Origin of the sequence: Bacillus sp. Root131, from assembly GCF_001429475.1 — a bacterium.
In the GTDB taxonomy this organism is placed as follows: domain Bacteria; phylum Bacillota; class Bacilli; order Bacillales; family Bacillaceae_G; genus Bacillus_A; species Bacillus_A thuringiensis_S.
Map to the genome: position 1 here is coordinate 1244657 of NZ_LMJQ01000001.1, position 57671 is coordinate 1302327.

Sequence of the window (57671 nt, forward strand, 5' to 3'; positions counted from 1 at the left end):
AAACTCCCGTCTCATTGCACAACTTGTATCTTTAATTGAGACAAACTTACAAATTACATTAGATCAAGAGAGCATTCATTATTTACGCCTTATTCGTCATCTTCAATATGCTATTGAGAGGGTGAAAAAAGGAGAAAAAGTAGAGGAATCGCAAAGTTTTGCTGATTTATTAAAGGCGGAGTATCCAGTTTGCTATAACGTGGCTTGGAAGCTAGTTAAGGTCATGCAAAAAGAGTTGCAACTACCTGTATATGAAGCTGAAAGTATTTATTTAACGATGCACTTGCAACGCTTAGTAAAGGCAGAGCATGTGTAAAAAGTCATATATTTTTGTCTAAAATGAAAACGTTAAAAAAAATGATTGAATCGCTTACAATAGTTATGTATAATAACTATTGCAAAGTTATACAAATTTCGACAAACAGATTAAGCAGAGTAACGAAAACGTTTGCCTTAATTATAGTGAACTTATACGTAAACCTATTTTTGACACGTGTTACTGATTCGATCAGGCATGAGTGGAGAAAAGTAAGGAATGTAAGCTAGAGAAAGGGATATACTACCCTTTGTATAGCTATCGTTCTATCTTTTTTTCCTCATGTCTTTTTGGCGTTTGTCGGAAGGTATCAATATAGATAAGAGAGGAAGGGTTTCCATGTTTAAGAAGATCTTTGGTGTTCTTCAAAAAGTCGGAAAAGCGTTAATGCTTCCAGTAGCGATTTTACCGGCGGCAGGTATTTTACTTGGATTTGGTAATGCATTTCAAAATCCACAGTTAACAAATGTTATTCCTGCTTTAAAAGCAGATTGGTTCGTAATGGTTGCAAAAATTATGGAACAATCTGGTGATATTATTTTCGCTAACCTTGCATTATTATTTGCAGTTGGGGTAGCAATTGGTTTAGCTGGTGGAGACGGAGTAGCTGGTTTAGCAGCATTCGTCGGCTACTTAATTATGAACAAAACGATGAGTGTGTTCTTAGAAGTAGATAAGCTAGTGAAAGTAACAAGTTCTGGAGCAGACCCAGTAAAAATTGGATTTGCAGATCCAGCGTATGCAAACGTATTAGGTATTCCGACGCTACAAACAGGGGTATTTGGTGGTATTATCGTCGGTATAGTAGCGGCATATTGCTATAATAAATACTTCAACATTGAATTACCATCATACTTAGGTTTCTTTGCAGGTAAGCGTTTCGTACCGATCGCAACTGCAACATTCTCTTTAATAGTAGGTATTATCATGTGCTTCGTTTGGCCATACATTCAAGGTGGCTTAAACACGTTCTCACATCAAATGATTGATGCGAATAGAACAATCGCAGCATTTATATTCGGTTTAATTGAACGTTCATTAATTCCATTTGGACTACACCACATTTTTTATTCACCGTTCTGGTTCGAATTCGGTCAGTATACAAATGCAGCTGGCGAATTAATCCGTGGTGACCAAAAAATCTTTATGGCACAGTTAAAAGACGGTGTAGAATTAACGGCAGGTACATTTACAACTGGTAAGTATCCGTTCATGATGTTCGGTCTTCCAGCAGCAGCTTTAGCAATGTATCATGAAGCACGTCCAGAAAATAAAAAATTAGCAGCAGGTATTTTAGGTTCTGCAGCATTAACATCTTTCTTAACAGGTATTACAGAGCCACTTGAATTTTCATTCTTATTCGTAGCGCCAGTATTATTCGGAATTCATGCTGTATTTGCTGGTCTATCATTTATGACAATGCAAATTTTAGGTGTTAAAATTGGTATGACATTCTCTGGTGGTTTAATTGACTTCCTATTATTCGGTGTATTACCAGGCCGTACAGCATGGTGGTGGGTAATTATTGTTGGTCTTGTACTAGCAGTTATTTACTACTTCGGATTCCGCTTTGCAATCCGTAAATGGAATCTAAAAACACCTGGTCGTGAAGAGGCAAATGCGAATGACGGTGCAGGAAAAGCAGAAGCAGGCGAACTTCCTCGTGAAGTATTAGTAGCACTTGGTGGTAAAGAAAACATTGCTTCTTTAGATGCTTGTATTACTCGTTTACGTGTTCAAGTTAACGAACAAAAGAATGTAAACAAAGACCGCTTAAAAGAACTTGGAGCAGCTGGTGTACTTGAAGTTGGAAATAACATTCAAGCTATTTTCGGACCGAAATCTGACACGTTAAAATCACAAATTCATGATATTATGTCAGGTCGTACACCTCATGTTGAAAAAGAAGAACCTGTAAAAGTGGAAGAAACTCCTCAAAAAGTTGATGAAAATGAAACAATTGTATCACCAATTGAAGGGAAAATATTACCAATTACAGAAGTACCTGACCAAGTATTCTCAGGAAAAATGATGGGAGATGGATTTGCAATTGAGCCAACTGAAGGAACAGTAGTTTCTCCAGTTAACGGTGAGATCGTTAATGTATTCCCTACAAAACATGCGATTGGTATTCAATCTGAAGGCGGAAAAGAAATTTTGATCCACTTCGGTATTGATACTGTAAAATTAAATGGTGAAGGTTTTGAAGCGCTTGTAGCACAAGGCGACAAGGTGAAACAAGGCCAACCATTATTAAAAGTAGATCTTGCATTTGTAAAAGAAAATGCACCATCTATCATTACACCAATTGTCTTTACAAACTTACAACAAGGGCAACAAGTCGAATTGAAAAAAGATGGAAATGTTAAGAAGGGCGAAACCGCTATTATTGACATTCAGTAGGAATTTGACGCAAAATGTTTATAATTATAATAGGCGATGTGGTTGACCGAACATCGCCTATTATATACAATAGATGATGTAGTACTCACGTCTATACAACTAAAAAAATACTGTAATTTAAAGGAGATAAATTATCATGGAAAAAATCTTTAAAGTAACTAGCGACTCAGGAATTCATGCTCGTCCAGCAACTCTACTTGTAAACACTGCAAGCAAATTCGGTTCTGACATTAACTTAGAGTATAACGGAAAGAACGTTAACTTAAAATCAATCATGGGCGTAATGTCTTTAGGTATTCAACAAAACGCAGAAATTAAAATCACTGCAAATGGTGATGATGCAGCTCAAGCACTAGCAGCTATCGAAGAAACTATGAAAAACGAAGGATTAGGAGAATAATGACTCTTAACATTCAAGGGATCGCTGCATCAAGTGGGATTGCTATTGCAAAGGCTTTCAGACTTGAAAATCCTGAATTTAACATCGAAAAGAAATCAATTACAAACGAAGCTGCAGAAATTGCACGCTTAGACGCTGCGCTTGAGAAAGCAAAAACTGAATTAGAAGCTATTAAAGACCACGCATTTGCTGAGCTAGGTGCTGACAAAGCTGCGATCTTTGAAGCACATTTATTAGTGTTAAATGATCCAGAACTAGTAAACCCAGTAAAAGATAAAGTGAATAGCGAAAAAGTAAATGCTGAATTTGCAATGGATGAAGTTGCATCAATGTTTATTTCTATGTTTGAAAACATGGATAACGAATATATGAAAGAACGTGCTGCAGACATTCGTGACGTAACAAAACGCGTTCTTGCACATTTACTAGGAATTAACTTCTCAAATCCTGGTACAATTTCTGAAGAGGTAATCATCATTGCTGAAGATTTAACACCATCTGATACAGCTCAGTTAAACCGTAAGTATGCAAAAGGTTTCACTACTGATATCGGTGGACGTACATCTCACTCTGCAATTATGGCTCGTTCTATGGAAATTCCAGCTGTTGTTGGTACAAAAGTTGTTATGGAGAAAATCCAAAACGGCGATATCGTTATCATTGACGGTTTAGATGGAGAAGTAATTGTAAACCCATCAGAAGAAACTCTTCGTTCGTTTGAAGAAAAGAAAGCGAAATTTGAAGAGCAAAAAACTGAATGGGCAAAATTAAAAGACCAAGCTACTGTAACAAGTGATGGACATCACGTTGAGCTTGTTGCAAATATCGGAACACCAAATGATGTACAAGGTATTATCGATAATGGTGGAGAAGGCGTTGGTTTATACCGTACAGAATTCTTATACATGGGCCGTGACAATCTTCCAACAGAAGAAGAGCAGTTCGAAGCGTATAAAGCAGTTCTTGAAGGTGTAAAAGAAGGTCAACCAGTCGTTGTTCGTACACTTGACATCGGTGGAGATAAAGAGCTTCCATACTTACATTTACCAAAAGAAATGAACCCATTCTTAGGATACCGTGCAATTCGCTTATGTCTTGATGAGCAAGATGTGTTCCGTACACAACTTCGTGCATTACTTCGTGCTAGCGTATACGGCAACTTAAAAATTATGTTCCCAATGATTGCAACTCTTGATGAGTTCCGTCAAGCGAAAGCGATTTTATTAGAAGAGAAAGCGAAACTTGTAGAAGCGGGTACAACTGTTTCTGATTCTATTGAAGTTGGTATGATGGTTGAAATCCCAGCTTCAGCAGTATTAGCAGATCAATTCGCGAAAGAAGTTGATTTCTTCTCTATCGGAACGAATGATTTAATCCAATACACAATGGCTGCAGACCGTATGAACGAACAAGTATCATACTTATACCAACCATATAACCCATCTATTTTACGTCTTGTAAAAATGGTTATCGATGCTGCTCATAAAGAAGGCAAATGGGCTGGCATGTGTGGTGAGATGGCGGGAGATTCACTTGCTATCCCATTATTATTAGGATTAGGTTTAGATGAGTTCAGTATGAGTGCAACATCTATTCTTCCTGCAAGAACACAACTAAGCAAGTTGTCAAAAGCAGAAATGGAAACATTAGCAGAAAAAGCATTATTGATGTCAACTGCTGAAGAAGTTGTTGAACTAGTTAAAAGCATATAATTAATAAAAAAACCTGAGTCGATTTGAAATCGGTCTCAGGTTTTTTCTATGAGAAAAGTAAATCTTGTTTTCTTACTATAGAGGATAAGACACAGAACTAGATAGCGATAGCAACGATATCAGTTGGGCATACACGTAAAATACCATTAAAAGTATTACGTTGACGGTTCTTATCATCTTTGTTGTCGTCTTTATTATCTTTATCATTATTGTTACGAGCTAAAGCGGAGAAAAGAGCAACACCGTTAGCGAAACCTTCAAAAATTACATCGTTGAAAGATCCGATACCTTTAATGCTTAAAAGAGAAAGCTCTGTTCCAACTGAAATGCTAGCAAGTACGTTACATACAGCTGGTTGTTGTGGTTTTACCTCTCTCTCTTTCTCGCGATGGTCACGATGGTCGCACTCTCTTTCACGATGATGACAGTCTCTAAAGTTATCACAGCATCCAAATGATCCAAACATAATCCTCATCACCCCCTTCACACTTATAATCTATGTAAGTTCGGTAGTTAGTGACTGGACAGAGAGTGGAATTTTTTCTAGGGGATTTTCTCATTTTAAATGACTAGCTGGGTGTTTAGTATGGAATGATGTTTAAAATAGGGGTAATATAACAAAAAAATGTAAAAACCACCAAAATAAACGAAATGGGTAGCCTTTACACTTTTTTACTTTTATATAAAACGACGATATATACAGGAAGAGCTAGGAGTAGTGGTACGATGGATCGTGCAGTATGTTTTTCTGATTCTAATTGAAATGCTTCTTCTTTTGGGAATTGTAAAATGGAGATGTTTGCGGCATCACCAATAAAATATAGAAGCAGTACAGTTACTATGTAACATAAAAGTGCGATCAAGCTTCCGTATGAACTCAATGAAAATCCCTCTCTTGTTATCTATTTGTTATCATTGTATCACAATTGTAATAAAAACACACGGGTATATTTCAATACCTTAACAAAATTCGACACAAAACGTCACGTTTATTTATGATAAAGGAATAGAATATACTTTTCTATAAGTATAAATGTCGAATGATTTGTAGTAATATTACAAAAGTATGACAGGAAATAAAAAACGAAGGTAATGTAGTTACCTTCGTTTTTTATTATTTTGCCCACTCACTCACTTGCTCTACGCTCATACGTGGTGCAGGGTGACCTTTTAAAGTTGATTCACCAATTGTAATAAGCATAATTGGAACGTAACGAGATGAAACGTTAAATTCGTCTGTCAGTGCTTGTGGATTGAAGCCACCAATAGCACAAGTATCCCAACCAGTTGCTTTAGCTGCAAGCATAAGTTGCATTGCTGCTAAAGATGCATTTGAAAAGGCAGCATCTCTCGGGAATTGTTCACGAGCATATGCAGATTCAATATTTTTAGCTAAGCGTTCTTTTGCTTCTTCTTTCATAAATCCTTGTTCTACAATTGGACCATATACTGGCTCAACATTTTTATAAGCTTCTAAATCACCTAAAATAGCGACTACTGCAGAAGCATCAAGAATTTGTTGTTGGTTATAAGCTATTGGGTGTAATCGTTTTTGTACATCTTCACCTTGAAAAACAAGGAATTTCCAGTGTTGTAAGTTCCAAGCGGAAGGTGCCTGTGCTGCGGCTTTTAAAATCTCATGCAATTCTGTAGATGAGATTTCTTTATTTGGGTTGAATGCACGTGTAGATGTGCGTTCATATAAAACGTTAAAAAAGTTGTCGTTTGTCATTATATATCCTCCAAATTGTATATAAAATTATCAAGAAAACGCAATGTATATTACTTACATTTTGTAAGTTGTCGAATTTAAGAATATAATATCTTTATTTTAATTGTCAAGTTTTAAGAAATAAGCTAGGGCATTCATACAAACGATATAATTCCTATAATCATACACTAAAAAAGGAATTTATAGAGTGAAAAGGGAAGATAACATTCTCAATTAGCTTGTTAATATGTATCTCTCGCAAATTAAAGTTTATTAGAGAACAGTCTTTTAAAAATGTTTGTGAGGAATTCAGTAGAACAAGATATATGAAGTGAGTGAAGACTAGTGATGAACATACTACATTTTTTATTAGAGAATACGGTTTTCCAAAATGTGTTACAAGATTTGCAGTTAAATGTCCTTTATATAGAAAATGGATGTAAGCATCAACAAACGATAGAAAATATCCATCCAAAATGTATGTTTATAGCAAATAATTTTGAAGAGGGCGAACTATTATTTCAAAGAACGAAACCGCACATTATAATTATGTATGTAACAGATTATTCTCAAATCAAATATATAAAGAATATGTATACCCCGCAAAGTACATTCATTGTCATTTGGGATCAACAAATAACAAAAGAATTTACAGATGTACTTGCATTAGGAATACGTAATATTGTAATAGCCCCTGTAACTCCACAAGCAGTATTAGAAGAAGTGAATAAGAGTTTGTATCAACTTTCTTTAGTAAGGCAAGTTAGTTTGCAACAGGAACTGCTTCAAACGATGTTTGATTTTCAAAATGATTTATTATTTATAGTAGAAGATGATGAAATTGTTGATTGTAATACAAATTTTTTAACTTTTTTCGGATATGAAAATTTGTTTGCCTATCGTGAGCAACATTTAGTATTTGCTGAACATTTTATTAGAGAAAATGGATACTACTCGACGACGCATGATATAACATGGCTAGACGATACTTTATCAAGTGGTAGAAGAATTAAGATGTCAAATTATGAAGGGGAATTATCTACTTTTCTATTACGTGCGACACCATTGCCAGAAGATTTATCAAGATTTATTGTAAAATGTACGGAAATTACAGAATTAGATGAAATCTATCAAGAACAAGAAAGACTTGCTATGGTAGATTCATTGACAGAGATTTATAATCGTTTAAAGTTTCAACAAATACTAGAGGTAGAGTGGGAAAAGGTAATACGTAGTGATGAGAAAATAGCAATCATTTTATTTGATATAGATAATTTTAAAACAGTTAATGACACATATGGTCATGATTTTGGTGATTTGGCATTAATACAACTTGCAGAGCTTATGAAATCTAAAGTGGAGCAGCAACACGTATTTGCAAGATGGGGAGGAGAAGAATTCATTATATTAGTGACAAATACAGTAGAAAAGGAAGCATTTCAAGTTGCGGAGTCATTACGATTCTTCATTGAAACAAAGCAATTCACTGGAATTTCGAAGCTAACAGCTAGCTTTGGAGTTGCGTTATATGAACAAGGAACTACAAGAGAAGAATTAATGCAACGAGCGGACATTGCTTTATATGAAGCGAAAAAAAATGGAAAGAATCAAGTATGTGTGTACAGAAAAGAAAAAATGTAATTTTTCGCAACAAATTGTTGCGATTTTTTTTTATTGTTTGATAATAGAATAGGGGGACAATTTTTAGCGAAGGAATTATGGAGGATCGACATGATAAAAAAAGTAATGATAATGGCTTCACTGTCTGCTATAGTTGGCGGCGGAGTATACTATTTTCTTGTTAGCCCCAATATAAAGGAAAACACAGTATTAACAACTAAGGTGAATCCTACTATTGAACCAGAAGTGCAAGGGAATATAGAAGAAAAAGAAGAGCAACAAATTGATTATGCTAGCATATCTCAAAAATTAGATCAATATTTAGTCGGAAAGCAATTTAATGGAACAGTTTTGGTAACAGATAAAGAGCATGTTATATTGAATAAAGGATATGGGTATGCTGATGTTCAAAATAAAATAGAAAATACGCCTCAAACAAAATATCGTATCGGTTCTATTACGAAAACAGTTGTTGCCACATCTATTTTACAGTTGCAAGAACAAGGTAAATTGAATATTCAAGATAATGTAAATAAATATATTCCTTCATTTCCGGAGAATAAAAATATTACACTATATCATTTGTTAACCCATACCTCTGGTTTACCTGAACACGCAAAAGGCAATGTTAATGCTGCTTCCCGTTTACAGTTAATTAATTGGATCGGACGTCAAAATTTAGAATTTCCTGCAGGAACAGGTTGGAGATATACAGATTATAATTATATGGTTCTTGCTTATATAATAGAACATATCTCGAAAAAACCTTTAGGAGATTACATAAAAGAAAACATATTTGTAAAAGCAGATATGCATGAATCCGGTATGGGAAATATGGTACCTGGCGATAAAAATTTTACAAAGGGTTATGTGAAAAAAAATCAAGAGCTTGTACCAGCGCAGAAGTTAGGCATGGATTGGCTATATGGTTGTGGTGAGATGTATACGACAGTTGGAGATATGAAGAAGTTAGACGAAGCAATTATAAATGGAAAACTTCTTTCTGAACAAAGTATACAAGCAATGTTTTCACCTTCAGCAGAACGGAAATATGCATTTAGTTTTTATATATATGCAGATTATTTTCATAATCATGGTGTATTATCTGGTTGGAACACTTTCAATAATTTTAATAAAGAAAAAGGAATTTTTGTTATGTTATTTTCAAATGTAAAAAATAGTATGGATGATGACTTTAATAAAGAGTTCCGAAAGATGGTAAATGATTTATTAGAACAAAGGGGATGAGAAAATGGAACATAAAACTTTATCAATAGGTTTCATTGGTATTGGCGTAATGGGAAAAAGTATGGTTTATCACTTAATGCAAGATGGTCATAAAGTATATGTATATAATAGAACGAAAGCAAAAACAGATTCTTTAGTGCAAGATGGTGCACAATGGTGTGATACGCCAAAAGAGTTAGTGAAGCAAGTTGATATTGTAATGACAATGGTTGGATATCCACATGATGTAGAAGAAGTGTATTTTGGTATAGAAGGAATTATAGAACATGCAAAAGAAGGTACGATAGCAATTGACTTTACGACATCTACACCTACTTTAGCAAAACGTATTAATGAAGTTGCAAAAAGCAAAAATATATATACGTTAGATGCACCTGTCTCAGGAGGAGATGTTGGTGCGAAAGAAGCAAAACTCGCAATTATGGTAGGTGGAGAGAAAGAAATATATGATAGATGCTTACTTTTACTTGAAAAGTTAGGAACAAACATTCAATTACAAGGACCAGCTGGGAGTGGACAACATACAAAAATGTGCAATCAAATTGCGATTGCTTCCAATATGATTGGAGTATGTGAGGCTGTTGCTTACGCGAAGAAGGCTGGATTGAATCCAGATAAAGTGTTAGAGAGTATTTCAACAGGGGCAGCAGGTAGTTGGTCATTAAGTAATTTAGCTCCTCGAATGTTAAAAGGAGACTTTGAGCCAGGATTTTATGTAAAGCATTTTATGAAAGATATGAAGATTGCTTTAGAGGAAGCAGAAAAATTACAATTACCAGTCCCAGGCTTAAGTTTGGCGAAAGAATTGTATGAAGAGTTAATTAAGGATGGCGAAGAAAATAGTGGAACACAAGTATTATATAAAAAATATATAAGGGGGTAAACGAGGTGGACCTTCAAAAGTTTGATGAGATGATTGATACTGTACAGCGAGCTACTTGTATGCAAATTAATGAAAAACAAAAAGAAGCTTTTAAACAAAAATATGATTTTGAACCAGACTTTGAATATGGAAGAGATGAGAAGGGGCATTATGTAATTCGAACCTCTAAAAAGATGTTAGAAGAAATGGAGTTTTATTTGGCATTGAAATATGATCGTGATGGAGTGGATCTTTATATGCAAGCTGAGATTGACGGTATATTTCATGTATCTGTTAGCTATGGTGAAGATGCCCTACATCTACAAGAATTGTTTCAATTTCTAGAAGAAAATAAATAAAAGTCCTCATTTGAGGACTTTTATTTATTTAGTCATTATAAGTTAGAAGCTCGGCGACATCGTTCAACTGGGAATGGGATAATTTGTGCGATGTGATTAGGACCAAATTGTTTTGTACGAGCATGGCGTATTATATAAAAAGCACACAGAATTGAAACAGGAATAGCGCCGAATAAACCAAATAATAAAGCGCTTACACAAGATGCGACAAATCCTAAAACACCAATTTCTAACTCTTCCATAATAGCTCCTAAAATAACAGGAAATGCCCCACATGTAACTCCAAGTATAAGTGCGATAAGTAAGCTCATGATTATCCCCCTCTGTTTGCGATATTATTTTCCTTCTTAGTTAATTGTAGTATATCACATGCAAAACAGAATTTTCAGAAAAATTTCAATAAATGTTCAATAAATGTTCAAAAAATACACTTGAAAAATCAAGGCGTTAAATTTGTGATGAAATGGTACTTTTGAGTAAATAAAAAATCAGGCTTATTTCAAAAGTGAAATAAGCCTGTTCCATAGGAGGATGTATATATGTAGAGTGAATAAAAGTTTGGAAAAGGGGATCCAAGTCCTTTTATTCAACTAACTACCTTAATAGATTGGAACCCAGCCTTCAGTTGTCACAAAAATACGAATAGCTACAACTTGACGATCATCTTGCAAGGTAAAATAATGTCTTGCATTTTCAGGAACAGATATGAGATCGCCTGGCTCAAGTTCAACATCAAAGAATTTCCCATCTTTGCCTTCAATAGCGAAAATGCCATGACCACTGACGATAAAGCGGACTTCGTCGTCTGTATGATGATGCTCTTTTTGGAAATTAATTAATAATTCGTCAAGGTTAGGTGTGCTATTTGAAAGTGAAATTACATCATGTGCTTTATAACCTCGACTTGCTGAAACATCAGCGATTTCTTTTGAAAAAACAGCTAATATTTCAGCTTTGTTTTCATCTGTTAAAGAATAATTTTCATTTAAATGAGTAGGAAGTTTAGAAATATTCCATTTCTCATATAAAACGCCTTCCTCTTGTAGAAATTTAGATACTTCCACTTCATTTTCAATACGAGTATTTACTTCATGAATACGAATTTGCGCCATTAGAAACGCCTCCTTGAATTGATAGTAGTTTTATATGAAATTGGAATAAAAACTCATAAGCTTCTAATCTCTTCTTTGCATCAAAGCTATCTCGGCCCCATACGGTAATACCGTGGTTACGGATTAATACCGCTCCCGAATCACCTTGTATATGCTTTCGAAAGTTTTCTCCAAGCGTTGGGATATGGGCATGGTTTTCGATAATAGGAATGTGAATTGTTGCACCTTCTTCCCAAATATCGAGAGCTTTAATAATTTCTTGATTTTGAAGGGTAACTGCATCACTATATAAATTTGTGATGACATTATTATCAGTTGTATGAACATGAAGTACGCACCCGGCATTCGTATTGTTATAAATATGTGTATGCAATATTGTTTCTGCTGAAGGGCGTAATTCAGTCTCTAAAACAGGAACTCCTACATGATCTACTAATAGAAAATCATCTGGAGTGGTTTTTGTTTTATCTTTACCGCTTGCTGTAATGAGAAAAGTAAGTGGCTCATGACTAACTTTTATAGAAATATTACCACTTGTTGCTGGGAACCAATTTCGAGTTGTTAATTCTTTTTTTATCTCGCTTAAGTCATACCATTGACGAAAAAGTTGTTTCATGATTTCACCTCCAACAAATGTTTTAATTCATTTTGAATATCATGGAATGTTTCAAACGGTGTATAAGCAATATAATTCTCTGCACACTTTGTAATAAGGAAGTCACGAGCAAATACTTTATCTGCTTGTTTCGCAGCTTGTAAATCAGTAATTGAATCTCCAATCACAATATGGAAGTCATTCGTATCACTCAATTTACGGATGAGAGATGATTTACATAATCCGCAATGATTTTGACAATGATGATCACAAGGATGAGGCCAATTCACCGTAATGTATTCATTTGAAAAATCTGTTTCATTACAGTAAATTTGCTCTTTTGGAATGAGTCCTTGTAAGAGTGGATAGACGAAGAAATCCATTCCACCTGATATAACGTAAAAAGAAATGTTATTTTCATTTACAAATTGTATAAATTCATGAAAACCATTACGAAGTTCAGCAGTTTCTATTAAAAATTGAATAATTTCATCGTGCAGATGAGTAGGTATTAATCGAAATAATTGAGAAACACCTTCTTGAATAGATAGCTCTTGTGATAAAATTCTATTCTTTACTTCTTCAGCTTCTGGTGGTGCGAATTTTTCCATAATGGACATAATGTTATCATTATTTGTAATCGTGCCATCGAAATCACAAAATACTTGAATACTCATAATTTCACCTCATGAGAGGGATTTCCCCATATTTGTAGTGCACTATGCAAATTTATGTCATCTACTTCATGGAGTGGTTTATTTTGCAAAGTAGCCTCAATTGCAGTACGGAATGCTTTACCACCGCCTTGCGCTCCATTTGGATGTCCATGTATCCCGCCGCCAGCATTAATAACAACATCTTTACCGAAATCTCGTACAATAAAGGGAACGAAACCAGGGTGAATACCAGCAGACGGAACAGAAAAGCTCTTCTTGAAAAATGCATCGTCTTCAGTTAAATATTTTGAGATAGCAAGAGCTTCCTCTTTTTCTAGCGCAACACTTCCGTATGGAGATGGGAATAATGAAAAGTCAGCCCCAGCATAGCGTAGTAGCTTTCCGAGTAATAATGGAGATGAAATTCCATATAACTTAGATGCTGAATAAGCACCACTTACAGCAGGGTGTGCCATAATAGGAACTGGGATTTCATCATCTTCTGCAAGTGATTGTAGTACATCTAGTCCGTAAGCAAATACGTTAAATAATAGAATATCAGCTCCAGCTTGCACTGCACGTTTCGCATTTTCTTTTAAATCAAAAGTTCGTCCTGTTAAATTTACGGCATATAACGTTTTATGTCCGTATGTTTCATATACGGATTGTAAAACTTCTTTTCCAGATACAATGCGTTTCGTAAGTGGTGTTAATGCATTTTCAAATAATATTTCATCATCTTTTACTATATCTACACCACCAATTGCTTGATCGCGTAATTGCGTTTTTAAATACCCAATATTTCGTCCAATCATTCCTTTAAAAATACTCATTAAAAGGGGACGATCATGCACTTGTAAAAGATTTCGAATACCATCTATCCCGAATTTTGGCCCAGGAAAATGTTTTTTTAACTCGTCTGAAAAAGTTAAGTCAATTAATTTTACTTCGCCATCAAGGGATAGCTTTCCAAATGTAGTCGTTAAAATTGCTGGTAAATCTGGACTGAAGTTTAATAACGGATATTCGATTTTAATAATTCCGCGTTTTACTTTTTTACGTAAATACGAATTTGTATGTTCATGTTCAGCTAATTCCACAATATGAATGACGTTGCCTTTATGTTGCTTTAATTGTTCTTGCAATAATTGTGGCAAATGAGTCCAAGAGCCAATTGTTAAACCAAGTGCAATTTGCTCAGCCTTTTTTTCTAAGTTATGTGAATCATCATGGATTAAATACGTCGCTATAATTCCGCTCATTGTTATAACCTCCTAGTTAAATAAAAAAACCTCTCAGCTAAGGAGAGGTTTTTTACAACCAGCTCCTTATCTGTCAGCGTAATGCTGCGAGAATTAGCACCGTGTCTACAATTGTAGATCGGTTGCCGGGTTTCGTCGGGCTCGTCCCTCCACCTGCTCTTGATAAGAAGTATTTAGAAATGTTTAAATTTTTAAGATAACTGAATTTTGTCAGATATTTTTCATGTTGTCAATTACTTTTTGAAAAAATTTAATTTATCAATTCGATTAATGGCTTCCCGTAATCTATCTTCTGTATGCAAGAGACCAACACGGATATACCCTTCGCCATGTTCACCAAATCCAACACCAGGAGCAACTGCAACATGTGCTTTTTCTAGTAAAATATCAGCAAATTGCTCAGAGGTATATCCTTTTGGAACAGGAAGCCATGCAAAGAATGACCCTGTTGGAATGTCTACATTCCAACCAATTGATTGACAAGCCGAAATAAGAGCGTTTCGTCGAGATTCGTAACTATTTACAAGGTCTATTACGCAAGACTGTGAACTTAATAGTGCTTCGCGGGCAGCATCTTGAACTGCACCAAAAATACTAACATACATATGATCTTGTAATAAGTTAATGGTTTCAATGACACTTTCATTCCCTACTGCAAAAGCAATACGCCATCCAGCCATATTGAAAGTTTTCGATAGAGTGTAGATTTCAATACCTGTATTTTTAGCACCGTCTGCTTGCAAGAAACTAACAGGTTTTTGACCATCGAATCCAATCGCACCGTAAGCAAAATCATGAACCACTAGTATATTATGTTTATTAGCAAAATGAATAGTTGCATCAAAAAAATCTTTTGATGCAGTAGCACCTGTAGGATTATTTGGATAGTTTAAAAACATTAATTTTGCACGCTCGGCAATAGAGTTATTAATTTTTGTGTAATCTGGTAAAAAGTTATTTTCTGCAATAAGCGGCATTGTTTCAAATTGTGCTTTTGCTAAAGCAACTCCTGATAAATAATCTGGATAGCCTGGATCTGGAACGAGAATCGAATCACCAGGGTTTGTAAAACAAACTGGTAATTCTACTAATCCAGCCTTTCCACCAAACAATATAGCAACTTCAGTTTTCGGATTTACTACTACATCATATTCACGTTGATAGAATGTTGCCACGGCTTCTTTTAAACTTTCATGTCCGCGAAATGGCGGATATTTATGATGAATGGTCTTTTCTGCAGCATCTTGTAAAGCTTTTACGATATGCTGCGGTGTTGGTTGATCTGGATTACCTTGACCTAGATTAATAACATCGTGACCAGCTGCAACGAATTTGTTAACTTTTGCAACAAGTGAAGCGAAAAATTGTGTTGGCAATGATGTTACTATCTCAGAAGGTTGAAATAATTTCATACTTTCCACCTCTTTTGAAAGTTGTTACAATTCTAGTGACAAATGATATAATCTTTCCAGTATTTTGTAAAGAGAAAAATAAGAATGGGGCTGAAAAAATGAAAGTCGCATGTATTCAAATGGATATTGTTTTTGGAGATGTAGAAAAAAATATTGAGAATGCTAAAAATAAAATAAGCGAAGCGATGAAGGAGAGACCGGATGTTATTGTCTTACCAGAATTATGGACAACAGGATATGATTTAGCAAGACTTTCTGAAATTGCAGATAGGGATGGATTGGAAACGAAAGAAAAGTTGAAAGAATGGTCGAAACAATATGGTGTACATATTGTTGGTGGTTCCATAGCGAAGCAAACAGAGCAAGGTGTTACAAATACAATGTATGTGGTAAACAAGGAAGGAGAACTAGTCAATGAATATAGTAAAGTGCATTTATTTCAGCTTATGGATGAACATAAATATTTAATCGCTGGAAATAGTACAGGTGAATTTAAGTTAGATGATGTAGAGTGCGCCGGCACAATTTGTTATGACATTCGTTTTCCAGAGTGGATGCGCGTTCATACTGCAAAAGGTTCAAAAGTTTTATTTGTTGTAGCAGAATGGCCATTAGTTCGTTTAGCACATTGGCGTTTGCTATTGCAAGCAAGAGCAGTTGAAAATCAATGTTATGTTGTTGCCTGTAATAGGGCAGGAAAGGATCCGAATAATGAGTTTGCCGGTCATTCTTTAATTGTCGATCCTTGGGGCGAGGTTGTTGTAGAAGCAAATGAAGAAGAATCAATTTTATTTGGAGAGCTTGTATTCGAGAAAATTAAAGAAGTACGTAAAGGAATTCCAGTTTTTGCGGATCGTCGTCCAGAATTATACAAATAAAATGTTGACAAGTGATTTTTATTCTTGGTATAGTCTTCAACATAAAGTTAAAAATTCAAAAAATTATACAACTCTTATCAAGAGCAGGTGGAGGGATTTGGCCCGATGAAGCCCAGCAACCGACCGTAATACCATTGTGAAATGGGGCGTTTATTACGCCAAAAGGCACGGTGCTAATTCCAGCAGAAAGTAAAACTTTCTGGCAGATAAGAGGGGAGAAGATAAACTTCAAACCTCTTTCTTAGTGGAAAGAGGTTTTTCTATGTTAGAAAAGCCTCTGAATTTAAAAAGGGGGAGAAGACGATGGGATATTATTCATTAACAGAAATAACAGCTGTACAATATGCGAAAGATCATGGCTATTTTGAAGCGAAGGCAAATGTCGTTTGTCATGAAATTGGAGACGGAAACTTAAATTACGTGTTCAAATTAGATGATGGAGAGAAATCAATTATAATAAAACAAGCACTGCCCTATGCGAAAGTAGTTGGTGAAAGCTGGCCATTGTCTATAAAAAGAGCAACGATTGAAAGTAAGGCCTTACAAATTTTTGCGCAGTATGTACCGGATTATGTGCCAGCAGTGTACAGTCATGATGAAGAGTTAGCGATAACGGTAATAGAAGACTTATCAAGACTAACAATTACAAGAAAAGGATTAATAGGCGGAGAAGAATATCCGCTTTTATCCCAGCATATCGGCCGTTTTCTAGCACATGTTTTATTTTACACTTCAGATTTTGGTTTACAATCAGAAGAGAAGAGGGTACTAGAAGGTACCTTTGTAAATCCGGATCTTTGTAAAATTACAGAGGATTTAGTGTTTACAGATCCGTTTGGACATTATGATACAAATGATTATGAGCCAGATTTACAGCTCGTGGTTGATGAACTTTGGAGTGATAAAACTTTAAAACTAAAAGTAGCACAATATAAATATAAGTTCTTAACAAGAAAAGAAACTCTTATTCATGGTGATTTACATACTGGTAGTATTTTTTCGTCACCTTCTGAAACGAAAGTGATTGATCCAGAATTTGCGACCTATGGCCCATTTGGATTTGACATAGGTCAATTTATTGCAAATCTATTATTAAATGCTTTATCTAGAGAAGAAGAAAAAAGAAGTGTACTATTTTTCCATATAGAAAAGACGTGGAGTTATTTTGTAGAGACTTTTACAAAGTTATGGATTGGAGAAGGTGTAGAAGCATATACGAAAGAAAAACAATGGTTACCAATTATTTTGCAAAATATCTTTACTGATGCTGTTGGATTTGCAGGATGTGAACTGGTTCGTAGAACAATTGGTTTAGCTCATGTAGCAGATTTAGATGAAATAGAAAATAAAGAAACAAGAATTCAAGCTAAGAAGCAAGCTCTATCCTTCGGTAAAGAACTAATAAAATATGAATCTAAAAGTGCGGATATTCAACTGTTTCGAACATTATTTCAACAGACAGTTTCAGGGGGCGTAAAAGCGTGAGTACAATTGTTACTGTTCCGAGATCTGTAAGTTGGAAAGGTGATGCAATTGCGGTATTAAATCAAACGAAATTGCCGCATAGCACAGAATATAAAACATTGACGACTATTGAAGAGGTTTGGAAAAGCATCGTAATGTTAGAAGTACGAGGAGCGCCTGCAATTGGAATTGTAGCTGCATTTGGCTTGGCGCTTGCATCAAAAAAATATAACACTGTACATATTGAAGAATTTCAAAAGAAGTTTAATAGAGATTGTAATTATTTGGGGACGTCACGCCCGACAGCGGTCAATTTATTTTGGGCAATTGATCGTATGAGAGAATCTATTCGAGGGATTACTACAATAAAAGGAGCACAAAAAACATTAGAAGAAGAAGCGCTTCGCATTCAGCAGGAAGATGAAGAGGTGTGCCGAAATATTGGGGAATATGCGTTAACATGTTTTAAAGATGGCGATAATATTTTAACAATCTGTAACGCTGGAAGTATCGCAACTGCCAGATATGGAACTGCATTAGCTCCCTTTTATATTGGAAAAGAGAAAGGTGTGCGTTTACATGCATATGCGTGTGAAACGAGACCAGTTTTACAAGGTGGTCGCTTAACGACGTGGGAATTGAAGCAAGCAAATATTAATGTGACCCTTATTACAGATAATACTGCAGCTCATGCTATTCAAACGAAAGAAATAGATGCAATTATTGTAGGGGCGGATCGAATTGTCGCAAATGGAGATACGGCAAATAAAATAGGGACAATGAATTTAGCTATTTTATCAAAGTACTTTGATATCCCATTTTATGTTGCTGCGCCACTGTCAACATTTGATGTTACGAAAGAAACTGGAGCCGAAATAATTATTGAAGAAAGAGATGAAACAGAAGTTACGAAAATCTTTGGAAAACAAGTAGCACCAATCGGAACGAATGTTTATAACCCTGCATTTGACGTAACACCGAACGAATTAATTACAGGAATTATTACTGAGAAAGGTATTATAAGCGGGGATTATAAAAGAGAAATTGCATCATTATTTGAAAAACAGGCTAATACATAATAGCTTGTTTTTTTATGCCTAAATGCATTGTTTTCTCTTACTTATATAATGAAAGGAGGGGAAGAGGATGGAAGAGTGGATCAAGATGATAGGTAATGTAGGGTTTCCAATTGTTGTAACATTATATTTACTCCACCGTATTGAAAGTAAATTAGAGGGGGTAATTGTTGCAATTGAGAAGCTCCCGCGGCAATTACTAAAGTACGAAGATCCTCGCGATAAAAAATAAAGTTTGCTCTTCTTGAGCAAACTTTATTTTTTATTGAGCAGTATAGCCACCATCGATAACGACAGCTTGACCAGTTATACCTTTCGCTTTTTCACTCGCTAAAAACATAGCATAATCAGCGATTTCTTGTACTTGTAGCAAACGCTTCTGTGGTACAAGTGGATAAATGACATCTTCTAAAACATTTTCAAGTGGTACATTTCGTGTAGTAGCTAAGTCTTGTAGTTGATTACGTACAAGAGGGGTATCGACATAACCAGGGCAAAGGGCATTAACAGTAATACCATGCGTAGCACCTTCTAAAGCGGCAACTTTTGTTAATCCAATTACGCCATGTTTTGCACTATTATAGGCAGCTTTTCCAGCAAACCCGACCAGGCCGTTAATAGAAGCGACATTAATAATACGACCATATTTTTGTTGTTTCATAATCGGAAAGGCATGCTTAATTGCGATAAACGGAGCAATTTGCATAATTTGAATTAGCAGCTCGAACTTTTCAGTTGGAAAGTCTTCAATGGGTGAAACGTGTTGCATTCCTGCGTTGTTAATTAATATATCTAATGAACCGAAATGATCAACTGTTTGAGAAATTGCTGCTGTAATTTCCTCTTCAGATGTAACGTCACATTTTAAACCGATAGCTTGAAAACCTTCATTTTGTAATTGTTCAGCAGCTTCTTTCGCACGTTCTTCAAGGCGATCAGTAATCACAACTTTTGCACCTTCTTTTGCAAAAGTACTTCCCACTTCATATCCAATACCACTCGCAGCACCTGTTAAAAAGACAACTCGATTTGTAACCATGATGAAAAACATCCCTTCATAATAAAGTTTTCATAGTGCTCTATTTAGAGAGGTTATAATGAAATTCCTGCAAACATTTGGAAAAAATATCGCTAGCTATCTTGTTTTGCAAAATAGTCTTTGCTATACTATTTTGTAAAGCAAGATACTTACGCTTATCTATCTTGTAAAACAAGATAGTAGGAGGATTTGAATTATGTCGACAAGTCAAATGCTGAAAGGGATCTTAGAAGGATGCTTACTTGCTATTATTTCTGAAGGCGAAATATACGGTTATGAAATGAGTGAGAAGCTAGCAAAGTATGGTTTTACAATGGCGAGTGAGGGAAGTATTTATCCGTTATTAATACGAATGCAAAAAGAAGGATTAATAACAAGCGTAATGAAGGAATCTCCATCTGGTCCAAAGAGAAAATATTACACATTAACAGAAAAAGGCGAGGAAGCACTTGATGAATTTATGGATCGCTGGGAAGCGATGCAAAGTAGTGTAGAACGTTTACTTGAAGGGAAGGGAAGGAGAAAATAATGTTATCAAGTGAAGCACAAAAGTTTTTGTTAGATATGAGATTATTTTTGACGGCAAAGAGTGTGAAAGAAAGTGATATTGAAAACTTTTTAGAAGACGCAGAACTTCATTTAATAGAAGGTGAGAGTGAGGGGAAGAGTGTAGAAGATATTTTCGGAAGCTCACCGAAAGAATATGCAAATGAACTTGTAAAAGTGATGGAAAGAGATAGACAGGAAACGTGGAAGCAAATTGGTTTTACAGTAATGAATATCGTATCTTTTTGGATTATTGCTTCTATCTTAATAGTGAGTAATGGAATGTTACAGATTTCACTTATTCAGTGTATCGGTTACAGTTTTTCATTGATTTTAGTTGTTATGGGTCCTAATTTTCTACTTCGCAAAATGACCTTCGTCACAAGCTTTACAAAAACATGGTTTTCTATGTGGTCTTTAGTTATGATTGCTCCATTGTTTTTATTAGGAGCTGTTACGATATTAGATGTGATATATCCTACAAAAATGCTCACATTCACCGAAGTCCAAAGTTATATATTAGCTGGTGGGATTTTTATCATCACAGTAGCTATAAATATATATTTTGAAGGATGGTTTAAAAACTTATATTTAATCATTCCGCTTTCTATTATGTAAATGTTTAAAACATTTACATCTGAAGATCTTATGCCAATGCTATTTCAAATTATATGTTTATACGGAAGTTTGTTTATTTTAATTTTCCTTGAAATTATGATGAAGACGAATAGAAGAGAAACGGTTAAATAAAGGGGGATTATCATGAAGGTTTCTAAAGAAGGTGAAAAGTTTTTAATCGATACGAAAGTATATTTAATAACAAATGGGATTAAAGAAGAAGATGTGGACGCTTTTCTTGCAGATGCAGAACTTCATTTAATAGAAGGCGAGAAAGAGGGAAAGACAGTAAGTGACATATTTGGTGACTCACCAAAAGAGTATGCGGAAGAATTAGCGAAAGAGATGGAGAAGGATAAAAGCGGGAGTATAAAAAGTATTTTAGGGATGATTATTGGTATTGGTGGATATTGGTTACTTACTAATATATTATTTGAAAATCCTAATCATAAATTTACGTTAACGAATGTACAATTGATTGGATACCCAATTGTTTTAATGATTACTATTGTAAGTATAATATTTGCTTTTAAAATGTCATCATTTAAGAGTAAAATAAAAGAATTTAGCATTATTTATGTAGCAGCTTTGTTACCAATTTTATTACTAGTATTATTAATGTTTATGAATAAGTGGTATGGGACACCTGTATTGCAATTAACTACTATACAAAGTTATATACTAGTTGGAATTGTCTTATTAGTATTGTTAATTGGGGAAGCGTACATACTTGGATGGATTGGAATGTTAGTTGTTATCATACCACTATTAATTATGTTTGTATTTAAAGAATTAGGAAAGCAAAACCCATATTGGGGAATACTAGAGCCTTTACTTCTGTACGGAAGTTTATATGTATTAATGAGATGGTCTTTAAAAAATGAAGAGCAAAAAACTGTAAACTAGTTTGTTACTAATATTGAGCGAACGGAATATTTTATTGAGAGGAGAACAAATATGCAAAGTATATTTCTAGGTATATTGTCTATTGTATTTTTAGGTTTAACGATTTTCGGGCTATATACTACCTTTTCGAAAAAGGTACATGATGACTATTTCGATACTTTACTAGATGACACATCAGGTTATATTTTGTTCTTCGGTTTAATTGGAAAAGGGCTGCTCTGGATATGCAAAAAATTATTTCCAAAGAAATATTATATAGGGATTTTTAGAGGGATTACATTTAGTTGTCTATTTTTATTTCTAGCAGCCGGGATTTGGTTTGTTGATTGGAACAAGTTGTTTTAAACAGTAACATGAAGGTTACTGTTTTTTTCTTTGTAGTAAAGAGCTTTGTAAAGAGAGCGCTTTTTGTTCTGTTGTTAATAAGGAATGAATATGAACGTTTTCTGGACGAGGGACTATCGGATACATAAGATTTGTTGGAGAAGGGTGGTGCTCCGAGCCGGTTGGAGAATGAGGATCTGCATGAGTAAGTTTTCCATGAATACGTCTTGTAAATAAAATATGACCGATTTCGTGAGCGAGCGTATATATATTTTTCATAGGGGCAGCCGAATTTGTTAAAACGATATAGCCAGTAAGTTGCTGTTGTTTTGCTAAAGAATAAGCGCAGGCAATTACTGCTGTTTCTTTGAAATAATCACTGCCAATATAACAAATATAAAGGTCGCATTCAGGAGCTTCATTTACACATGTTTGGAAAAAGGATGCCAACTTTTCTTGACTTTGAATGGAATTTTTATAACTGATTTCACGGTCAAAAAAACGGAAAAGTTCATTTAATACAATTACTTCTTGAATTTGAAATGTAATGGGGTGCCAAATTGATTCTGCAACAGCTAAATCTTTTGCGATGCGGTCATCAGAAATATCGGCGCCGGGAGTAATACAAATACATATATTGACGTATGGATCCATAAGGAACACCTCAAATGAAAAAAGTTCTTCCTATAATATATGTGGGAAAAAGATGTCATGTATGGATAAACGCCTTCTTTATTGAATATATAGATGACAAGTCGAAAAAATTTCATAGTTCTATAACATGGTATGGTCGTCTTTTTGATATAGTAAAGGAAAGGGGGAGAATATATGTATACATTAAAAATCGTTTCAGACAGAGAAGCACTTTATCAATTTGCGAGTTATGTAAGAGTTGTACAAGGGGTTGAAGATGTATATGTAGAGGTGGGAGAACCTTTATATGAACATCCTTTAATGAAGTTTTATGTACATATTAAGCTGAAAGAAACATATGAGCAGCATAAAGCGTTACAGGAAATAGCAAGATTAGTAGAATTGGGTCGTTTTACATATGTCCATTATCGTAATGATGAAATTGAGGAAGCTTTTGAAGCTGTAAAATATGAAAGTTTTAAGAAATAAAGATGAAAAAATGGAGGCGAAAGCTTCCTTTTTTTCTTTAAAATTACATGAACAAAAAGAGAGAAATTTTGTTATGATAAGGGAGGTTAGGGAAAGGGGAATTTACATATGGGGTATATTGAAGAGTTACGAAAAGTCGTTGGTACAAGACCGCTTATTCTCGTAGGATCAGCAATCATTATATTAAATGATAAACAAGAAGTATTGCTTCAATATCGTTCAGATACATATGATTGGGGTGTACCTGGCGGGGCGATGGAACTGGGTGAAACGACAGAAGAAACGGCACGTAGAGAGTTATTTGAGGAAACGGGGTTAACTGCAAAAATAATGCAATTTCTTGGTGTTCTATCAGGAAAAGAAGTATATTTCCGTTATCCGAATGGCGATGAAATTTTCAATGTCATTCATCTGTATCAGGCACATCATGTGAGCGGGGAATTAAAGCTCGATCATGAAGGGTTGAAACTTCAATATTTTCCAGTAGATAAGTTGCCAAAATTGAATGAAACGACAGAGAAAATTTTGCAAAAGTTTTTATATGCACTGACAGAATAGAAGGTTAATTCCTTCTATTTTTATTATATGAAATATTTTGATTTTTTAGTATGTTTATAGTATGATAGTTATAGATATACATCTTATGGAATTTCACCTAAAAACTTACTAGGGTACATAAGAGAGGGGCAAGTACAAAATGCATAATGTTGTTATTACAGCTGCAGTTCGTTCGCCAATTGGAACTTTTGGAGGAGCGCTAAAAAATGTAACGCCAGTAGAATTAGCTGTTCCTGTACTTCAGGAAGCTGTAAAACGAGGCGGGGTAGAACCACATGAAGTTGATGAAGTAATTTTAGGTCATTGTATTCAAAGAACTGATGAAGCAAATACGGCGAGAACAGCTGCATTAGCGGCAGGATTTCCTGACACAGTTACGGGATATACAATCCAACGTCAATGTTCTTCAGGTATGCAAGCAATTATGTCAGCTGCAATGCAAATCCAATTAGGTGTAAGTGATGTTGTTGTTGCAGGTGGAGTAGAAGCGATGAGTTCGAGCCCTTATGCATTGAAACAGCACCGCTGGGGACAACGTCTACAGCACGGAGAAATTCGTGATACGGTGTGGGAAGTGTTAGAAGATCCGATTCACCATATTATGATGGGTGAAACAGCGGAAAATTTAGTTGAACAATATGAAATTACAAGAGAGGAACAAGATGAAGTTGCTCTTCGCAGTCATACATTGGCACTGAAGGCAATCGAGTCTGGACACTTTGACGATCAAATTGTTCCTATTACAATAAAAGAACGTAGAAAAGAAGTAGTATTTTCGAAGGATGAGCATCCACGTGCAGATATTACAGCGGAAAAATTAGCAGGGTTAAAACCAGCATTCCGTAAAGATGGGTCTGTAACTGCAGGTAATGCATCTGGCCTGAATGACGGAAGTGCAGTTCTAGTATTAATGAGCGAAGAAAAAGCAAAAGAAAAAGGCTTACAACCGTTAGCTAGAATTGTTGGATATTCAGTAGCTGGAGTAGACCCGAAAATTATGGGTATTGGACCAGCACCAGCAATCCGAAAAGGATTAGAGAAAGTAGATTGGTCATTAGAAGATGCAGATTTACTGGAAATTAATGAAGCTTTCGCGGCTCAATATTTAGCTGTAGAGAAAGAGTTAGGATTAGACCGTGAAAAAGTGAACGTAAACGGTAGTGGTGTAGGACTTGGGCATCCAATTGGTTGTACAGGGGCTCGTATTACAGTAAGTTTAATTCACGAATTAAAAAGACGTGGTTTAGAAAAAGGAATTGCCTCTTTATGCGTTGGTGGCGGTATCGGGGTTGCCTTATTTATAGAAGCACTATAAAAAAGAAGCAGCTATTGCTGCTTCTTTTTTTATGACTCAAATAGATGATGGAATAATCGATCGCGATTTTCAAAGAAAAGTTTCGTCGTTTGATAATGCTCGGTTTCTTCTAATGTGGATTCGTGAATCCCCTCTTGTGTTAAAGAGTATATAGTAGATTCAGGGTAAGCCATTAAAATAGGAGAATGCGTCGCAATAACAAATTGTGAACCTTGTTCAGCTAGTTCGTGCATTCGAATGAGCATGGAAAGTTGTCTCATCGGTGATAGAGCTGCCTCAGGCTCATCTAAAATGTATAAACCTTGTCCTGAAAAACGATTCATAAATAAGGAAAAGAATGATTCACCGTGTGATTGTTCGTGTAGTGAAACGCCGCCGTAAGATTTTATAGCATCTATTTCATCAATATAAGAAGCAACGTTATAAAATGATTCAGCGCGAAGAAAGAAACCGTCGTTTGGTGTATTGAAACTTTTTGAAATTCGAAGGTATTCATGTAAAGATGAATGTGAATCGTTTGTGCTAAAGCGGAAATTCTTCGTTCCACCTTCTGCATTAAAACCTAACGCAATTGCAATTCCTTCAAGTAATGTTGATTTACCCGTTCCGTTTTCTCCAATAATGAATGTTACATTTGGATGGAAAGCTAGTGATTGTAATGTTCGGATAGCGGGTAAGCAGTAAGGATATGCGGAAAAACTAGGGATATTTTCTTTTTTTAATGTGACATTTTGTAAAAAGGGTACGTCAATCAATATATAAACCTCAATTCATAACGGATTTTGAATCTAAAAAGGCAGCAAATACAAGTGTTAATAACACCTGAATCCCTTCTTGTTTTCTGAATATTTATGTGGATTATATCATTTAAACTATCATATTCCAATGTGAAAATAAATATTGCATGAAGTTCCATTCTCTCGTTATGATAGATGGTATTCTATTGAAAATGTGAGAAGGAGTTAAAGTATGCCGTTTACATTTGCACATCCAGTAGCAGTTCTCCCTTTTACGAAAAAGCATTCTAAACATATTTCAGTAACGGCTCTTATATTAGGTAGTATGTCGCCTGACTTTGAATATTTCTTACACTTTAGACCGTATGGTGTAATTGGGCATACGTGGCTGGGGTTCTTATATTTAAATTTACCACTTGTCTTCTTATTAGCATACATATATCATTACATTTTAAAAAAGTCTTTTATAACACATTTACCTAAGCCATTTGCTGGCTACTATACATATGCAGTAGACAAGGGGTGGGGTCTTCATACATGGAAGGATCTTTTTGTATTTTGTTATTCAGCATTATTCGGTATGTTAACGCATGTTGTTTGGGATGCATTCACTCATAAGACAGGCTATTTTGTTATGAAAATACCATTATTGCAAAGAGAATGGTACGGTATCTCTGTTTATAAATATATGCAACATGGAAGTACATGTATTGGTTTTCTATTATTAGCATACGTTTTATGGAAGCATAGAAATGAAATGGGTAAAGACTTTATTTTAGCTTCGGAAAAAAGAAAGTATTGGATTTCAGTAATTGTTGTGGCAACTATTATATTTATCGTGTATGTGTTCCTAGATCCCTATTTTCATATTTTCCAAATTGGAGGTATAATAGTATCTGGACTGACAAGTTCATTTTGTGGACTTTTCATTGTTTCTATAGTTTACAAAGCAAGGGACTAATTTTATATTCATGAATGATAGCGTTAGGAGAAATGAAATGATGAAAGCATGGAAAAGTATTTTTGTTTTATGTAGTTTTCTTCTTATGTTAAGTGGTTGCTTCCATCAAGAAGAAAAGAAAGCTGAACCGAAGAAGAAAGAATCTATTCCTGAAACAAAAGAATATGGTGGGCGTGAGCTGAAAAAAGTAGGACAAAAAGTGAAAGAAACAGGCTGGGGTACTTTCATGTTAGAGCAGATGCATTCTGTGAATCAAACATTTGAAGTAGCGCCAATGAAAATTCACGTACAAGATGTGAAAGTAATCTCTTTATCACAGATGAGTGAAAAGGCAAAAAATACATTGAAAGTATACACGGCACTAACTCCTGAAGAAGTAAAACGTAGATTAGGGGATAAAGTAAGCCAAGAAGATGCAGAATTATATGCATCGCTAAGTGGAACAGAGATTAGTAATACAATTCGTTACGTTGAGATTACATATAAAGTGGAGAATAGCGGAAATAAAAATATGCAATTTTTCTCTATGAATGATGTTATAATTAATGGTAAGCAACATTTTAAAGTAGCGACTCAAAACTTTTTATATGACGAAGATACGTTAGTTGGTACAAAAAATGTATCAAGAGAAGACTATAAGCCTGGTGAAACAAGAGATGGGATTATTGGTTTAATACTTGACGATGGAAAAGACAAGGTAAAGGATATTCAGTTTATAACTGATGATTTACTTGCAGGAGATTCAGAAACACAAGATGTTGTAAAAGAGCCACAAACGTTTAATATCTCACTTTCGGAGTAATGTGTTTTTAAAATAATGTAAGACAAAACAGTCAGCACTCAAAAGATTATGCTGACTGTTTTTTTATTTCTTTTATGTATGAATCTACATTTTGAAAAGGTACCTTAATTTTAAACGCATCTTTTTGTTTATTAAATTGCTTTTCATTATAGGGACCGAAACGTTTATTGTGCTTTACGTCAATAATCCAATAATGTTCACTTTTTTTATTTGCAATTGCTGCGTCAGGGTTATTTGGATCTGATTTTTCCTCAGTTTGTTTTGCAATAATGTATTTATCATCCCAAGCAATGTCTGTAATTTTTGCAGGGATGTATTGTGTGGCATATACAGCATCTTGCGAGGGGAAAAGTTCAAATGCATTTCCAGAAGTACGTATGAGCTCGTATTCATCGTTAACCGTATAAGTTAAGTGACTTGTGTTTCCTGTACAACCAGTTAATAGGAAGGCGACGAATAGGATTATCCATTTTTTCAATATGGGAACCTCCTTTATAATGCTATTGTAACAAATTGTACAAGAAAAGTAAGAGAAACGCTAGTTTACAATGTTTTTTAGAAGTGGTACGATGAGACGGGTAAAGAAGGATATGAAGGAGTCGACATAAAATGAAGTTAAAGATGCATCGTCCAGCGCTTGTAATGAATCGCATAGGTGCTTCCCTAATTGACATGTTTTTAATCTCGGTTATGTATGGTGCAGTAGTAGCTATTATGACCGGAAACTATAGTGCTATGTTTAAGCGCTTTAATATAAGTTTAGGTGATTTTAGATATGATTTCGCAGTAGTTTTCATATTAATGGCGATATATTTTATTGTGTTACCCTTTATTTGGAACGGTGTTACACTTGGAAAAAAGGTAACGAGAATAAAATTAATTTCATTGAAGAGTGAAAAGCTAACGTTGCAAACATTAATTATAAGATTTTTTGTATTGTTATTGCCGAACGTATTGCTATTAGGAATTCCATTAATATGTAACGTATATATGATGTTGTTCCGCAAAGACAATTGCGGTTTTCAGGACTTAATTACAAAGACGAAAGTAATAAGTCTTGTATAATGAAAAAAGACCTTTTTATACATAAAATAAGAAGGTCTTTTTTGTTATACTACAATTTATGTAATAATATCATTTTGGGTTTTAATAGATTGAAAATTAAGAAAATGTTATAATGATTAAAATAATATCTTTATATAATAAGGGGGAAATTGAAATGACTGGAGGTAGTGTAATCTTTTGGGGGATTTTAATTTTCATCGGTTTAGTTTTCGATCAGCGTAATAGTAGGAAAAAAGAAGGAGTAAAAAAGTAATCGCTTACAAACGAATGAGCAATTTTTCTTGCTTGCAGATTAATCTTATAAAGGAGTATACTGAATGACGGTAAGACTTATAGAAGGGGTAATGAAAATGAAGCTTGCAGGAAAAGTTGCTATCGTAACTGGCGGTGGCATCGGTATTGGACGTAATACAGCTCTTTTGTTGGCTAAACAAGGCGCAAAAGTTATTGTGACGGACATTGATCAAGAGAGTGGACAAGCAACAGTGGAGGAAATTATGAATCTAGGCGGAGAGGCACTTTTTGTATCCTATGATATGGGAAAGCAAGGAGATTGGCAACGCGTTATTAGCATTACTTTGAATGCATTCAGTCGCATTGATATGCTTTTTCAAAATGGTGGTTTATATAAAATAGATTCTATTTTTTCTCGCCAACAAGAGAACGATTCCAATGTACTTTGTATTAATGACGTTTGGATAGAGATAAAACAATTAACGTCATCTTTTATGAAACAGCAAGAAGAAGTGGTGCTTAGTGATTTACCGATTTTCGGTATTATTAGCACGAAAGGACAATCATTTCATACAGTAGAAGCCCTAGTATAATAATGAAAACCGCCCTCAATATATGTGGACGGTTTTTTTGTATGTTATATAGAAGGAAATTTCTTTAGCGAATACGTTGTTCTGTTTGGCTGTCAAAGAAATGCGCTTTATTTAAATCAAATGCCAATTTAATTTGATCTTCAGGTGAGAATATATGTCGTGCATCAACACGTGCTGCAAAATCTTGATTTCCAAGTTTCATATATAAAATAGATTCAGCACCTAACAATTCAGCAACTTCAATTTTTGTTGTGAAAGTAGTAGATTGTGAAGCTTCTAAAAATAGTAGTTCATCATGAATGTCCTCCGGGCGAATACCTAAAACAATTTCCTTATTTACATAGCCTTGTTCACGTAGCATCTTCATTTTTCCTTCAGATACTTTGATTTTTATGGTATTGTCTATAACGAAATCGGTTTCAGTCAATTTACCACGAAAGAAGTTCATCGCTGGTGACCCGATAAATCCACCCACGAAAATGTTTTCTGGTGTTTCATATACTTCTTTTGGAGTTCCAATTTGTTGAATCTTTCCATCCTTCATAACGACAAGACGCGAAGCCATAGTCATTGCTTCTGTTTGGTCATGTGTTACATAAATTGTTGTTGTTCCAAGGCGATGATGTAGCTTAGAAATTTCTGAGCGCATTGCAACACGGAGTTTAGCATCTAAGTTTGATAATGGTTCATCCATTAAGAAAACTTTTGCATCTCGAACGATTGCTCTACCTAACGCAACACGTTGGCGTTGTCCACCTGATAATGCTTTCGGTTTTCTATCTAAATATTGTTCAAGCCCTAAAATTTTTGCTGCATCTTTCACACGACGATCGATTTCATCTTTTGGTATTTTTCGAAGTTTTAATCCAAATGCCATATTATCATATACACTCATATGTGGATAAAGAGCGTAGTTTTGGAAGACCATTGCGATATCTCGATCTTTTGGAGGAACATCATTCATTAGTTTACCATCAATTGAAAACTCGCCTTTTGAAATATCTTCGAGTCCAGCTACCATTCGTAATGTTGTAGATTTTCCGCATCCAGAAGGACCGACAAATACGATAAATTCTTTATCTTGAATGTGTAAATTAAAATCGGTTACAGCTGTTACGTTATTATCATATATCTTATAAATATTTTCTAATTTAAGTTCTGCCATGGTATTTCCCCCTAGAAATAATTATGCAAACGTTTTCTTTGAGTTCATTATAAACGAATAGATTCAAAAAATAAATAAAAAAATAAAACGTTTTCATTTATTGAAGAGTTATTAGTAATTTTCGTATGTTTTCTTAGAAAAAGAACAATAAAAATTGTAAGCGCTATTTTAAATTGAGATAGAATCTGTTATCATTCATTAATGAAAACGTTTGCGCCTTAAAAAAGAGAAAAATGAATTATGAATGAAATGGGGTAGCATAATGGAAAAACAATGGTGGAAAGAAAGCGTAGTATATCAAATTTATCCTCGTAGCTTTATGGATAGTAACGGTGATGGTATAGGAGATCTTCAAGGGATTATTTCAAAGCTAGATTATTTAAAAGAGTTAGGGATTGATGTGATTTGGTTATCACCAGTCTATGAATCTCCAAATGATGATAATGGTTATGATATAAGCGATTATTGTAAGATTATGAACGAGTTCGGAACAATGGAAGATTGGGATGAGCTATTACATGAAATGCATGAACGTAATATGAAATTGATGATGGATTTAGTTGTTAATCATACATCTGATGAACATAAGTGGTTTATTGAATCACGTAAATCAAAAGATAATAAATATAGAGATTACTATATATGGCGTCCTGGAAAAGAAGGGAAAGAACCGAACAACTGGGGAGCTGCTTTTAGTGGGTCTGCATGGAAGTACGATGAAATGACGGATGAATATTATTTACATCTGTTTTCTAAAAAACAGCCGGATTTAAACTGGGATAATGAAAAGGTAAGACAAGATGTTTATGAGATGATGAAGTTTTGGTTAGAAAAAGGAATTGATGGATTCCGCATGGATGTGATCAATTTTATTTCTAAAGAAGAAGGATTACCAACTGTTGAAACAGATGAAGATGGCTATGTTTCAGGTCATAAACATTTTATGAACGGTCCAAACATTCATAAATATTTGCATGAAATGAATGAGGAAGTATTATCGCATTATGATATTATGACGGTTGGTGAGATGCCAGGTGTAACGACAGAAGAAGCCAAATTGTATACTGGAGAAGAACGAAAAGAGTTGCAAATGGTATTCCAATTTGAACATATGGATTTAGATTCAGGAGAAGGTGGAAAGTGGGATGTAAAACCATGCTCACTTCTTACTTTAAAAGAGAATTTGACAAAGTGGCAAAAAGCATTAGAGCATACCGGATGGAATAGCCTTTATTGGAATAACCATGATCAGCCTCGCGTTGTATCTCGTTTTGGTAACGATGGAATGTATCGCATTGAATCAGCAAAAATGTTAGCGACAGTTCTTCATATGATGAAGGGAACGCCATATATTTATCAAGGTGAAGAAATCGGAATGACGAACGTTCGATTCCAATCAATTGATGAATATCGAGATATTGAAACGTTAAATATGTATAAAGAAAAAGTGATAGACCATGGTGAAGATATAGAAAAAGTAATGGAGTCTATTTATATAAAGGGTCGTGATAATGCTAGAACTCCGATGCAGTGGGATGATCAGAATCACGCTGGATTTACAACAGGTGAACCTTGGATTACTGTAAATCCTAACTATAAAGAGATTAATGTGAAACAAGCAATCCAAGATGAAGGTTCAATTTTTTATTACTATAAGAAATTAATTGAGCTACGCAAAAATAATGAAATAGTTGTATATGGATCATATGATTTAATATTAGAGAATAATCCTTCTGTTTTTGCTTATGTAAGAACATATGGAGACGAAAAACTACTTGTTATTGCAAACTTTACTGCGGATGAAAGTGTATTTGAAATGCCTGAGGATATTAGTTATAGTGAATCAGAATTATTTATACACAATTACGATGTAGAAATCGGATCGATAGATAACATTACATTACGTCCGTATGAAGCGATAGTATTCAAATTGAAATAAGAAAAATCCTTATGCCACCTTGGCATAAGGATTTTTTGGATTACCATTTTAATATGGAGAATCCATATGGAGGAAGTGTAACTTGTAATACACTTGCTTCCGCTGAAAATTCTTCATTTGTATAAATGTTAATTATTTTCTTACCAGTAACATGAAGAGGGAGTGAAACTGTAACTTCACTATTAGTAGGGTTTAAAACGAAAAAGATAGTTTCATCCTCATATGTTTTCGTATAAGAAATATAATTATGTTCATCATTTGCTTCGATGAATTGAAAAGTACCATGTCCTCCAAAAGCTTCATGTTGTTTTCGTAATGAAATCAATGTTTGTATATGTGTAAATAATGCATGATCTTGTTCTTTAGTATCCCAAATCATACATTTACGGCAATCGGGGTCCATACCACCATCCATGCCGATTTCATCTCCGTAATAAATGCATGGAGAACCGATGAAAGAAAGATGGAATACATAGAGCAATTTCAACTTATTTTTATCTCCGTTGCATGTTGTTAAAATTCTTGGAGTATCATGGCTATCTAATAAATGAAAGGCTGCTTCATTTACATTCATAGAGTAGGAATGTAGAGATTCTGTAATTTGCTTCATGAACTCACTTGCTTTAATGGAATCGTTAGCAAAGTAAGAAAGTAGAGCGTTTGTAACAGGGTAGCTCATGACAGCATCAAATTGATCGCCTTGTAGCCATGGAAGGGCATCGTGCCAAATTTCTCCCAAAATATATACTTCAGGATTTAATGTCTTTATTTCAGTTCGGAATTCTCTCCAAAAATTGTGATCGACTTCATTTGCGACATCAAGGCGCCAGCCATCTATATTAAATTCTCGTACCCAATAACGTCCTACTTCAAGTAAGTATTCTTTTACATCTGGATGAGCTGTATTTAATTTAGGCATATACGGTGTAAAGGCGAAAGTATCATAATTTGGAAGTGGCTCGGTTATAATTGGGAATTCATGAATGTGGAACCACTCTTTATATGCGGACTTCTCACCGTTCTCTAGTACGTCTTGAAATTTCTCGAAAAAGTATCCACTATGATTAAACACAGCATCGAGCATTACTTTTATACCGTGCTTATGACATTCTTCAACGAGCTCTTTGAAAGTTTCTTTCGTCCCAAATTGTGGATCAATTTCCATATAGTCAATTGTGTCATATTTATGGTTTGAATGAGCTTTGAAAATAGGTGTGAAATATATTCCGGAAATGCCAAGCTTAACAAGGTAATCAAGGTTTTGAATAACACCAGCAAAATCTCCGCCGAAAAAATTAGTTGGAGTTGGATTCGCACTTCCCCAAGGAAGGGTGTTTTCTGGATTCAGCGTACTATCGCCATTAGCGAATCGCTCAGGGAAAATCTGATACCAAATGGTGTCTTTAATCCAAGATGGTGCTTTGAATACATCATCTGCATGAATAAATGGAAAACAGAAAAAGTTACCAACATCATCATTTGGAATGTTAGAAAAGAATCCTCGCTCTGTATAAATAAGAGTGTCTGTTTCAGATTTTAATTCAAACCCATAACGTAAGCGCTTAAATTTGGGTTCGATTGAAATGGACCAATAATCAAATAATGCAGTAGAACCCGTCTTTTTCATGGGTGTACTTGATGATATCCATTTCCCGTCTTTCCATTCGTAAGGATCACCGTAAATAAGATCGGCGCTTTGAATATCATCTCTCTTAGTACGTACTCGGATGTGAATTGTTTGTTCATCATAAGCGTATGCATAATTATCTTTCGGCCTATGATAAATGGCTTCTTTAAACATATAGAAAATCCCCCTTCAATATCTCTATACATAGTATTCCCTTAAGTGTAATAATAAAGCCTATATTGCAAACGATTGCCTTTCTCGTAGCTTTAATATTGCTTATAAGAGTAGTATTCATTTCATATAAAGTCAATGTATAAAGAGTATAATGACATAATTTTTAAATTAATATTTGCAAAATGAATAAAAGAATGTATAATGATAGACAAATAGCGCAAACGTTTTCATAGACTTGGGATATTGTTTGCGCTTCAATTAAACTATTAAATGCAAACGTTTTCAGTTACTGAGGTACATAGACAATTTAGGGAGGTTTTTGGGATGAAGAAAGCATTATCATTATTAACGGTTTCAGCATTATCTATTGGTATGTTATCTGCATGTGGACCGAAAGATTCAGGGAAAAAGGAGGAAAGTAAAGCGAAAAAAGACTATGACCTTCTTGTTTGGGAAGATGAGAAAAAAGGTGTGGGTCTAGAGCCAGCGGTGAAAAGTTTTGAAAAGAAATATAATGTGAAAGTAAAAGTTGAAGAGGTTCAGATGACGAAACAAATAGAAAAACTTCGTCTCGACGGTCCAGCTGGCACAGGGCCAGATGTTGTAACATTGCCACATGATCATATTGGTAATGCGGTAACAGAAGGGCTACTTTCAGAAGTGAAAGTAGATGATACAGTAAAAAGTAAATTTACAGATTTATCAATAGAAGCACAAACATATAACGGAAAAATATACGGTTTACCAAAAGCGATTGAAACACCAATCTTTATTTATAATAAAAAAATGATGCAAAAAGCACCCGAAACGATGGATGAACTGTTTAACTTCTCAAAAGACTTTACGAAAGATGGAAAATACGGATTTTTAGCATTAGGAGATAACTTCTACTTTGCTAATGCATTTATGGCAGGTATGGGTGGTTATGTATTTGGTGAAAAAGATGGAAAGCCAAATGCAAATGATATTGGATTAAATAATAGCGGTGCGGTACAAGGTGCTGAATATATTCAAAAATGGTACAAAGAAAAGTTATTCCCGAAAGGTATTATCGGTGAATCTGGTGGTTCAGCTGCAGATGGATTGTTTAATGAAGGAAAAGCAGCATCTATTATGAATGGTCCATGGGCATTCCAAGCGATGGAAAAGGCTGGAATAGATTATGGTGTTGCTCCAATGCCGAAATTACCAAATGGTCAACCGATGAAAACGTTCGTTGGTGTAAAAGGATGGCATGTAACAAGCTTCTCTAAACAAAATGATTTAGCTACAAAATTTACTGAGTGGGTTACAAATGAAGAAAATGCTAAAATTCGCTTTGAGAAAACGAAAGAAATTCCACCAGTAAAATCAGTAATGGAAGATCCAATCATTAAAGAAAATGAGGCTGCAAAAGCGGTTGCGACGCAATCGGAAAATGGAATTCCAATGCCGAATATTCCAGAAATGCAGGAAGTTTGGAAACCAGCTGGGGATGCGCTTCAATTAGTTGTATCAGATAAAGAAGCACCAAAATCCGCACTTGATAGTGCAGTGAAACAAATTAAAGGTAATATTGAGGCAAATCATAGTAAGAAAAAATAAGGTGAAATTCGTGCCTCTAATATGAGGGGCACGAATTCTCTCCCTTCCATGTGGGAAGAAAAAAGGGGGAAGGAACATGCAAACATCTATGGAACCTGCAAAGGGGTTAAACCATTCAAAGCATAGGAAAATGGCAACCGTGTTATCAATCATTCCGGGCATGGGCCAAATATATAATAAACAATTTGTAAAAGGTCTTATTTTTCTAGTATTAACAGGTTCATTTATTGTAGCCTTTGCTGATTTATTAAATATGGGATTATGGGGCATTGTAACGCTCGGTACAGAAGTTCCACGTGACCATTCTGTCTTTCTATTAGTAGAAGGGATCTTGGCACTTATCGTTATCGCGTTTGGGCTCGGCATATATGCATTTAACTTATATGATGCATATCAAAATGGAAAGAAACGTGATATAGGAACACCGTTAAATTCTGTAAAAGAGCAATACCGTAATTTGTTAGATCAAGGCTTTCCTTATTTAATGGTTTCACCAGGTTTTCTACTACTTATCTTTGTTGTCGTATTTCCAATCATCTTCGTAATTTTAATTGGATTTACAAACTATGATTTATATCATTCTCCTCCAGCTAAATTAGTAGATTGGGTGGGTTTTAAAAACTTTATTGATATTTTCACATTACCGATGTGGAGAGATACATTTTTAAGTGTATTTTCTTGGACTGTCATTTGGACATTCGTTGCAACAACATTACAAGTTGCACTTGGTATTTTTTTAGCGATTATCGTAAATCAGCCTGGTATTAAAGGTAAGGCAATTATTCGAACAATCTTTATTTTACCGTGGGCTGTTCCAGCATTCGTATCTATTCTTGTATTTGCTGGTATGTTTAATGAAACATTTGGAGCAATTAATAACCAAGTATTAGCTTTATTCGGGATTGAAAAGATTGCTTGGATGACAGACCCGTTTTGGTCAAAGATTGCTTTAATTATGATTCAAACATGGCTTGGTTTCCCGTTCGTCTTTGCAATGACAACAGGTATATTGCAATCGATTCCAGGAGAATTATATGAAGCGGCTACAGTAGATGGAGCAACTGCTTGGCAACAGTTCCGCAAAATTACATTGCCACTTGTGTTATATGCAACAGCGCCAATATTAATTACGCAATATACGTTTAACTTTAATAATTTTAGTATTATTTATCTATTTAATAACGGAGGACCTGCTGTGTCTGGACAAAATGCAGGTGGAACGGATATTTTAATTTCATGGATCTATAAGTTAACGATGACTTCGGCTCAGTACGGAAAAGCAGCAGCTCTTACAATGATTTTATCGTTAATTGTTATTACAGTTGCGTTATGGCAATTTAAGAGAACAAAATCATTCCAAGAAGAGGATATGATGTAAATGAATATTAAACGACAAAAGATGCTACGTCTTTCATTAAGTTATTTAGTTATCTTCATAATGTGTGCGATTATTTTCTATCCATTACTATGGATAATTGGCTCATCGTTTAATCCAGGGGATAGTTTATCTGGGTCAAGTATTATTCCGAAAAATGCCACATTAGATCATTATCGCAAGCTACTTGATCTCGATTCAAGTAATTACTTACTTTGGTATAAAAATACTTTGAAAGTTAGCGTAATGACGATGATTTTCTCTGTACTAGCCATTAGTTTTACTGCTTATGCATTTTCGAGATATCGTTTTGTTGGAAGAAAGAATGGTTTATTAACATTTTTAATTTTGCAAATGATCCCGAATTTTGCAGCGTTAATCGCACTATATATATTAGCTCAGTTAACAGGATTACTTGATACACATCTTGCATTAATTTTAATTTATGTGGGCGGAGCAATTCCGATGAATACATGGCTTATGAAAGGGTATTTTGATACGATTCCGAAAGAGTTGGATGAATCAGCTCGAATGGATGGAGCAGGGCATTTCCGTATTTTCTGGCAAATCATTATGCCACTTGCAAAGCCAATCGTAGCGGTTGTAGCGTTATTTACTTTCATTGGTCCATTTACAGATTTCATTTTAGCGAGTATTATTTTGCGAACACCAGAAAATTATACTTTGGCAGTTGGATTATATGAAATGGTTGCGAAGAAATTCGGTAATGAATTTACAACGTTTGCAGCGGGTTCTGTGTTAATTGCGATCCCGATTTCAATTTTATTCCTATCACTACAAAAATATTTTGTTTCCGGTTTAACAGCTGGAGGTACGAAAGGATGAAAAATGGGACATTACGTCCCATTTTTCTTTTCATCTCCCTATAAATAACTTTATAGGGAGATGAAAAGAGATTTGACATCACATGTGAAAAGATGTCAAATAAATAGTATATTATAGTATAGGAAAAAATAGCTATATCCCTTACAATACATGAAGAGGGAGAATAGGATTAGTTTTGCAAGATATAAGAAATAAAAGTTTATGACTTGCAATGAGTGCGAGATAAAATATATGAAAAATGGCAGAGAAATGAGAGGAGGGGGATTTTTATGACAGTTACAATTAAAGATGTGGCGAAGCAAGCGAATGTTGCACCATCAACAGTTTCTCGTGTAATTGCTGATAATCCAAGTATAAGTGAAAAGACAAAGCGCCGTGTTAGGAAAGTAATGAGTGAATTAGGGTATCATCCTAATTTAAATGCGAGAAATCTTGCGAACCAAACGACGAAAACACTTGGTCTTGTTATGCCAAGTTCTGCAAGTAAAGCTTTTCAAAATCCATTTTTCCCAGAAGTTATAAGAGGGATTAGTTCATTTGCACACGTAGAAGGTTATGCGCTTTACATGTCGACAGGTGAAACGGAAGAAGAAATTTTTAATGGTGTCGTAAAGATGGTACAGGGACGCCAAATTGGTGGCATTATTCTTTTATATTCAAGAGAGAATGATCGGATTATTCAATATTTACATGAACAAAATTTCCCGTTTGTTTTAATAGGAAAACCATATGATCGAAAAGATGAAATTACATATGTAGATAATGACAATTATACAGCTGCAAGAGAAGTGGCAGAATATTTAATTTCATTAGGGCATAAGCAAATCGCGTTCATTGGTGGTGGTTCAGATTTACTTGTAACGAGAGATCGTTTAGCTGGTATGAGTGATGCCTTGAAATTAGCAGACATTGTATTACCAAAAGAATATATTTTACATTTTGATTTTTCGAGGGAAAGTGGTCAACAAGCGGTTGAGGAATTAATGGGACTGCAGCAACCGCCGACGGCAATTATGGCAACGGATGACTTAATTGGACTTGGTGTGTTAAGTGCTCTTTCTAAAAAAGGATTCGTTGTACCGAAGGATGTTTCTATTGTAAGCTTTAATAATGCTTTATTATCAGAAATTGCGAGCCCTCCACTTTCGACAGTTGATGTGAATATTTATCAGCTGGGATATGAGGGAGCAAAAGCTTTAGTTGATAAAGTAGAGAATGCAGAATCCACTGCAAAGTGTATCATTATTCCTCATAAATTACTAAAACGTCAAACTTGTGATCATTATGCATAAAAAAAAGCTAAGAGTTTAACTCTTAGCTTTTTTCTTTAGAAAGGCTTCTAATCGGTCGCAGCCTTCTTTTAAAGTTTCAATACTATACGCATAGGACAAGCGAAGGTAGCCTTCACCGTATTCAGAGAATGCTGTTCCAGGAACTACAGCTAGTCCAGCTTCTTTGACAAGATCAAGTGCAAAATCAAATGATGAAGATGTCAAATGACCAACATATGGGAATAAGTAAAATGCACCTATTGGCTTTTCAACTGTTAATCCCATTTGAGTGAGTCTATTATATACGTAATCACGGCGTTTTTTATATTGGTGGCGCATCATTTTGGGTGCGTCTTTAGCTGCTGTTAATGCTTCAATTGCAGCGTATTGAGCGATTGAAGTAGCACACGTTACATTGTATTGATGAACTTTTAATATGTGTCCAGCTAAATAGCTTGGTGCAAATAAAAGTCCAACACGCCAGCCAGTCATAGAATGTGATTTAGATAAACCGTTAATGACAATTGTCTTTTCACGCATTTCTGGGAAATGAGCGATAGATGTGTGCTTTTGTTCATATACCAGCTCGCTATAAATTTCATCTGAAAGGACGAAAATATTTTTGTCTTTTAAAACATCTACAATATCTTTTAGTTCTTCTGTTGATAAAGTTACACCGGTCGGGTTAGAAGGATACGGTAGTACGATACATCTTGTTTTTTCTGTAATAGCATTTTTAAGCGCTTCAGCTGTTAAACGGAATCCAGTTTTACGAACATCTACAAAAATAGGTGTTGCACCGCATAATCGAATAATAGGTTCGTAACCTGGATAAATAGGAGCAGGTAAAATTACTTCTGTTCCTGGCTCTAAAATCGTTCGAAATGTAACATCAATTGCTTCGCTAGCACCGATTGTAACGATGGTTTCGTTTTCAGGTGAGTAATGTAAATCGTAGTTATCTTTTACGAAGTTACAAGCTGCCTTGCGTAATTCTAGTAAACCAGCGTTATGTGTATAGCTTGTATAGTTTTCTGTAATAGCCCGTTTTGCAGCTTCTTTTACGAGAGAAGGTGTAGGGAAATCGGGTTGTCCGATTGTTAAAGAAATCAAATTATCATAGTTTTGAATCATGTTAGAGAATTGACGGATTCCAGAAATTTGGATGTCCTTCACTCTAGGGTTAATGAATTGTTCCATTGTATCTCCCTTTCTTCCGTTTGAAAATTAAGTTCATTTTATCATATTTTCTATGATCGCGCTTTGTATATGTAATTTAGAAAGAGAGAGAAAAGAGAAAAAAGCCGCTATAAGCGACTTTTTAATATCCGTATTCCCAATCTATTTCATCTTCATTCCAGAGTACAGAGGATACCTTGCCAAGGTGAACAACTGATTCGTTCACAGCACATGTGCAATTTTCATCTCCTGCTTTATGCTGTAATTCTTCATATACTGATTTTTCAACATTTTCTAGAACAACCAAATTTTCTTCTTTTAAAACAAGCGTAGTACCCGCCATATTTATCTTCCTCCTACTAAAGTAATGATCACTTATTTGTAAACATAGATAGTATGGATTATATGCTGTATTTTGCTATAGTTGTCCGTCTAAAAAAGTATTTTTATATTTTCTTTGTAATCCGTATTCATTGTATACTGCACGAAGGAAATTTGGTACAGGGTTTACAATCATTTCGAAAATCTGTAACAATTATGATGAGTTGTTAACAAAGAATTAACAAATATGTTAAGAAAAATCAAAATTTTAAAACAAATACACCTATAAAATGATATAATCATATCAAAATACATATAGGGGATGAGAGGTTATGGAGCTTATCCGTGATTTATTGATTCAAATTGCCATCATAATTTTGCCGCTATTTTTATATGAAGCGATTCGTTTAAATCGCTATCAAGAAATGCCTCCGAAGCCAAATCGTTACTTTATTATGTTTTTATCTAGCGTTACGCTCGTTCTCTCCATGACATACTCTATTTGTTTTGGCAATGTGTGTGGGTATAACTTTCACCCCATTCCAATTGTCAGTGGTTTTTTATATGGTGGGATTGTTGGTTTAATCCCAGCGGTTATTTTTGTTGCATATGAATGGTTACTAAAGGGAATGAGCTTTCTTCCAGTTTTAGAAGTAATATTTCTATTGATAGTTCCGCTGTTTTTATCAAAGAAATGGTCTCTTTTTTCAAGGGATAAGAAATTAATTTTAGCATTTATGATTTCATCATTTTATGTGTTTGTTTCTTTAGTATTAGGCATGATTAATGTTCTTTTGGAAACAGGATTTACACCGTATATTTCGCAAATATATAGCGGATTTATATTTGCCTCGCTTATCATGGTCATGACAATGGTATTTCAGGTGTATTTAACTGAATATTTAAACGAAAATGCATTGCTACGTACAGAGATGCAAAAATCAGAAAAGCTTAATATTGTAAGTGAGTTAGCAGCAAGTGTGGCACATGAAGTTCGAAATCCACTTACTGTTGTTCGTGGATTTATCCAATTGTTAGAAAGTACGGAAGATGTGAAGAATAAGGATTATATGCGCCTCGTATTAGCTGAATTGGATCGGGCGGAACAAATTATTTCAGATTACTTGAATTTAGCAAGGCCGCAAATTGAGAAAAAAGAACACATTTGTTTATCAGCCCAATTAATAGAAATGACCACTCTCATGTCGTCATTTGCAGCGATGCAAGGTGTATATTTACAAGTTGAAATTTCAGAAAGTCTTTATACGATTGGTGATAAGACAAAGTTGAAGCAAGCTATTATGAATGTTGTTAAAAATGGTATTGAAGCAATTCAAGGAAATAAAGGATATTTAAAAGTAACAGCCATTCAAAAAGACGAAACAATCATAATAAGAGTTAAAGATAGTGGTGTTGGTATGACGAAAGAACAGTTAGCAAGGCTGGGGCAACCATATTATTCTTTAAAAGAAAAAGGGACAGGATTAGGGCTTATGGTAACATTTAGTATTTTACAAGCGCATAATGGTACATTGGAATATAAGAGTGAAAGTGGAAAAGGCACTGAAGCAATTATTATATTACCAGCTGTACAAAATAAGGAATAAAAGTTACCGATGGAAGGTAACTTTTTATTTTATATTGCTTATTCATTTGTTTTTTCTTGTTTTGCTCGGCTAAATAAACTTTTAAATGTTTGAAAGAAACTTTGCTCTTTTGAGGCAGCAACCATTCTTTTTGTTTCTTGAATTTCTCGAATAACTTGCATAAGCTGTGCATCACGATTACTGTCCTTGTTATAAATTTGACTAACAAGTTTATTCATTTTTTCTTCCTGTTTGGATTCTCGTTTATACATATGATTCATTAATAAGTCCATCTTTTCTTTTTGTAATGCATCTGTTTGAGCGGCGTGCTCGACTAACTCTTGAAGCATTTTTTCTTGAGAGCCTTCTTTTACATAAACTTGTTGCATCAATTCATCTAGTTTCTCATCCTTTAAACGATTTTGTGTAATTAGAGTAGAATTTTGATGAATAATTGCTTCATTTAATTGAGCTAGCATTTCAAGTTTCAACATGAATTCCTCAAAGTTACGTCCATCTTCCTTTTCTTTCGGTTGTATCTCTTGCTTATCTTGTATAACTGGTACAGGTGGGGCCTCTTTTTCTTTTAAAATAATCGGTATCGTTTCTGAAATATCTTCTTGTAATGTAGCAGCTCTTTCATGTATAGATTTCAATAGTTTTAAATCATCAAGTTTATAAATACGAGCATCAGCTGTTTTAGAAATCATATAGCCATGTTCCTCTAACAGTTGACTATATTTGCGGACTATATGTTTTGGGATGCCTGTTTTATTCGTGACATCTTTCGTTTTATAGGTAGCTTCCATGATATTTCCTCCCCAAAAAGTATCGTATATATCATTTCAATCTTTTATGAGGACTTCCTTTGAAAAAGAATGTCGGAAGGCTATTAGTTTTCTACAGCATTAGTGAAAAAATGAAAGTTTTTGGCGGAATGGCAAGGAATAACTAAAATAATGTCTGAAAACATATACAGGAGAAGTTTGTTATAATAACGGAGGAAAAAAGAAACTGGTAGAAACATGGAGGTATACATGAAGCAATTAAAAGGTATTATCATTTCAATTATCGCAATTCTGTCTATTTTAGTAGCAGTTTATGAAGTACTTGTGCCAGAGGAAACAAGTGTAAAGAAAACGAATACGTATGATCAAGTGTTAGAATTTCCGAAAGAACGTTATCCAGAGACAGGAAAACATATTACGGATGCTATAAAAGAAGGGCATTCAGAAGTTTGTACAATCGATCGTGGTGGTGCTGCAGATAGAAGGAAATTGTCGTTAGCACCATATCCTTCAAAAAAAGGGTATGATCGTGATGAATGGCCAATGGCGATGTGCAAGGAAGGCGGAAAAGGAGCACATATTGAATATATAAGTCCGGCGGATAACCGCGGAGCAGGCTCTTGGGTAGGGAATAAGTTAGATAAATATCCAGATGGTACGCGTGTGAAATTTGAAGTGAAGTAGTAGTTGTACATTTCATAATGAAGGAGAACGGGAACTATGGAGTTAACAATTTCTTATTCGCAATTAATGTTGATGAACTATGACGGTGAGCAGCCTTATGTAGACTGGACGGATGAAGATTTTGAAAGAGGTTATGCTGAGGCAGAGGGAACTGTTATTTTTGAAGCACTTTCTGATTATACTTGTGAAGTGAAAGTGACCCCAGGGAAACATATTGAAAAAGAAGAAGTGATTAGAACGATTACGGTTCCTTTTACAGTTGAAAATGAAAGTATCGTTATAACGAGTATTCTTTCAAATAAATTTCAAATACCTATTCCAAATGGTGAGTATACAGTGGTCTTACAAGCAATTCCTCTTGAAGAGCCAACGGATGATGAATTATATAAAATACAATACGAATTCTTTTTTGAAAGTAAAGAATAAAAAATGGGTTATCCTCAATAAGGATAACCCATTTTCGTTATGCGTTTGTTTTTAGCAGGGAGCGAGCATCTTTTGCTGCTTGCACCATGTGCTCTAAAGCTGGAATAACTTCTTCTGTTCTTCTCGTTTTTAAACCACAATCAGGATTAATCCAGAAATATTTAGGATCGCATACTTCTAAAGATTGTTCTACGATTTTATACATTTCATCTTTACTCGGTACACGTGGGCTATGAATATCATATACACCTAGACCGATGCCTTTTTCATATGTTGTATGTTTTAATGTATCAATAAATTCACCGTGACTTCTTGATGTTTCGATAGAAATCACATCTGCATCTAATGCGCGAATCGCATCAACAATATCTTCGAAGTTACTGTAACACATATGAGTATGAATTTGTGTTTCATTTGCTACAGAAGAAGTTGCTAAAAGGAAGGATTGAACTGCCCATGTAATATAAGCGTCCCAATCTTTTTCTTTTAGTGGCATTCCTTCACGAAGTGCTGGCTCATCGACTTGGATTACTCGAATTCCGGAAGATTCAAGTAGTTCAATTTCGTGACGAAGAGCTAATGCAATTTGATACGAAACTTCTTTTCTTGGAATGTCATTTCGAACGAAGGACCAATTTAAAATTGTAACAGGTCCAGTTAACATTCCTTTTACAACTTTCTCTGTTAAGCTTTGTGCATAAACAGTTTCCTTAATAGTCATTCCGTTAATAAAGGCTACATCACCATAAATAACAGGTGGTTTTACGCAGCGGGAACCGTATGATTGTACCCAACCGTTTTTAGTGAATGAGAAACCAGCAAGACGCTCACCGAAATATTCGACCATGTCAGTTCTTTCAAACTCACCATGTACAAGGACATCAAGACCAATTTCTTCTTGGTAACGAATCCATTTTTCTGTCTCTTTTTCAATAAATTTTTCATATTGTTCATTTGAAATAACACCGTTACGCCATTCTTTTCGCGTTTGACGAACTTCAGTTGTTTGCGGGAAGCTACCGATAGTTGTTGTTGGTAACAATGGTAACTCTAGGGCAACTTGTTGTAATTCGTATCGCTTTTCAAATGGAAGAGGACGTGAAAAATCTTCTTCTTTTAGTGCTGTTCGTGCTGCTTTGACATCTTCACGGTTACGTACAGCAGATGAACGAATTGTATGATGTACATTTCGATATGTTTCCAGCTCATTACTAATACTTTCTGTACCTTTAGTGAGAGCAGAATGAATAAGAACTAACTCTTCTAATTTTTGATTTGCAAATGCTAACGCATCAAATAGCTCAGTCGATAAGTGAGTTTCTTCTGTTTTATCGATTGGTGTATGCAATAAGCTACAAGAAGGCTGAACAATGAAGTCTTTCGTTTGGACTTGTTTTTGTAGCGTTGTAAATAACGTAAGAACTTCATCAAGGTCAGCTCTCCAAATGTTACGGCCATCTATACAACCGACAGCTAAAGTTTTATCAGCTGGGAATCCATATTTTGAAATAGCATGTAGATTACCTTCTTTACCATGAACGAAATCTAATCCAATACCGGATACAGGGAATGTAATAATTTCTTCATAGTTTTCTTCTACACTATCAAAATATGTTTGTAAAAGAAGGTTCGCATTTGGAACTTCTTTACGAATAGCTTCATAAATTTCTTTTGCTTGTTGAACTTCTTCTTTCGTTAAAGAAGCGAAAATCGGTTCATCAACTTGAATGACTTGTGCACCAGCTGCATGTAGTTCTGAAAGCAGTTGTACGTATGGTGCAACTAATTGTTTTAAAATCGTAGCGAATTGTTCTTGTGTATAACCTTTAGCTAATTTTAAGAAAGTATATGGTCCTAAAATAACAGGTTTTCCATCTACTCCTAATTCTTGTTTTGCCTCTTCGTATAAGCGAAGTGGACGATTATCTTTTAAAGAGATTTGTAATCCCTCTTCATATTCAGGAACGATATAATGATAGTTTGTGTTAAACCATTTTGTCATTTCAGAAGCTACGTGATCTTTAGAGCCACGCGCCATTGCGAAATATACATCAAGGTAAGATGTAAACTCAGAAAAACGTGATGGGATAAATCCTAGCATATAAGCAGTATCCAAAACGTGATCATAATATGTAAAGTCGCCAATTGGAATGAGTTCAATCCCTTTTTCTTGCTGTACTTTTACGTGTTGAAGGCGAATTTCTTTCATTGTTGTTAAAAATTGTTCTTCATCGATTTTATTGGACCAAAAAGCTTCCAATGTTTTTTTCCACTCTCGTTGTAGTCCGATACGTGGATAACCTAAGTTACTTGTTTGAATTGCCATTTTAAATTCCTCCCTAATTGAAAGTAAGCATTTCCGTTTACTAGGAAATACCTATAACAAAAAGTACAAAGACATAGAAAATAAGCCTTCCTTTTTGTTTTAACACCTCATCATCATCCGTGAATCTATCAGTGTTGTTAAAACAGGCAGGTCTCCTGACTTATGCTTCATATAATTTCTTTCACCTTCCCGTTTTCACAGTGGCACTAAAAAGAAATCTCAGCATTTACAGTGGCGGGACCGTGTTGGAGTTTCACCAAGCTTCCCTTTTAAACACGAAACGAAACTTTCGTGTACCTATTTTCCTTTTGAAAGGAATTTAACAAGCGATATGATATTGAAACAAATTCTAACACAATTTTTGGAATTTTGTCTACTGTTTTAAAATAAGAAAATTCCAAAGTTTTTATTTCTTATTATTCTGACTTTTACATTCTGAAGTAACTAATAATATTACATTATAAAAAGAGAAATTGAGCTATGAAAGAAGTAGGGATGTCTTCTTTCATAGCTCAATTTTCATCTATAGCAACTTCTGAAAGCCGGCCTGCTATAGCATCTTTAAGGAGGGTGTTTAGCCATTGTAGTTCAACTGTAATATGCTCAATTACACTTTGTAAAATATATAGTTGTGCACGTGGAACTTTTCCTTTATTACAATCATATATCGTTTGCATAGTATATAAATATTGAAGAGTATCGTTTTTCTTTTTTTCTAAAATAGGAACTAATTCGTGATCATTGCTAAAGTGAGCGAAAGATAAGGCTGAATAAATAGGTTTATATATTTGGTTTTTTGCTTCGAATTGTTTTAATAGTAAAGTGTGGAATAGTTTTTTGCCTTCTTCTGTTATATGAAAAATCGTTTTGTCAGGTCGATTTGTGTCTCTAATTACATTTGTAATATGAATTGCGCCTTGCTTTTCTAATTGCTCGAAGGCGTAATAAAGTGATCCTTTAGCATATTTAATGTAACAATCCATTTGTCGTTCTTTCATAATATGCTGCACTTCATATGGATGTTTATCTCCTTCGAGTAGCAAGCCGAGAATGACTAATTTCATGCTCATGCTGTCTCAACTCCTGTATATAAAAACTTTATCCGGCATTAACGGGCAGTAAGACACCCATCCAAAAATTCAGCGGAACCAAAGAAGTTAGGTGGGGGGCGGGCTGTCCGTAAAAGCCCGATTGGTTCAATTAATAATCAGTGGGGGATGAACAAAACCGCCACTGATTAAAGATTAACTTTATACATATTATAAACGGCATATCCTTTTTCATAAAGGGATATGCCGCTTCTTTTTTATATTAACTGACTTGCTTTTGTTTTTCTTTCTTTTTAGGGCCTGTAAAGAGGCGTTCATTTCCCATAAGTAAAATACAAATAATACTTAGTACAGCCGGAATAAGTGCCCAGAAGAATGTGTTCGCAATAGATGTAGCGAGAGCTTCTTTAATACCCGCTAATATTTCAGCAGGAATTTTTGCGGTAGCGCCTGGCGATAATAAGAAACTTGTGTCTCCACCTTTTGGAGCTAATTTTGCTAGTTCAGGGGGGAACACAGAGTTTAGTTTATCTGTAAAAATATGATTTTGAATTGTACCGAAAATCGTTACACCAAGAGTCATACCGAGTGATCGGAAGAATGAGTTTGTTGATGTTGCCGAACCACGGTCTCGCATTTCTAATTTGTGAATAGAAGACATACTTAATACTGAGAATGAGAAGCCAACACCAAGCCCAGCGAGAATCATAAATAGTGTTACGAGTAAACGAGGTGTATCCATTGTTAAAGTACTTAATAAATAAATACCAAGAACGAAGAAGACGCCAGATACCATCATAATGTTACGATAGCTTGTTCGAGAAGCTAATTGTCCTCCTGTTTGACTTCCAATTACAGAACCAACCATCATTGGTGTTAAAATTAATCCGGCATTAGAGGCGGAACCTCCAAGAACGCCTTGAATGAAGATTGGAATATAAACTGTACAGATAATAAAAGCGGCACCATAGAAAAAGGCAACTCCTTGACTAGCTGCGAATAAAGGTTTTTTAAATAGATGGAACGAAATAATAGGCTCGGTTGCTTTTCGTTCTACAAAGAAGAAAATAATAAGCGTAATAACTACTGTTGTAAATAAGCCAATAATTACAGTGGAATTCCAGGCATATTCCTTACCACCAAGTTCTAATGCGAACATTAAGCAAACGATACTTATGACAAGTGTAATAGCACCAGCCCAATCAATTTTTTGTTTTCTAAATTCTAGAGACTCACTGTAGTATTTAGTAATGAAGAAAAAGGAGATAAGTCCTAATGGAATATTGATATAGAAGACCCAATGCCAACTTATATAGTCTGTAATATAAGCGCCTAATAAAGGACCGAATACACTAGAGGTCCCGAAAACAGCACCGAATAGTCCTGTCATCTTCCCACGTTTTTCTGGTGGGAAGATATCGTACATAATTGTGAAGGCGATAGGCATAAGGGCACCACCACCGATACCTTGAATAGCTCTATAAATACTTAATTGCTCAATACTTGAAGCTGTTCCGCAGAGCGCAGAACCGAATAAGAAAAGAATGAGGCCACCAATATAAAAACGTTTCCGCCCGTACATATCAGAAAGTTTCCCGAAGATAGGCATCCCTGCCATTGTTGCTACCATATAAGCTGATGTGACCCAAACAAACTTATCAAATCCTCCTAAGTCTCCAACAATTGTTGCCATTGCGGTTGCAACGATTGTATTGTCCATTGCGGCCATTAATATACCAAGCAGTAAACCAGCAACAACAAATTTTGTCTTGTTGGCGTCTTTTTTTAATGGTTGAGTTTCCAAATATAACCCTCCTTTAGAAATAAGTAAACTATATTAAGTTTTGAGTGCAGTGGATAAAAAATTTAAATGTATAGGTGATTTTAATTTCTTTTCCATAAGTGCACTGATATGCCATAAAGAATATTATAGTCAAATTTGACTATAAGGCAAACTTTTTCTTCCGTCAAAATATTCTTTCGTATGAGTAGAGAACGAGTGAGCCATATTGAATATTGCCATAAAGTAAATTGTAAAAAAATTTCATTAAGAACACCTTCTGTTAATAGATGAAAAATGGTTTTTTCTTCATATTGTCGAATAGGATAAAAGGAAGAGAAATATTAAACATTGCTTGTAGTAAGCTTTAGTAATTTGGGGAATTCATTGTGTGTATGATACATCTGAAATGAGGTGAATATATATTATGAAAATATGGGGACGAATTTCGGATACAGGAAAGTATTCAATACCGCTACAACCAGTATTGTGGATTGACGGATCGAAAAAGGAAAATGAATTTCCTCAAGTAGCCGTTACATTAAAAATTGGTAGTATGTATACAGAACAATTTTCGTATGAATTGACCTACGATGTAAACGACATACTTATTATGAGAATTGAAGTGGAAAATAAAGGGGTAGAAATGATTTCGAGAGTTGTTGTAAGTCATATGATTCGAGATTACTTTGCTTATATTCCTAATTCTTTAAAAGTTGATAAGGGGATAAGTGAGTTTTTATTCCAGCTTGTAAGGTGGCGAATTGATGATTTGTTACCGAATGAAAAGGTGGAACTACGTTGTAAAATAAAAGCTAATAAAGATAAAGCTCTTAAACAAGCATTCTTTCAGGCTACATATACATTTCAAGATAAAGAGATATCATATGGTCCACTGCAAACAAATGAAGTTGTTGTGCGTCAATAATAAAAAGGAACCTGTACAAAAGGTTCCTTTTTTTAGTGAAGGTTGTGTTTTTTGAGTATTTTCTTTTGCTCCATTCCTTTTTTTCCTACATAGTTATTTTTGTAGCCAAAGTATAGAATAAATAAAAATGAAACAACATTAACAATAGCGTCAATTTGATCGTTTGTAATAAAGTGTATGCCGAAAGAGGTAAATAATAATTTTAATGATAATAGAAAACCAGCTAGTAACCGCATAGCATCTGATAGATTCTCTTTTTGTAGCATATAGATTACTCCTTTCTATAAAAGTTATATATTATATATATGAAATAGAGTAGAAAAGGTATACAAGCTTAAGCAGAAATGTACATTGGATATGTACATTTTTTATTTGGTAGAAAAACATTATTGATATAGAAACATATATTGGTATAAAAGGGGGAGAAGTATGAAACATAAAGGGAAAATTAGTGGATTATTACTTGGAAATACAGTGGCAGTTACAGAATGGATTGCACTTCAGGATGTAATTGCAAAACTGGATTCACGATCATTTTATACCGTCTTTATTATTTATATATTGCAAATGATACTAAGTTATTATTTTGGACATTGGTACGATAAAAGAGCGAACAAGCGTATGAATGAAGAAGTAGGAGGAATGGCAAGCAACGATTTTGTTGTTGATTTTTTTGGGAAAGTAGCCGCTTTATCTGAAAGAGCTTCCCGTAATATTACAGTTTACATTCTTTCTGTAAAAGAATGGGAAGGATTAAAAGACACGTTGCAAGAAAAAAAATTGGGAGTGTTAGTACAAAAATTAGAGAGTACCATTGTAAAGTCAATTCGGAAGGGAGATGTTGTTACAAAGTGGGATGAAAATAAGTATGTTATTGTAGCAATTGATAATGGTCATGAAACATCAACAATAACAAACAGATTAATGAAAAATATTGAAAGTGAAATAGAAGGTGATTTACTCAGTGTCACTCTTTTATTTGGAGCAGCTAGCTATCCAGTAGAAGGAAAAACGTTTGAAGAACTGTTGAGAAAGTCGCAAAATCAATTGTACCAGTATAGAAATTTGCAAGAAAATGAGTGAAGCTTTGATTTGAAGATATTTGATAGGAAGAAGTTTTATTTGTAACATTTTTTTGACTTTTATTACAAAAAAACGCTGCGTTTGTAATAAAAGTCTTTAAAAATATATGAAATAAGCATATAATTATGATGGTAGTGTCAATGCAATTTGCACAATGTGTTTTATTTTAAAAGTGTAGAGGAAAGCAAGCTCTACACTTTTCCTTTTTAGGAAATGAAAAGAATATTTGTAAGTTGTTGCGAGATATCGATTGTACTGTGTAAAATGAACAAAGAGATTATTTGATAGAAAGCTGGAAAGGGAATGATAGACGTGAGAGCGGAACGATCACCTTTTATCAGGTGAACTATTATAGTCTTATTAAGACTGAGGTGAAATTCTGTGGCCATTAAGGTAATACATAGTGTGAACAGATTTTAAAGAACACGAAGTACTATACTTAAAGATGGATATGGAACTGCTAAATACTTCAAAAAGAATAATGTAATATTAAGTAATAATTTGTACAAACAATATTAATGATCTTCGTAAAAAAGATGCGAGTGTATAGAACAATTACATATTTTATAACTTTTTTATATTACACGATGGTCGTTTATAAGTAGGAGGAAGAGATGTTGAAATATAGTAAATTAGCAATTATAACTGCATTATCAATGACTTTATTAGCCGGTTGTTTTGGACCGAAACCAGAAGAAGAATTATATGTAGCGTTTGAAAACGCTGCTAAACAAGAAAAAACAATGTTTGAAGATGCAAAAAAACTTGAGACTTTAGAGAAAGAAGGACAAGAATTATATAACCAGATTGTGCAAGAAGGAAAAGATAATAATCAAACTGTTAAAGAAAAACTGAATCAAGCAGCAAAGAATACAACTGAACGAGAAAAAGTACTTACAAAAGAAAAAGAGGCCTTAAATAAAGCGCAAGAAGAAGTGAAGTCAGCTGATAAGTATGTGAAGAAAATTGAAGATAATAAGTTGAAAGATCAAGCTGATAAAGTGAAAAGCATGTATGAGAAACGACACGATTCATTTAATAAAATGTATGACAGCTATAATAAATCTTTAAAACAAGAAAAAGAGTTATATACAATGTTACAAGATAAAGGTACTAAATTAAAAGATATTAGTGAAAAAGTAAAAGTAGTAAATCAATCTTATAAGGATATTGAGTCAGAAAAAGATCAATTTAATGAATTCACAAAGTCTTATAATACAGAAAAAGTAGCTTTTTATAAACAAGCAAATATTAAAATTAAAGAAGAGAAAAAATAAAACAGTTTGGCCTACACTTGGCCAAACTGTTTTATTTTTTTGTATAAGTACGACTATACCATGGAACCGGTTCACTTAATTTTTTTTCTTGTTTCAATGCTTCAGGCCCAATATAATCTTGAAGTGTTTTTTTTGCTACTGTTAAAGATAAGGTTGTTTTCGGATTTCGATAGGAGGATTCAAGATGACCAAGATGCGGTAGAATTCGAAAATCTTCTTTCGTAGGAGGGATGTGGAAAAAATAATCGCCTAAACGTATAAGGACATCAGATTGTTGTTGGCTAAAACGTGGGTTTCTAGAAAAATGTAATCCTTCTTTAATTGCTTTTTTTTCAGCAATCAAACGCTCTAAAGCTGTCTTTTTTAACCAGTATAAATATTTAGGATTAGTAGCTGCTTTAGCATGACGATTCACAACGAAAATAGATTGAGCTAGTCGATTAATAGAATGTTGGTTTTGTAATTGAGATTGTGGTTGTGAAGGTTTCATATTGAATCTCCTTTCAATTTTTCATTATTATAGCATAAATAAAATAGGTTTTTATTATATGCAAAAAGTGATTGTATATATTTTCAATATTAAAGCAATATTGTTACAAAAAACAACTATTTTGTATAATAGTAATAGAATATGTTTTTGAAATTTGATAATGAAAGAGTGAGAAGTTTGAAAGAAATATTAAAACAACAGTATGCCATTATAGATATTGGATCTAATACAATGCGTTTAGTTATTTATGAAAAGCAAAATGGAGGTTTTTATAAAGAGATTGAAAATACGAAAGTGGTTGCTAGGTTAAGGAATTACTTAATTGATGGTGTGTTGAATGAAGAGGGAATAGAAGTATTATTACAGACATTATTTCAATTTCAAGAAAGTACAAGGTTCCATCAGTTGCATCATGTACTTTGTGTTGCAACAGCAACAATTAGACAGTCTGAGAATCAAGAGGAAATTAAAAAGCTTATTGAAGGACAAACGGACTTTACTCTTAGAGTATTATCAGAATATGAGGAAGCGCGTTACGGATACTTGGCGGTTATGAATTCTACATCGTTTTCAGAAGGAATAACGGTAGATATTGGTGGGGGAAGTACGGAAGTTACATACTTTAGAAATAGAGAGATTTTAGAGTACCATAGTTTTCCTTTTGGGGCACTTTCTTTAAAGCAACAATTTATTAAAGGTGATATTCCTACTAAAGATGAGTTAGAGGGAATGCAACAGTATTTAGAATTTCAATTTCAAACGTTACCATGGTTCATCAATAAGAAATTGCCTCTTATTGCAATTGGTGGTAGTGCGAGGAACTTAGTAAAAATCCATCAAAATTTAATATGTTATCCTATAGCAGGATTACATTTATACAAGATGAAAGAAGAAGATATTGAAAATGTAAAAGATGAGTTGGAAAAATTGTCGTTCATAGAACTTCAGAAATTGGAAGGATTGGTAAAAGATCGAGCGGATACGATTATTCCAGCGGTTGAAGTATTTCATACACTTGTTAATGTTATAGAGGCACCGGCATTTGTATTAAGTAGAAAAGGATTAAGAGAAGGTGTTTTCTATGAAGAGTTGACAAAAGATTTGGGGATTTCATATTATCCGAACGTAGTTGAAGAAAGTTTGCATTTACTATCACATGAATACGAAATGGACATGGAATTTGTTATTCAACTTATTAAACATGGAAGACTAATTTGCAAACAACTTGAGGAAATAGGGCTTATTTCTATGTCAGTAAAAGACTGGGAAGTATTCCATCAAGCAGCGAAAGTATTTAATATAGGCAAATATATAGACGAAGAAGCGAGCCGTTTACATACGTTTTATTTATTGGCGAATAAGACAATTGATGGCATGATGCATAAAGATAGAGTGAGGTTAGCGCTTATTGCATCTTATAAATCAAAAATGCTATTTAAACAACATTTATCTCCATTTGAAGGTTGGTTTGATAAAAGTGAACAAAAAAAAATCCGTCTATTAGGAGCTGTTTTACAATTTTCAGCTGCTTTAAATGCAAGGCAACGATCGCTTGTTGAAACCATATCTATAACAGAAAGCAAAGAGGCATTAACGTTTAAAGTTTTATGTGAACAGTCTGCATTAGCAGAAAAAGTGCAAGCTGAAAAACAAAAAAAACAGTTAGAAAGAGTATTAAAAACGAATATTAACTTGTTATTTGAACTAAAACATTAGGTCGTACGGATGTCTTTACGAAAAATTTACACTTTGTAATATTGTAATTTGATAAAATAAAATTAACTAAATTATAGTAAAAAAGTTTCAAGGGGAAGTGTGAAGAGAATGGAATTATCGAAGGGGAATGCAGTAAATTTAAATGATACAGCTTATTACAATAATCGAGAGTTAAGCTGGCTAGCATTTAATGAACGTGTACTACAAGAAGCGCAAGATGGAAAAAATCCACTTTTGGAAAGATTGAAATTTATTAGTATTTTTAGTTCGAATTTAGATGAATTCTTTATGGTACGTGTAGCGGGATTAAAGGATCAAGTGAGTGCTGGATTTAATCAGCCAGAAAATAAAGCTGGCTTAACACCAAAAAAGCAACTAAATAAAATTGCGATAAAAGCCCATGAACTAATGACAGTACAATATGATACATTTAAAAATTATGTATTGCCAGCGCTTGAGTTAGAGGGAATTGAACGTTTAACATTCCATGATTTGACGAAAGAGCAGCGAGAATTTATAGAAGAGTATTTTGATGAGCAAATTTTTCCGGTGTTAACCCCTGTAGCTATTGATGCATATCGCCCATTTCCAATGTTATTAAATAAAAGTTTGAATTTAGCTACTCTTTTATATGATGAGAAGCAAGCGGAGGAAGAGAATCGGACGAAGCTAGGAATTGTACAAGTTCCTTCATTACTTGAGCGCTTCATATTTTTACCGAGCGAAGGGCAAAAGCATAAATTTATTTTATTAGAAGACGTAATTAGTAGCTTTACTCATAAATTATTTACGGGATATACAGTATCATCTGTTACTCGTTTCCGTATTACACGCAATGCAGATTTAACGATTCATGAAGAAGGTGCGAGAGATTTATTAAAGGTAATTGAAAAAGAATTAAAAAAACGTAAGTGGGGGGGGGCTGTACGTTTAGAAGTTGGGAAAGAACACATTGATGAAAGAGTATTAGCGTTATTATATGAGGTTCTGGAAGTAAAAGATGAAGATGTATATATAATGGATGGGCCATTAGATTTAACATGTTTGTTTTCTTTATATAAAAAACTAGCTCCTTTATATGAACATCTTGTATATCCGGCTCTTATTCCGCAACCGCCTCAAGATTTAGGTGATGAAGAAGATGTATTTGAAAAAGCAATTGAGCATGATATTTTATTACATCATCCTTTTGAATCATTTCAGCCGGTAGTTGATTTTGTCCGTGATGCGGCAGACGATCCAAATGTACTTGCGATTAAACAAACGTTATATCGAGTAAGTGGTGATTCACCAATTATTCAGGCGTTAAAGATAGCGGCTGAAAAGGGAAAACAAGTGACGGTATTAGTTGAATTAAAGGCAAGATTTGATGAAGAAAACAATGTTCATTGGGCTAAAGAATTGGAACAGGCAGGCTGTCATGTTATTTACGGTGTAAGTCACTTGAAAACACATAGTAAAATTACGTTAGTTGTAAGAAGAAAAAACGGAAAAATCGAAAGGTTCGTACATCTTGGAACTGGAAACTATAATGATGCAACAGCGAAGTTATATACTGATTTTGGATATATTACATCAAGAAAAGACTTTGGGGTTGATGCAACCAATTTCTTTAATTATTTAAGTGGTTATACAACAAAGCCACATTTTCATCATTTATCTGTTGCTCCATTTGATATAAGAGAACAATTTATGGATTTAATAGATGAAGAAATCCGTTATCATAGGCAATATGGAAATGGATATATTATCGCTAAGATGAATTCATTAACAGATAAACCATTAATTAAAAAAATGTACGAAGCATCACAAGCTGGAGTAAAGGTAGAGCTCATTGTTCGAGGAACATGTTGCCTACGACCTGGTATTCCAAATGTAAGTGAAAATATTCGTGTAGTTAGTGTTGTTGGAAGATATTTAGAACATAGCCGTATTTATTATTTCCATCATAATGGGGAGGAGAAAATATATTTATCTTCAGCTGATTGGATGACGCGAAATATGGAGAAGCGAGTGGAAATATCTTTCCCGATATTAGATATTGAAATGAAGGCACGAATTAAGGCGATTTTACAGCTTACATTAGCTGATAATGTGAAAACACGTGAACAAAATAAAGATGGTGATTACTATTATGTTATTAATGGTAGT

General features: G+C 34.4%; 59 protein-coding genes, 1 pseudogene and 3 riboswitches (2 of these 63 running past the window's edge). Of the genes and pseudogenes, 37 read left to right on the plus strand and 23 right to left on the minus strand.

All coding sequences use genetic code 11. The features are described 5' to 3' along the window. The 4 genes from glcT to ptsP form a co-directional block, all read left to right on the plus strand. Positions 1–316, plus strand: the 3' portion of a protein-coding gene (glcT, locus tag ASE54_RS06215) for a ptsGHI operon transcription antiterminator GlcT (RefSeq protein ID WP_001067323.1). The gene continues 533 nt to the left of window position 1, outside the view; the window shows 316 of its 849 coding nt (coding positions 534–849); its start codon lies off the left edge, out of view; its stop codon occupies positions 314–316. 339 nt (positions 317–655) lie between these two features. After that, complete coding sequence (gene ptsG / locus ASE54_RS06220) at positions 656–2719, plus strand: PTS glucose transporter subunit IIABC (protein WP_000473176.1); 2064 nt, start codon at positions 656–658, stop codon at positions 2717–2719. Between the two features lie 136 nt (positions 2720–2855). After that, the gene (gene ptsH / locus ASE54_RS06225; RefSeq protein WP_000411080.1) at positions 2856–3119 is read left to right on the plus strand and encodes a phosphocarrier protein HPr; all 264 of its coding nucleotides are present in this window, start codon (positions 2856–2858) and stop codon (positions 3117–3119) included. Beyond that, positions 3119–4831 (plus strand): phosphoenolpyruvate--protein phosphotransferase, encoded by a 1713-nt coding sequence (ptsP, locus tag ASE54_RS06230; RefSeq protein WP_000174215.1) that lies wholly within the window; start codon positions 3119–3121, stop codon positions 4829–4831. The genes ptsH and ptsP overlap by 1 nt, the downstream gene beginning before the upstream one ends. Positions 4832–4928: 97 nt before the next feature. Here ptsP and ASE54_RS06235 read toward each other — a convergent pair whose 3' ends face one another. The 3 genes from ASE54_RS06235 to ASE54_RS06245 form a co-directional block, all read right to left on the minus strand. Then, positions 4929–5297: a DUF3915 domain-containing protein gene (locus tag ASE54_RS06235; protein WP_000468031.1), complete on the minus strand. Its 369-nt coding sequence runs from the start codon at positions 5295–5297 to the stop codon at positions 4929–4931. 196 nt (positions 5298–5493) lie between these two features. Continuing rightward, complete coding sequence (locus ASE54_RS06240; RefSeq protein WP_000100494.1) at positions 5494–5712, minus strand: hypothetical protein; 219 nt, start codon at positions 5710–5712, stop codon at positions 5494–5496. Positions 5713–5945: 233 nt separating this feature from the next. Then, positions 5946–6563 (minus strand): nitroreductase family protein, encoded by a 618-nt coding sequence (locus ASE54_RS06245; protein ID WP_000180387.1) that lies wholly within the window; start codon positions 6561–6563, stop codon positions 5946–5948. A gap of 327 nt (positions 6564–6890) precedes the next feature. Here ASE54_RS06245 and ASE54_RS06250 point away from each other — a divergent pair, with 327 nt between their 5' ends. The 4 genes from ASE54_RS06250 to ASE54_RS06265 all read left to right on the plus strand — a co-directional run bounded on the left by ASE54_RS06250 (position 6891) and on the right by ASE54_RS06265 (position 10631). After that, complete coding sequence (locus ASE54_RS06250) at positions 6891–8183, plus strand: GGDEF domain-containing protein (RefSeq protein WP_001023181.1); 1293 nt, start codon at positions 6891–6893, stop codon at positions 8181–8183. Positions 8184–8273: 90 nt separating this feature from the next. Then, positions 8274–9410, plus strand: a complete 1137-nt coding sequence (locus tag ASE54_RS06255; protein WP_000592892.1) for a serine hydrolase domain-containing protein — start codon at positions 8274–8276, stop codon at positions 9408–9410. 4 nt (positions 9411–9414) lie between these two features. Then, positions 9415–10293 (plus strand): NAD(P)-dependent oxidoreductase, encoded by an 879-nt coding sequence (locus tag ASE54_RS06260; protein ID WP_000400435.1) that lies wholly within the window; start codon positions 9415–9417, stop codon positions 10291–10293. Positions 10294–10298: 5 nt separating this feature from the next. Further along, positions 10299–10631, plus strand: a complete 333-nt coding sequence (locus ASE54_RS06265) for a DUF3909 family protein (protein ID WP_000365617.1) — start codon at positions 10299–10301, stop codon at positions 10629–10631. Positions 10632–10666: 35 nt separating this feature from the next. On the opposite strand, the gene ASE54_RS06270 is transcribed toward ASE54_RS06265, so the two are convergent. From ASE54_RS06270 to ASE54_RS06295, 6 genes are all read right to left on the minus strand, one after another. Then, a complete protein-coding gene (locus tag ASE54_RS06270; protein ID WP_000054659.1) occupies positions 10667–10942 on the minus strand; it encodes a hypothetical protein in 276 nt (91 codons plus the stop codon). Between the two features lie 288 nt (positions 10943–11230). Next, a complete protein-coding gene (locus tag ASE54_RS06275) occupies positions 11231–11743 on the minus strand; it encodes a cupin domain-containing protein (protein WP_000057322.1) in 513 nt (170 codons plus the stop codon). Beyond that, positions 11721–12359 (minus strand): methylthioribulose 1-phosphate dehydratase, encoded by a 639-nt coding sequence (locus ASE54_RS06280; RefSeq protein WP_000811341.1) that lies wholly within the window; start codon positions 12357–12359, stop codon positions 11721–11723. The genes ASE54_RS06275 and ASE54_RS06280 overlap by 23 nt, the downstream gene beginning before the upstream one ends. After that, a complete protein-coding gene (gene mtnX / locus ASE54_RS06285) occupies positions 12356–13015 on the minus strand; it encodes a 2-hydroxy-3-keto-5-methylthiopentenyl-1-phosphate phosphatase (protein WP_000027488.1) in 660 nt (219 codons plus the stop codon). The genes ASE54_RS06280 and mtnX overlap by 4 nt, the downstream gene beginning before the upstream one ends. After that, positions 13012–14256, minus strand: a complete 1245-nt coding sequence (gene mtnW, locus ASE54_RS06290; protein ID WP_000014207.1) for a 2,3-diketo-5-methylthiopentyl-1-phosphate enolase — start codon at positions 14254–14256, stop codon at positions 13012–13014. Before mtnW ends, mtnX begins: the two co-directional genes overlap by 4 nt. 63 nt (positions 14257–14319) lie before the next feature. Further along, a riboswitch (SAM riboswitch) is annotated at positions 14320–14425 on the minus strand. Positions 14426–14489: 64 nt separating this feature from the next. Beyond that, on the minus strand, positions 14490–15668 hold the full coding sequence (locus ASE54_RS06295; RefSeq protein ID WP_000765506.1) for a pyridoxal phosphate-dependent aminotransferase: 1179 nt from the start codon (positions 15666–15668) through the stop codon (positions 14490–14492). 14 nt (positions 15669–15682) lie between these two features. Between ASE54_RS06295 and ASE54_RS06300 the strand changes: the two genes are divergently transcribed. The 4 genes from ASE54_RS06300 (at position 15683) to ASE54_RS06315 (ending at position 19318) form a co-directional block, all read left to right on the plus strand. Next, a complete protein-coding gene (locus tag ASE54_RS06300) occupies positions 15683–16546 on the plus strand; it encodes a carbon-nitrogen family hydrolase (protein ID WP_002162505.1) in 864 nt (287 codons plus the stop codon). A 71-nt stretch (positions 16547–16617) separates the two neighbouring features. Continuing rightward, positions 16618–16759: riboswitch (SAM riboswitch) on the plus strand. 90 nt (positions 16760–16849) lie between these two features. Then, a complete protein-coding gene (gene mtnK, locus ASE54_RS06305) occupies positions 16850–18031 on the plus strand; it encodes an S-methyl-5-thioribose kinase (RefSeq protein WP_000542671.1) in 1182 nt (393 codons plus the stop codon). Continuing rightward, entirely contained in the window at positions 18028–19089 is a 1062-nt protein-coding gene (mtnA, locus tag ASE54_RS06310) for an S-methyl-5-thioribose-1-phosphate isomerase (protein WP_000104618.1), read from the plus strand. Before mtnK ends, mtnA begins: the two co-directional genes overlap by 4 nt. A gap of 67 nt (positions 19090–19156) precedes the next feature. Continuing rightward, positions 19157–19318, plus strand: coding sequence for a YvrJ family protein (locus ASE54_RS06315; RefSeq protein WP_000393336.1), 162 nt, complete (start codon positions 19157–19159; stop codon positions 19316–19318). A 30-nt stretch (positions 19319–19348) separates the two neighbouring features. Here the strand turns inward: ASE54_RS06315 and ASE54_RS06320 are convergent, their stop codons facing one another. Continuing rightward, complete coding sequence (locus ASE54_RS06320; protein ID WP_000258453.1) at positions 19349–20125, minus strand: 3-hydroxybutyrate dehydrogenase; 777 nt, start codon at positions 20123–20125, stop codon at positions 19349–19351. Positions 20126–20321: 196 nt separating this feature from the next. On the opposite strand from ASE54_RS06320, the gene ASE54_RS06325 reads away from it, so the two are divergent. The 4 genes and pseudogenes from ASE54_RS06325 (at position 20322) to ASE54_RS06340 (ending at position 22540) form a co-directional block, all read left to right on the plus strand. Continuing rightward, a complete protein-coding gene (locus ASE54_RS06325; protein WP_000107977.1) occupies positions 20322–20654 on the plus strand; it encodes a PadR family transcriptional regulator in 333 nt (110 codons plus the stop codon). After that, a pseudogene (locus tag ASE54_RS06330) lies at positions 20654–21421 on the plus strand (DUF1129 domain-containing protein). Before ASE54_RS06325 ends, ASE54_RS06330 begins: the two are co-directional and overlap by 1 nt. Before the next feature lie 12 nt (positions 21422–21433). Next, complete coding sequence (locus ASE54_RS06335; RefSeq protein WP_000868635.1) at positions 21434–22195, plus strand: DUF1129 domain-containing protein; 762 nt, start codon at positions 21434–21436, stop codon at positions 22193–22195. Positions 22196–22246: 51 nt separating this feature from the next. After that, a complete protein-coding gene (locus tag ASE54_RS06340) occupies positions 22247–22540 on the plus strand; it encodes a hypothetical protein (RefSeq protein WP_001190642.1) in 294 nt (97 codons plus the stop codon). Positions 22541–22555: 15 nt separating this feature from the next. Here ASE54_RS06340 and ASE54_RS06345 read toward each other — a convergent pair whose 3' ends face one another. Beyond that, on the minus strand, positions 22556–23173 hold the full coding sequence (locus ASE54_RS06345; RefSeq protein ID WP_000371606.1) for a hypothetical protein: 618 nt from the start codon (positions 23171–23173) through the stop codon (positions 22556–22558). Between the two features lie 174 nt (positions 23174–23347). Between ASE54_RS06345 and ASE54_RS06350 the strand changes: the two genes are divergently transcribed. The 3 genes from ASE54_RS06350 to ASE54_RS06360 all read left to right on the plus strand — a co-directional run bounded on the left by ASE54_RS06350 (position 23348) and on the right by ASE54_RS06360 (position 25514). Next, positions 23348–23641 carry a DUF3928 family protein gene (locus ASE54_RS06350; RefSeq protein WP_000288330.1) on the plus strand — a complete coding sequence of 98 codons (294 nt, stop codon included), beginning with the start codon at positions 23348–23350 and terminating at the stop codon, positions 23639–23641. A 108-nt stretch (positions 23642–23749) separates the two neighbouring features. Next, entirely contained in the window at positions 23750–24199 is a 450-nt protein-coding gene (locus tag ASE54_RS06355; RefSeq protein WP_002005651.1) for an NUDIX hydrolase, read from the plus strand. Between the two features lie 139 nt (positions 24200–24338). Next, a complete protein-coding gene (locus tag ASE54_RS06360; protein ID WP_000552075.1) occupies positions 24339–25514 on the plus strand; it encodes an acetyl-CoA C-acetyltransferase in 1176 nt (391 codons plus the stop codon). A 29-nt stretch (positions 25515–25543) separates the two neighbouring features. On the opposite strand, the gene ASE54_RS06365 is transcribed toward ASE54_RS06360, so the two are convergent. Next, positions 25544–26269, minus strand: coding sequence for an AAA family ATPase (locus ASE54_RS06365; protein WP_000568001.1), 726 nt, complete (start codon positions 26267–26269; stop codon positions 25544–25546). A gap of 214 nt (positions 26270–26483) precedes the next feature. On the opposite strand from ASE54_RS06365, the gene ASE54_RS06370 reads away from it, so the two are divergent. Then, the gene (locus ASE54_RS06370; RefSeq protein WP_001116898.1) at positions 26484–27212 is read left to right on the plus strand and encodes a DUF4184 family protein; all 729 of its coding nucleotides are present in this window, start codon (positions 26484–26486) and stop codon (positions 27210–27212) included. 37 nt (positions 27213–27249) lie between these two features. Beyond that, positions 27250–28014, plus strand: a complete 765-nt coding sequence (locus ASE54_RS06375; protein WP_000973902.1) for a hypothetical protein — start codon at positions 27250–27252, stop codon at positions 28012–28014. Positions 28015–28060: 46 nt separating this feature from the next. Here the strand turns inward: ASE54_RS06375 and ASE54_RS06380 are convergent, their stop codons facing one another. After that, positions 28061–28492: a DUF3997 domain-containing protein gene (locus tag ASE54_RS06380; protein WP_000758794.1), complete on the minus strand. Its 432-nt coding sequence runs from the start codon at positions 28490–28492 to the stop codon at positions 28061–28063. Between the two features lie 131 nt (positions 28493–28623). Here ASE54_RS06380 and ASE54_RS06385 point away from each other — a divergent pair, with 131 nt between their 5' ends. The 3 genes from ASE54_RS06385 to ASE54_RS06395 all read left to right on the plus strand — a co-directional run bounded on the left by ASE54_RS06385 (position 28624) and on the right by ASE54_RS06395 (position 29906). Then, a complete protein-coding gene (locus ASE54_RS06385; protein ID WP_000769078.1) occupies positions 28624–29079 on the plus strand; it encodes an RDD family protein in 456 nt (151 codons plus the stop codon). A gap of 154 nt (positions 29080–29233) precedes the next feature. Then, on the plus strand, positions 29234–29332 hold the full coding sequence (locus ASE54_RS06390; RefSeq protein ID WP_000145659.1) for a hypothetical protein: 99 nt from the start codon (positions 29234–29236) through the stop codon (positions 29330–29332). Positions 29333–29396: 64 nt separating this feature from the next. Next, positions 29397–29906: an SDR family NAD(P)-dependent oxidoreductase gene (locus ASE54_RS06395; protein WP_000218411.1), complete on the plus strand. Its 510-nt coding sequence runs from the start codon at positions 29397–29399 to the stop codon at positions 29904–29906. A 64-nt stretch (positions 29907–29970) separates the two neighbouring features. On the opposite strand, the gene ugpC is transcribed toward ASE54_RS06395, so the two are convergent. Further along, positions 29971–31071: a sn-glycerol-3-phosphate ABC transporter ATP-binding protein UgpC gene (gene ugpC / locus ASE54_RS06400; RefSeq protein WP_000818933.1), complete on the minus strand. Its 1101-nt coding sequence runs from the start codon at positions 31069–31071 to the stop codon at positions 29971–29973. A gap of 262 nt (positions 31072–31333) precedes the next feature. Between ugpC and malL the strand changes: the two genes are divergently transcribed. Next, a complete protein-coding gene (malL, locus tag ASE54_RS06405; protein ID WP_000415168.1) occupies positions 31334–33010 on the plus strand; it encodes an oligo-1,6-glucosidase in 1677 nt (558 codons plus the stop codon). A 40-nt stretch (positions 33011–33050) separates the two neighbouring features. On the opposite strand, the gene ASE54_RS06410 is transcribed toward malL, so the two are convergent. Then, on the minus strand, positions 33051–34811 hold the full coding sequence (locus ASE54_RS06410; RefSeq protein WP_000471784.1) for an alpha-glycosidase: 1761 nt from the start codon (positions 34809–34811) through the stop codon (positions 33051–33053). Between the two features lie 324 nt (positions 34812–35135). On the opposite strand from ASE54_RS06410, the gene ASE54_RS06415 reads away from it, so the two are divergent. The 4 genes from ASE54_RS06415 to malR all read left to right on the plus strand — a co-directional run bounded on the left by ASE54_RS06415 (position 35136) and on the right by malR (position 39908). Then, a complete protein-coding gene (locus tag ASE54_RS06415; protein WP_000709931.1) occupies positions 35136–36395 on the plus strand; it encodes an extracellular solute-binding protein in 1260 nt (419 codons plus the stop codon). Between the two features lie 76 nt (positions 36396–36471). After that, complete coding sequence (gene malC / locus ASE54_RS06420; RefSeq protein WP_001194983.1) at positions 36472–37773, plus strand: maltosaccharide ABC transporter permease MalC; 1302 nt, start codon at positions 36472–36474, stop codon at positions 37771–37773. Next, positions 37774–38616 (plus strand): maltosaccharide ABC transporter permease MalD, encoded by an 843-nt coding sequence (malD, locus tag ASE54_RS06425; protein ID WP_001022600.1) that lies wholly within the window; start codon positions 37774–37776, stop codon positions 38614–38616. Between the two features lie 269 nt (positions 38617–38885). Next, on the plus strand, positions 38886–39908 hold the full coding sequence (gene malR / locus ASE54_RS06430) for a maltose operon transcriptional repressor MalR (RefSeq protein WP_000219054.1): 1023 nt from the start codon (positions 38886–38888) through the stop codon (positions 39906–39908). A 15-nt stretch (positions 39909–39923) separates the two neighbouring features. On the opposite strand, the gene ASE54_RS06435 is transcribed toward malR, so the two are convergent. Together ASE54_RS06435 and ASE54_RS06440 are read right to left on the minus strand one after the other, a co-directional pair. After that, positions 39924–41087, minus strand: coding sequence for an aminotransferase A (locus ASE54_RS06435; protein ID WP_000434585.1), 1164 nt, complete (start codon positions 41085–41087; stop codon positions 39924–39926). A gap of 121 nt (positions 41088–41208) precedes the next feature. Next, positions 41209–41409 carry a hypothetical protein gene (locus ASE54_RS06440; protein WP_000929277.1) on the minus strand — a complete coding sequence of 67 codons (201 nt, stop codon included), beginning with the start codon at positions 41407–41409 and terminating at the stop codon, positions 41209–41211. Between the two features lie 310 nt (positions 41410–41719). Here ASE54_RS06440 and kinB point away from each other — a divergent pair, with 310 nt between their 5' ends. Continuing rightward, positions 41720–42994 carry a sporulation sensor histidine kinase KinB gene (kinB, locus tag ASE54_RS06445; RefSeq protein ID WP_000420367.1) on the plus strand — a complete coding sequence of 425 codons (1275 nt, stop codon included), beginning with the start codon at positions 41720–41722 and terminating at the stop codon, positions 42992–42994. A gap of 38 nt (positions 42995–43032) precedes the next feature. Here the strand turns inward: kinB and ASE54_RS06450 are convergent, their stop codons facing one another. Next, positions 43033–43782 (minus strand): DUF3967 domain-containing protein, encoded by a 750-nt coding sequence (locus ASE54_RS06450; protein WP_000388468.1) that lies wholly within the window; start codon positions 43780–43782, stop codon positions 43033–43035. Between the two features lie 228 nt (positions 43783–44010). On the opposite strand from ASE54_RS06450, the gene nucA reads away from it, so the two are divergent. Both nucA and ASE54_RS06460 read left to right on the plus strand, forming a co-directional pair. Beyond that, positions 44011–44445: a DNA-entry nuclease gene (nucA, locus tag ASE54_RS06455; RefSeq protein WP_000811494.1), complete on the plus strand. Its 435-nt coding sequence runs from the start codon at positions 44011–44013 to the stop codon at positions 44443–44445. A gap of 36 nt (positions 44446–44481) precedes the next feature. Continuing rightward, complete coding sequence (locus ASE54_RS06460) at positions 44482–44871, plus strand: competence protein ComJ (RefSeq protein WP_000424022.1); 390 nt, start codon at positions 44482–44484, stop codon at positions 44869–44871. 37 nt (positions 44872–44908) lie between these two features. On the opposite strand, the gene metE is transcribed toward ASE54_RS06460, so the two are convergent. The 3 genes from metE to ASE54_RS06475 form a co-directional block, all read right to left on the minus strand. Then, on the minus strand, positions 44909–47197 hold the full coding sequence (metE, locus tag ASE54_RS06465; protein ID WP_001007602.1) for a 5-methyltetrahydropteroyltriglutamate--homocysteine S-methyltransferase: 2289 nt from the start codon (positions 47195–47197) through the stop codon (positions 44909–44911). Positions 47198–47324: 127 nt separating this feature from the next. Continuing rightward, positions 47325–47513, minus strand: a riboswitch (cobalamin riboswitch). A 196-nt stretch (positions 47514–47709) separates the two neighbouring features. After that, positions 47710–48267, minus strand: a complete 558-nt coding sequence (locus ASE54_RS06470) for a PadR family transcriptional regulator (RefSeq protein WP_000062064.1) — start codon at positions 48265–48267, stop codon at positions 47710–47712. A 241-nt stretch (positions 48268–48508) separates the two neighbouring features. Continuing rightward, positions 48509–50050 (minus strand): MDR family MFS transporter, encoded by a 1542-nt coding sequence (locus ASE54_RS06475; RefSeq protein ID WP_000449901.1) that lies wholly within the window; start codon positions 50048–50050, stop codon positions 48509–48511. Between the two features lie 403 nt (positions 50051–50453). Between ASE54_RS06475 and ASE54_RS06480 the strand changes: the two genes are divergently transcribed. Further along, positions 50454–50954, plus strand: a complete 501-nt coding sequence (locus tag ASE54_RS06480; RefSeq protein WP_000708116.1) for a hypothetical protein — start codon at positions 50454–50456, stop codon at positions 50952–50954. Between the two features lie 32 nt (positions 50955–50986). Here ASE54_RS06480 and ASE54_RS06485 read toward each other — a convergent pair whose 3' ends face one another. Further along, complete coding sequence (locus ASE54_RS06485) at positions 50987–51220, minus strand: SPP1 phage holin family protein (RefSeq protein WP_000939448.1); 234 nt, start codon at positions 51218–51220, stop codon at positions 50987–50989. A gap of 163 nt (positions 51221–51383) precedes the next feature. Here ASE54_RS06485 and ASE54_RS06490 point away from each other — a divergent pair, with 163 nt between their 5' ends. Together ASE54_RS06490 and ASE54_RS06495 are read left to right on the plus strand one after the other, a co-directional pair. Beyond that, complete coding sequence (locus tag ASE54_RS06490; RefSeq protein WP_000680815.1) at positions 51384–52037, plus strand: diguanylate cyclase; 654 nt, start codon at positions 51384–51386, stop codon at positions 52035–52037. 614 nt (positions 52038–52651) lie between these two features. Further along, on the plus strand, positions 52652–53314 hold the full coding sequence (locus ASE54_RS06495) for a YkyA family protein (protein ID WP_003256886.1): 663 nt from the start codon (positions 52652–52654) through the stop codon (positions 53312–53314). A gap of 31 nt (positions 53315–53345) precedes the next feature. Here ASE54_RS06495 and ASE54_RS06500 read toward each other — a convergent pair whose 3' ends face one another. Beyond that, positions 53346–53804, minus strand: coding sequence for a YkyB family protein (locus tag ASE54_RS06500; RefSeq protein ID WP_000804864.1), 459 nt, complete (start codon positions 53802–53804; stop codon positions 53346–53348). 141 nt (positions 53805–53945) lie between these two features. Here ASE54_RS06500 and ASE54_RS06505 point away from each other — a divergent pair, with 141 nt between their 5' ends. Together ASE54_RS06505 and ASE54_RS06510 are read left to right on the plus strand one after the other, a co-directional pair. Beyond that, positions 53946–55520, plus strand: a complete 1575-nt coding sequence (locus tag ASE54_RS06505; RefSeq protein ID WP_003256889.1) for a Ppx/GppA family phosphatase — start codon at positions 53946–53948, stop codon at positions 55518–55520. Between the two features lie 108 nt (positions 55521–55628). Then, positions 55629–57671: the 5' portion of a polyphosphate kinase gene (locus tag ASE54_RS06510; protein ID WP_000423553.1), read on the plus strand. The gene runs 66 nt beyond the window's last position; 2043 of the gene's 2109 nt are visible here — the first part of the coding sequence; the start codon lies at positions 55629–55631; its stop codon lies off the right edge, out of view.

What these genes read in the sequence shown, in the direction of transcription:
- ptsG (WP_000473176.1), top strand. Translation starts at nt 656, where the DNA reads ATGTTTAAGAAGATCTTTGGTGTTCTTCAAAAAGTCGGAAAAGCGTTA.
- ptsH (WP_000411080.1), top strand. Translation starts at nt 2,856, where the DNA reads ATGGAAAAAATCTTTAAAGTAACTAGCGACTCAGGAATTCATGCTCGT.
- ptsP (WP_000174215.1), top strand. Translation starts at nt 3,119, where the DNA reads ATGACTCTTAACATTCAAGGGATCGCTGCATCAAGTGGGATTGCTATT.
- ASE54_RS06235 (WP_000468031.1), bottom strand. Translation starts at nt 5,297, where the DNA reads ATGTTTGGATCATTTGGATGCTGTGATAACTTTAGAGACTGTCATCAT.
- ASE54_RS06245 (WP_000180387.1), bottom strand. Translation starts at nt 6,563, where the DNA reads ATGACAAACGACAACTTTTTTAACGTTTTATATGAACGCACATCTACA.
- ASE54_RS06250 (WP_001023181.1), top strand. Translation starts at nt 6,891, where the DNA reads ATGAACATACTACATTTTTTATTAGAGAATACGGTTTTCCAAAATGTG.
- ASE54_RS06255 (WP_000592892.1), top strand. Translation starts at nt 8,274, where the DNA reads ATGATAAAAAAAGTAATGATAATGGCTTCACTGTCTGCTATAGTTGGC.
- ASE54_RS06260 (WP_000400435.1), top strand. Translation starts at nt 9,415, where the DNA reads ATGGAACATAAAACTTTATCAATAGGTTTCATTGGTATTGGCGTAATG.
- ASE54_RS06270 (WP_000054659.1), bottom strand. Translation starts at nt 10,942, where the DNA reads ATGAGCTTACTTATCGCACTTATACTTGGAGTTACATGTGGGGCATTT.
- ASE54_RS06275 (WP_000057322.1), bottom strand. Translation starts at nt 11,743, where the DNA reads ATGGCGCAAATTCGTATTCATGAAGTAAATACTCGTATTGAAAATGAA.
- ASE54_RS06280 (WP_000811341.1), bottom strand. Translation starts at nt 12,359, where the DNA reads ATGAAACAACTTTTTCGTCAATGGTATGACTTAAGCGAGATAAAAAAA.
- mtnX (WP_000027488.1), bottom strand. Translation starts at nt 13,015, where the DNA reads ATGAGTATTCAAGTATTTTGTGATTTCGATGGCACGATTACAAATAAT.
- mtnW (WP_000014207.1), bottom strand. Translation starts at nt 14,256, where the DNA reads ATGAGCGGAATTATAGCGACGTATTTAATCCATGATGATTCACATAAC.
- ASE54_RS06295 (WP_000765506.1), bottom strand. Translation starts at nt 15,668, where the DNA reads ATGAAATTATTTCAACCTTCTGAGATAGTAACATCATTGCCAACACAA.
- mtnK (WP_000542671.1), top strand. Translation starts at nt 16,850, where the DNA reads ATGGGATATTATTCATTAACAGAAATAACAGCTGTACAATATGCGAAA.
- ASE54_RS06315 (WP_000393336.1), top strand. Translation starts at nt 19,157, where the DNA reads ATGGAAGAGTGGATCAAGATGATAGGTAATGTAGGGTTTCCAATTGTT.
- ASE54_RS06320 (WP_000258453.1), bottom strand. Translation starts at nt 20,125, where the DNA reads ATGGTTACAAATCGAGTTGTCTTTTTAACAGGTGCTGCGAGTGGTATT.
- ASE54_RS06325 (WP_000107977.1), top strand. Translation starts at nt 20,322, where the DNA reads ATGTCGACAAGTCAAATGCTGAAAGGGATCTTAGAAGGATGCTTACTT.
- ASE54_RS06335 (WP_000868635.1), top strand. Translation starts at nt 21,434, where the DNA reads ATGAAGGTTTCTAAAGAAGGTGAAAAGTTTTTAATCGATACGAAAGTA.
- ASE54_RS06340 (WP_001190642.1), top strand. Translation starts at nt 22,247, where the DNA reads ATGCAAAGTATATTTCTAGGTATATTGTCTATTGTATTTTTAGGTTTA.
- ASE54_RS06345 (WP_000371606.1), bottom strand. Translation starts at nt 23,173, where the DNA reads ATGGATCCATACGTCAATATATGTATTTGTATTACTCCCGGCGCCGAT.
- ASE54_RS06350 (WP_000288330.1), top strand. Translation starts at nt 23,348, where the DNA reads ATGTATACATTAAAAATCGTTTCAGACAGAGAAGCACTTTATCAATTT.
- ASE54_RS06355 (WP_002005651.1), top strand. Translation starts at nt 23,750, where the DNA reads ATGGGGTATATTGAAGAGTTACGAAAAGTCGTTGGTACAAGACCGCTT.
- ASE54_RS06360 (WP_000552075.1), top strand. Translation starts at nt 24,339, where the DNA reads ATGCATAATGTTGTTATTACAGCTGCAGTTCGTTCGCCAATTGGAACT.
- ASE54_RS06370 (WP_001116898.1), top strand. Translation starts at nt 26,484, where the DNA reads ATGCCGTTTACATTTGCACATCCAGTAGCAGTTCTCCCTTTTACGAAA.
- ASE54_RS06375 (WP_000973902.1), top strand. Translation starts at nt 27,250, where the DNA reads ATGATGAAAGCATGGAAAAGTATTTTTGTTTTATGTAGTTTTCTTCTT.
- ASE54_RS06385 (WP_000769078.1), top strand. Translation starts at nt 28,624, where the DNA reads ATGAAGTTAAAGATGCATCGTCCAGCGCTTGTAATGAATCGCATAGGT.
- ASE54_RS06390 (WP_000145659.1), top strand. Translation starts at nt 29,234, where the DNA reads ATGACTGGAGGTAGTGTAATCTTTTGGGGGATTTTAATTTTCATCGGT.
- ASE54_RS06395 (WP_000218411.1), top strand. Translation starts at nt 29,397, where the DNA reads ATGACGGTAAGACTTATAGAAGGGGTAATGAAAATGAAGCTTGCAGGA.
- ugpC (WP_000818933.1), bottom strand. Translation starts at nt 31,071, where the DNA reads ATGGCAGAACTTAAATTAGAAAATATTTATAAGATATATGATAATAAC.
- malL (WP_000415168.1), top strand. Translation starts at nt 31,334, where the DNA reads ATGGAAAAACAATGGTGGAAAGAAAGCGTAGTATATCAAATTTATCCT.
- ASE54_RS06410 (WP_000471784.1), bottom strand. Translation starts at nt 34,811, where the DNA reads ATGTTTAAAGAAGCCATTTATCATAGGCCGAAAGATAATTATGCATAC.
- ASE54_RS06415 (WP_000709931.1), top strand. Translation starts at nt 35,136, where the DNA reads ATGAAGAAAGCATTATCATTATTAACGGTTTCAGCATTATCTATTGGT.
- malC (WP_001194983.1), top strand. Translation starts at nt 36,472, where the DNA reads ATGCAAACATCTATGGAACCTGCAAAGGGGTTAAACCATTCAAAGCAT.
- malD (WP_001022600.1), top strand. Translation starts at nt 37,774, where the DNA reads ATGAATATTAAACGACAAAAGATGCTACGTCTTTCATTAAGTTATTTA.
- malR (WP_000219054.1), top strand. Translation starts at nt 38,886, where the DNA reads ATGACAGTTACAATTAAAGATGTGGCGAAGCAAGCGAATGTTGCACCA.
- ASE54_RS06435 (WP_000434585.1), bottom strand. Translation starts at nt 41,087, where the DNA reads ATGGAACAATTCATTAACCCTAGAGTGAAGGACATCCAAATTTCTGGA.
- ASE54_RS06440 (WP_000929277.1), bottom strand. Translation starts at nt 41,409, where the DNA reads ATGGCGGGTACTACGCTTGTTTTAAAAGAAGAAAATTTGGTTGTTCTA.
- kinB (WP_000420367.1), top strand. Translation starts at nt 41,720, where the DNA reads ATGGAGCTTATCCGTGATTTATTGATTCAAATTGCCATCATAATTTTG.
- ASE54_RS06450 (WP_000388468.1), bottom strand. Translation starts at nt 43,782, where the DNA reads ATGGAAGCTACCTATAAAACGAAAGATGTCACGAATAAAACAGGCATC.
- nucA (WP_000811494.1), top strand. Translation starts at nt 44,011, where the DNA reads ATGAAGCAATTAAAAGGTATTATCATTTCAATTATCGCAATTCTGTCT.
- ASE54_RS06460 (WP_000424022.1), top strand. Translation starts at nt 44,482, where the DNA reads ATGGAGTTAACAATTTCTTATTCGCAATTAATGTTGATGAACTATGAC.
- metE (WP_001007602.1), bottom strand. Translation starts at nt 47,197, where the DNA reads ATGGCAATTCAAACAAGTAACTTAGGTTATCCACGTATCGGACTACAA.
- ASE54_RS06470 (WP_000062064.1), bottom strand. Translation starts at nt 48,267, where the DNA reads ATGAGCATGAAATTAGTCATTCTCGGCTTGCTACTCGAAGGAGATAAA.
- ASE54_RS06480 (WP_000708116.1), top strand. Translation starts at nt 50,454, where the DNA reads ATGAAAATATGGGGACGAATTTCGGATACAGGAAAGTATTCAATACCG.
- ASE54_RS06485 (WP_000939448.1), bottom strand. Translation starts at nt 51,220, where the DNA reads ATGCTACAAAAAGAGAATCTATCAGATGCTATGCGGTTACTAGCTGGT.
- ASE54_RS06490 (WP_000680815.1), top strand. Translation starts at nt 51,384, where the DNA reads ATGAAACATAAAGGGAAAATTAGTGGATTATTACTTGGAAATACAGTG.
- ASE54_RS06495 (WP_003256886.1), top strand. Translation starts at nt 52,652, where the DNA reads ATGTTGAAATATAGTAAATTAGCAATTATAACTGCATTATCAATGACT.
- ASE54_RS06500 (WP_000804864.1), bottom strand. Translation starts at nt 53,804, where the DNA reads ATGAAACCTTCACAACCACAATCTCAATTACAAAACCAACATTCTATT.
- ASE54_RS06505 (WP_003256889.1), top strand. Translation starts at nt 53,946, where the DNA reads ATGTTTTTGAAATTTGATAATGAAAGAGTGAGAAGTTTGAAAGAAATA.